Origin of the sequence: Sphingomonas endophytica (assembly GCF_014199415.1) — a bacterium.
Lineage (GTDB): Bacteria > Pseudomonadota > Alphaproteobacteria > Sphingomonadales > Sphingomonadaceae > Sphingomonas > Sphingomonas endophytica.
The window spans coordinates 56,456-112,466 of sequence record NZ_JACIJN010000002.1 but is presented as its reverse complement, the minus strand read 5'-3'; the positions used below and the strand labels follow the sequence as shown (position 1 = coordinate 112,466).

General features: G+C 69.2%; 55 protein-coding genes and 2 tRNA genes (2 of these 57 cut by a window edge). 34 read left to right on the top strand and 23 right to left on the bottom strand.

The annotated features are described in order from the left end of the window. Positions 1-886 carry the 5' portion of a KPN_02809 family neutral zinc metallopeptidase gene (gene ypfJ, locus FHS97_RS03315; protein ID WP_184033223.1) on the bottom strand. 17 nt of this gene lie to the left of the window's left edge, so only the first 886 of its 903 coding nucleotides appear in the window; the start codon lies at positions 884-886; the stop codon falls past the left edge of the window. 125 nt (positions 887-1,011) lie between these two features. Here ypfJ and FHS97_RS03310 point away from each other — a divergent pair, with 125 nt between their 5' ends. Further along, on the top strand, positions 1,012-1,797 hold the full coding sequence (locus FHS97_RS03310; protein WP_184033222.1) for a 3-hydroxybutyrate dehydrogenase: 786 nt from the start codon (positions 1,012-1,014) through the stop codon (positions 1,795-1,797). Further along, on the top strand, positions 1,794-2,432 hold the full coding sequence (locus FHS97_RS03305) for a DUF4893 domain-containing protein (RefSeq protein WP_184033220.1): 639 nt from the start codon (positions 1,794-1,796) through the stop codon (positions 2,430-2,432). The genes FHS97_RS03310 and FHS97_RS03305 overlap by 4 nt, the downstream gene beginning before the upstream one ends. A 36-nt stretch (positions 2,433-2,468) precedes the next feature. Here FHS97_RS03305 and FHS97_RS03300 read toward each other — a convergent pair whose 3' ends face one another. From FHS97_RS03300 to FHS97_RS03290, 3 genes are read right to left on the bottom strand one after another with little or no spacing between them, the layout of a single operon-like run. Then, on the bottom strand, positions 2,469-3,095 hold the full coding sequence (locus FHS97_RS03300; protein ID WP_184033218.1) for a hypothetical protein: 627 nt from the start codon (positions 3,093-3,095) through the stop codon (positions 2,469-2,471). Further along, a complete protein-coding gene (locus tag FHS97_RS03295; protein ID WP_184033216.1) occupies positions 3,088-4,038 on the bottom strand; it encodes an aldo/keto reductase in 951 nt (316 codons plus the stop codon). Before FHS97_RS03295 ends, FHS97_RS03300 begins: the two co-directional genes overlap by 8 nt. Positions 4,039-4,096: 58 nt before the next feature. After that, positions 4,097-4,393, bottom strand: coding sequence for a hypothetical protein (locus tag FHS97_RS03290; RefSeq protein ID WP_184033214.1), 297 nt, complete (start codon positions 4,391-4,393; stop codon positions 4,097-4,099). A 127-nt stretch (positions 4,394-4,520) separates the two neighbouring features. Here FHS97_RS03290 and FHS97_RS03285 point away from each other — a divergent pair, with 127 nt between their 5' ends. From FHS97_RS03285 to metH, 4 genes are all read left to right on the top strand, one after another. Then, positions 4,521-5,459, top strand: a complete 939-nt coding sequence (locus FHS97_RS03285) for an ArsR/SmtB family transcription factor (RefSeq protein ID WP_184033212.1) — start codon at positions 4,521-4,523, stop codon at positions 5,457-5,459. Next, entirely contained in the window at positions 5,456-6,397 is a 942-nt protein-coding gene (metF, locus tag FHS97_RS03280; RefSeq protein WP_184033210.1) for a methylenetetrahydrofolate reductase [NAD(P)H], read from the top strand. The genes FHS97_RS03285 and metF overlap by 4 nt, the downstream gene beginning before the upstream one ends. Then, complete coding sequence (locus FHS97_RS03275) at positions 6,394-7,440, top strand: homocysteine S-methyltransferase family protein (protein ID WP_184033208.1); 1,047 nt, start codon at positions 6,394-6,396, stop codon at positions 7,438-7,440. Before metF ends, FHS97_RS03275 begins: the two co-directional genes overlap by 4 nt. A 106-nt stretch (positions 7,441-7,546) precedes the next feature. Next, positions 7,547-10,219, top strand: a complete 2,673-nt coding sequence (metH, locus tag FHS97_RS03270; RefSeq protein ID WP_184033207.1) for a methionine synthase — start codon at positions 7,547-7,549, stop codon at positions 10,217-10,219. A gap of 185 nt (positions 10,220-10,404) precedes the next feature. Here the strand turns inward: metH and FHS97_RS03265 are convergent, their stop codons facing one another. From FHS97_RS03265 to FHS97_RS03245, 5 genes are all read right to left on the bottom strand, one after another. Beyond that, on the bottom strand, positions 10,405-11,436 hold the full coding sequence (locus tag FHS97_RS03265; RefSeq protein ID WP_184033206.1) for a sensor histidine kinase: 1,032 nt from the start codon (positions 11,434-11,436) through the stop codon (positions 10,405-10,407). After that, positions 11,433-11,885: a response regulator gene (locus FHS97_RS03260; RefSeq protein WP_184033205.1), complete on the bottom strand. Its 453-nt coding sequence runs from the start codon at positions 11,883-11,885 to the stop codon at positions 11,433-11,435. Before FHS97_RS03260 ends, FHS97_RS03265 begins: the two co-directional genes overlap by 4 nt. After that, positions 11,882-13,390, bottom strand: coding sequence for a sensor histidine kinase (locus tag FHS97_RS03255; protein WP_184033204.1), 1,509 nt, complete (start codon positions 13,388-13,390; stop codon positions 11,882-11,884). Before FHS97_RS03255 ends, FHS97_RS03260 begins: the two co-directional genes overlap by 4 nt. 68 nt (positions 13,391-13,458) lie before the next feature. Then, positions 13,459-14,229 carry a 3'-5' exonuclease gene (locus FHS97_RS03250; protein WP_246346416.1) on the bottom strand — a complete coding sequence of 257 codons (771 nt, stop codon included), beginning with the start codon at positions 14,227-14,229 and terminating at the stop codon, positions 13,459-13,461. Positions 14,230-14,360: 131 nt separating this feature from the next. Further along, complete coding sequence (locus FHS97_RS03245) at positions 14,361-15,698, bottom strand: DUF2171 domain-containing protein (RefSeq protein ID WP_184033203.1); 1,338 nt, start codon at positions 15,696-15,698, stop codon at positions 14,361-14,363. 240 nt (positions 15,699-15,938) lie between these two features. Between FHS97_RS03245 and FHS97_RS03240 the strand changes: the two genes are divergently transcribed. The 4 genes from FHS97_RS03240 to FHS97_RS03225 all read left to right on the top strand — a co-directional run bounded on the left by FHS97_RS03240 (position 15,939) and on the right by FHS97_RS03225 (position 17,801). Continuing rightward, positions 15,939-16,014 (top strand) — tRNA-Ala (locus tag FHS97_RS03240). Between the two features lie 10 nt (positions 16,015-16,024). Continuing rightward, positions 16,025-16,798: an NUDIX hydrolase gene (locus FHS97_RS03235; RefSeq protein WP_184033202.1), complete on the top strand. Its 774-nt coding sequence runs from the start codon at positions 16,025-16,027 to the stop codon at positions 16,796-16,798. Positions 16,799-16,830: 32 nt separating this feature from the next. Further along, positions 16,831-17,526: an extensin-like domain-containing protein gene (locus tag FHS97_RS03230; protein ID WP_343053351.1), complete on the top strand. Its 696-nt coding sequence runs from the start codon at positions 16,831-16,833 to the stop codon at positions 17,524-17,526. Next, positions 17,508-17,801: a barstar family protein gene (locus tag FHS97_RS03225; RefSeq protein WP_184033199.1), complete on the top strand. Its 294-nt coding sequence runs from the start codon at positions 17,508-17,510 to the stop codon at positions 17,799-17,801. The genes FHS97_RS03230 and FHS97_RS03225 overlap by 19 nt, the downstream gene beginning before the upstream one ends. Positions 17,802-17,873: 72 nt before the next feature. Here FHS97_RS03225 and FHS97_RS03220 read toward each other — a convergent pair whose 3' ends face one another. From FHS97_RS03220 to FHS97_RS03205, 4 genes are all read right to left on the bottom strand, one after another. Then, on the bottom strand, positions 17,874-18,413 hold the full coding sequence (locus tag FHS97_RS03220; protein ID WP_425506278.1) for a hypothetical protein: 540 nt from the start codon (positions 18,411-18,413) through the stop codon (positions 17,874-17,876). 329 nt (positions 18,414-18,742) lie between these two features. Beyond that, the gene (locus tag FHS97_RS03215; RefSeq protein ID WP_184033195.1) at positions 18,743-19,036 is read right to left on the bottom strand and encodes a hypothetical protein; all 294 of its coding nucleotides are present in this window, start codon (positions 19,034-19,036) and stop codon (positions 18,743-18,745) included. A gap of 61 nt (positions 19,037-19,097) precedes the next feature. Continuing rightward, positions 19,098-19,871 (bottom strand): transglutaminase-like domain-containing protein, encoded by a 774-nt coding sequence (locus FHS97_RS03210; RefSeq protein WP_184033193.1) that lies wholly within the window; start codon positions 19,869-19,871, stop codon positions 19,098-19,100. 79 nt (positions 19,872-19,950) lie between these two features. After that, entirely contained in the window at positions 19,951-20,691 is a 741-nt protein-coding gene (locus tag FHS97_RS03205; RefSeq protein ID WP_028965041.1) for a Bax inhibitor-1/YccA family protein, read from the bottom strand. Positions 20,692-20,812: 121 nt separating this feature from the next. On the opposite strand from FHS97_RS03205, the gene thpR reads away from it, so the two are divergent. Both thpR and FHS97_RS03195 read left to right on the top strand, forming a co-directional pair. Further along, entirely contained in the window at positions 20,813-21,376 is a 564-nt protein-coding gene (gene thpR, locus FHS97_RS03200) for an RNA 2',3'-cyclic phosphodiesterase (RefSeq protein WP_184033191.1), read from the top strand. Positions 21,377-21,556: 180 nt separating this feature from the next. Continuing rightward, a complete protein-coding gene (locus tag FHS97_RS03195; RefSeq protein ID WP_184033189.1) occupies positions 21,557-23,107 on the top strand; it encodes a spinster family MFS transporter in 1,551 nt (516 codons plus the stop codon). A gap of 97 nt (positions 23,108-23,204) precedes the next feature. Here FHS97_RS03195 and FHS97_RS03190 read toward each other — a convergent pair whose 3' ends face one another. Both FHS97_RS03190 and FHS97_RS03185 read right to left on the bottom strand, forming a co-directional pair. Next, positions 23,205-23,747, bottom strand: a complete 543-nt coding sequence (locus tag FHS97_RS03190; RefSeq protein WP_184033187.1) for a superoxide dismutase family protein — start codon at positions 23,745-23,747, stop codon at positions 23,205-23,207. Between the two features lie 62 nt (positions 23,748-23,809). Beyond that, positions 23,810-24,616: a CDP-alcohol phosphatidyltransferase family protein gene (locus FHS97_RS03185; protein WP_184033185.1), complete on the bottom strand. Its 807-nt coding sequence runs from the start codon at positions 24,614-24,616 to the stop codon at positions 23,810-23,812. 195 nt (positions 24,617-24,811) lie between these two features. Here FHS97_RS03185 and FHS97_RS03180 point away from each other — a divergent pair, with 195 nt between their 5' ends. The 5 genes from FHS97_RS03180 to FHS97_RS03160 all read left to right on the top strand — a co-directional run bounded on the left by FHS97_RS03180 (position 24,812) and on the right by FHS97_RS03160 (position 28,590). Then, positions 24,812-25,918: an inositol-3-phosphate synthase gene (locus tag FHS97_RS03180; protein WP_184033183.1), complete on the top strand. Its 1,107-nt coding sequence runs from the start codon at positions 24,812-24,814 to the stop codon at positions 25,916-25,918. A gap of 12 nt (positions 25,919-25,930) precedes the next feature. Further along, positions 25,931-26,662 carry an NTP transferase domain-containing protein gene (locus FHS97_RS03175; RefSeq protein WP_184033181.1) on the top strand — a complete coding sequence of 244 codons (732 nt, stop codon included), beginning with the start codon at positions 25,931-25,933 and terminating at the stop codon, positions 26,660-26,662. An 87-nt stretch (positions 26,663-26,749) separates the two neighbouring features. After that, positions 26,750-26,944, top strand: a complete 195-nt coding sequence (locus tag FHS97_RS03170; protein WP_184033179.1) for a hypothetical protein — start codon at positions 26,750-26,752, stop codon at positions 26,942-26,944. Positions 26,945-27,130: 186 nt separating this feature from the next. Then, positions 27,131-27,433, top strand: a complete 303-nt coding sequence (locus tag FHS97_RS03165; protein WP_184033177.1) for a hypothetical protein — start codon at positions 27,131-27,133, stop codon at positions 27,431-27,433. 5 nt (positions 27,434-27,438) lie between these two features. Beyond that, a complete protein-coding gene (locus FHS97_RS03160; protein WP_184033175.1) occupies positions 27,439-28,590 on the top strand; it encodes a saccharopine dehydrogenase family protein in 1,152 nt (383 codons plus the stop codon). Between the two features lie 133 nt (positions 28,591-28,723). On the opposite strand, the gene FHS97_RS03155 is transcribed toward FHS97_RS03160, so the two are convergent. Both FHS97_RS03155 and FHS97_RS03150 read right to left on the bottom strand, forming a co-directional pair. Continuing rightward, entirely contained in the window at positions 28,724-31,816 is a 3,093-nt protein-coding gene (locus FHS97_RS03155; RefSeq protein ID WP_184033173.1) for a hybrid sensor histidine kinase/response regulator, read from the bottom strand. A gap of 75 nt (positions 31,817-31,891) precedes the next feature. Then, a complete protein-coding gene (locus FHS97_RS03150) occupies positions 31,892-33,736 on the bottom strand; it encodes a M61 family metallopeptidase (protein ID WP_221233095.1) in 1,845 nt (614 codons plus the stop codon). A gap of 202 nt (positions 33,737-33,938) precedes the next feature. Here FHS97_RS03150 and FHS97_RS03145 point away from each other — a divergent pair, with 202 nt between their 5' ends. The 8 genes from FHS97_RS03145 (at position 33,939) to FHS97_RS03110 (ending at position 38,498) form a co-directional block, all read left to right on the top strand. After that, the gene (locus FHS97_RS03145) at positions 33,939-34,946 is read left to right on the top strand and encodes an SDR family oxidoreductase (protein WP_184033172.1); all 1,008 of its coding nucleotides are present in this window, start codon (positions 33,939-33,941) and stop codon (positions 34,944-34,946) included. Positions 34,947-35,024: 78 nt separating this feature from the next. Continuing rightward, positions 35,025-35,399 (top strand): response regulator, encoded by a 375-nt coding sequence (locus tag FHS97_RS03140; protein WP_184033171.1) that lies wholly within the window; start codon positions 35,025-35,027, stop codon positions 35,397-35,399. Positions 35,400-35,670: 271 nt separating this feature from the next. Further along, positions 35,671-35,916 (top strand): translation initiation factor IF-1, encoded by a 246-nt coding sequence (infA, locus tag FHS97_RS03135; protein ID WP_022685627.1) that lies wholly within the window; start codon positions 35,671-35,673, stop codon positions 35,914-35,916. A 34-nt stretch (positions 35,917-35,950) separates the two neighbouring features. After that, the gene (locus tag FHS97_RS03130) at positions 35,951-36,523 is read left to right on the top strand and encodes a Maf family protein (protein ID WP_184033170.1); all 573 of its coding nucleotides are present in this window, start codon (positions 35,951-35,953) and stop codon (positions 36,521-36,523) included. Beyond that, positions 36,516-37,442, top strand: a complete 927-nt coding sequence (locus FHS97_RS03125) for an Rne/Rng family ribonuclease (protein WP_184033169.1) — start codon at positions 36,516-36,518, stop codon at positions 37,440-37,442. The genes FHS97_RS03130 and FHS97_RS03125 overlap by 8 nt, the downstream gene beginning before the upstream one ends. Further along, complete coding sequence (locus tag FHS97_RS03120; RefSeq protein ID WP_081668428.1) at positions 37,439-37,612, top strand: DNA gyrase inhibitor YacG; 174 nt, start codon at positions 37,439-37,441, stop codon at positions 37,610-37,612. The genes FHS97_RS03125 and FHS97_RS03120 overlap by 4 nt, the downstream gene beginning before the upstream one ends. 30 nt (positions 37,613-37,642) lie before the next feature. Further along, positions 37,643-37,718: transfer RNA gene (locus FHS97_RS03115), tRNA-Phe, on the top strand. Between the two features lie 441 nt (positions 37,719-38,159). Then, positions 38,160-38,498: a hypothetical protein gene (locus FHS97_RS03110; RefSeq protein ID WP_184033168.1), complete on the top strand. Its 339-nt coding sequence runs from the start codon at positions 38,160-38,162 to the stop codon at positions 38,496-38,498. A gap of 9 nt (positions 38,499-38,507) precedes the next feature. On the opposite strand, the gene FHS97_RS03105 is transcribed toward FHS97_RS03110, so the two are convergent. The 6 genes from FHS97_RS03105 to FHS97_RS03080 all read right to left on the bottom strand — a co-directional run bounded on the left by FHS97_RS03105 (position 38,508) and on the right by FHS97_RS03080 (position 45,328). Continuing rightward, the gene (locus tag FHS97_RS03105) at positions 38,508-39,197 is read right to left on the bottom strand and encodes a hypothetical protein (protein ID WP_184033167.1); all 690 of its coding nucleotides are present in this window, start codon (positions 39,195-39,197) and stop codon (positions 38,508-38,510) included. Continuing rightward, positions 39,197-39,979, bottom strand: coding sequence for a metallophosphoesterase family protein (locus FHS97_RS03100; RefSeq protein WP_184033166.1), 783 nt, complete (start codon positions 39,977-39,979; stop codon positions 39,197-39,199). Before FHS97_RS03100 ends, FHS97_RS03105 begins: the two co-directional genes overlap by 1 nt. A gap of 34 nt (positions 39,980-40,013) precedes the next feature. Beyond that, on the bottom strand, positions 40,014-40,949 hold the full coding sequence (locus FHS97_RS03095) for a hypothetical protein (protein WP_184033164.1): 936 nt from the start codon (positions 40,947-40,949) through the stop codon (positions 40,014-40,016). Between the two features lie 179 nt (positions 40,950-41,128). Next, on the bottom strand, positions 41,129-41,989 hold the full coding sequence (locus FHS97_RS17365; protein WP_184034019.1) for a DUF4394 domain-containing protein: 861 nt from the start codon (positions 41,987-41,989) through the stop codon (positions 41,129-41,131). Between the two features lie 275 nt (positions 41,990-42,264). Further along, complete coding sequence (locus FHS97_RS03085) at positions 42,265-44,697, bottom strand: EAL domain-containing protein (protein ID WP_184033162.1); 2,433 nt, start codon at positions 44,695-44,697, stop codon at positions 42,265-42,267. Between the two features lie 352 nt (positions 44,698-45,049). Then, entirely contained in the window at positions 45,050-45,328 is a 279-nt protein-coding gene (locus tag FHS97_RS03080; protein ID WP_184033160.1) for a metal/formaldehyde-sensitive transcriptional repressor, read from the bottom strand. 284 nt (positions 45,329-45,612) lie between these two features. Here FHS97_RS03080 and FHS97_RS03075 point away from each other — a divergent pair, with 284 nt between their 5' ends. The 9 genes from FHS97_RS03075 to FHS97_RS03035 all read left to right on the top strand — a co-directional run. Next, positions 45,613-45,762, top strand: coding sequence for a hypothetical protein (locus tag FHS97_RS03075; RefSeq protein WP_184033158.1), 150 nt, complete (start codon positions 45,613-45,615; stop codon positions 45,760-45,762). A gap of 112 nt (positions 45,763-45,874) precedes the next feature. Further along, the gene (locus FHS97_RS03070; protein ID WP_184033156.1) at positions 45,875-47,254 is read left to right on the top strand and encodes a carbohydrate porin; all 1,380 of its coding nucleotides are present in this window, start codon (positions 45,875-45,877) and stop codon (positions 47,252-47,254) included. Beyond that, a complete protein-coding gene (locus FHS97_RS03065) occupies positions 47,241-47,414 on the top strand; it encodes a hypothetical protein (protein WP_184033154.1) in 174 nt (57 codons plus the stop codon). The genes FHS97_RS03070 and FHS97_RS03065 overlap by 14 nt, the downstream gene beginning before the upstream one ends. A gap of 67 nt (positions 47,415-47,481) precedes the next feature. Then, on the top strand, positions 47,482-48,195 hold the full coding sequence (locus FHS97_RS03060) for an MgtC/SapB family protein (protein ID WP_184033152.1): 714 nt from the start codon (positions 47,482-47,484) through the stop codon (positions 48,193-48,195). A 124-nt stretch (positions 48,196-48,319) separates the two neighbouring features. After that, a complete protein-coding gene (locus FHS97_RS03055; protein WP_343053350.1) occupies positions 48,320-49,609 on the top strand; it encodes a PQQ-dependent sugar dehydrogenase in 1,290 nt (429 codons plus the stop codon). Positions 49,610-49,739: 130 nt separating this feature from the next. After that, positions 49,740-50,606 carry a hypothetical protein gene (locus FHS97_RS03050; protein ID WP_184033151.1) on the top strand — a complete coding sequence of 289 codons (867 nt, stop codon included), beginning with the start codon at positions 49,740-49,742 and terminating at the stop codon, positions 50,604-50,606. 11 nt (positions 50,607-50,617) lie between these two features. After that, positions 50,618-51,061 carry a hypothetical protein gene (locus FHS97_RS03045; RefSeq protein ID WP_246346414.1) on the top strand — a complete coding sequence of 148 codons (444 nt, stop codon included), beginning with the start codon at positions 50,618-50,620 and terminating at the stop codon, positions 51,059-51,061. Positions 51,062-51,098: 37 nt separating this feature from the next. Further along, a complete protein-coding gene (locus FHS97_RS03040; protein WP_246346413.1) occupies positions 51,099-52,235 on the top strand; it encodes a hypothetical protein in 1,137 nt (378 codons plus the stop codon). 72 nt (positions 52,236-52,307) lie between these two features. Then, positions 52,308-56,011, top strand: partial view of a DUF11 domain-containing protein gene (locus tag FHS97_RS03035; RefSeq protein WP_184033150.1) — the 5' portion only. It continues 1,243 nt past the right edge of the window; 3,704 of the gene's 4,947 nt are visible here — the first part of the coding sequence; it begins with the start codon at positions 52,308-52,310; the stop codon falls past the right edge of the window.

Below are 56,011 nucleotides of genomic sequence, written 5' to 3'. Positions count from 1 at the left end.
AAGTGTCGCACACCCCCGGGTTGCCGTTGCTCTCGATCCCGCGCCGCAGCCACGCCTGCCGCTGCGCCGACGTGCCATGGGTAAAGCTGTCGGGCACCACACGCCCCTGCGCCTCGCGCTGCAACGTGTCGTCGCCGATCGCCTGCGCCGCGCGCATCCCCTCCTCGACATCGCCCGGATCGAGCCGGTCGCGGTTCATCGACGCCCACACGCCGGCGTAGCAATCCGCCTGCAGCTCCAGCCGCACCGACAGCGCGTTGCCCTCCGCCTCGCTCGCGCGCCGCTGCGCCTGCTGCACCTCCGACGACGTACCGAGCAGGTTCTGGATGTGATGGCCGAATTCATGCGCGATCACGTAATATTGCGCGAAGTCGCCGCCCGCCTTGTACTTGTTGGCCAGCTCGTCGAAGAAGCTGGTGTCGAGATAGATGCCGCGGTCGGTCGGGCAGTAGAATGGCCCCATTGCCGACATCGCCGCACCGCAACCCGACTGACCGCTGCCGCTGAAGAATTGCAGCTTCGGCGGGCTGAATTGCTGGTTCTGGCTCGCGAAGATCTTTTCCCACGTATTCTGCGCATTGCTGAACGCGCGACAGGTATCGCGGCGCGCGGTCGAGGCGTCGCAGACCTGTTGCACCGTCTCGCGCGACGGCGCACTGACCTGTGGCGCGGTGCCGCCGCCCCCGCCGAGCATCCCGCCGAGATTGCCGAGCCCGCCGAATACCGCGAGCAACAGCAGCACCACCACGATCCCGCCGCAGCCGAAGCGGCTGCCGATCATCGGCAGCAGTCCCAAAAGAAAACCGCCGCCCCCGCCGCCGCCGAGCCCGCCCCCACCGCGGGCCTCGCCGACGTTGATATCATTGTCATAATCGTCGAGCCGCATGGAATGCCTCCCCTGAAAGGCGGGTCGTTACCGTCGCGGCATGAATGCGCGCACCCCGCCGCGGGTTGCAACCGCCGCGCGGCTCGCCGATTGGTGATCGAAACACGGCAGCGAAAGGCCCGGCAATGTTCCTGAACGGCAAGAGCGCGATCGTCACCGGATCGACCTCGGGCATCGGACTGGCGGTGGCGCGCGCGCTGGCCGGGGCAGGCGCGGACGTCATGCTCAACGGCTTCGGCGACGCCGACGCGATCGAGGAGGCACGCGCCGGCGTCGCCGCGCTCGGTTCGGGCGAGGTGTTGTACGATGCGGCCGATGTCGGTGATCCCGCCGCGATCGCCGCACTGGTGGCGCGCGCGCACGACGCGTGGGGCGGCCCGGACATCATCGTCAACAATGCCGGCATCCAGCACGTCTGCGGCATCGCCGACTTCCCGCCCGAGAAGTGGGACGCGATCATCGCGCTCAATCTGACCGGACCGTTCCACATGATGCGCGCCGCCATTCCGCACATGCGCGCGCGCGGCTGGGGCCGGATCGTCTCCACCGCCTCGGCGCACAGCCTCGTCGCCAGCCCCAACAAGTCCGCCTATGTCGCCGCCAAGCACGGACTGGTCGGGCTGACCAAGACCGTCGCGCTGGAAACCGCCCAGCAGGGGATCACCGCCAATTGCATTTCGCCCGGCTATGTCTGGACGCCGCTGGTCGAACGGCAGATCCCGGACACGATGAAGGCGCGCGGGCTGACGCGCGAACGGGTGATCGACGACGTGCTGCTCGCCGCACAACCGACCAAGGAGTTCGTCACCCCCGAACAGGTGGCGGCGCTGGCGCTGTTCCTGTGCCGCGACGAGGCGAAGGCGATCACCGGCGCAAACCTGTCGGTCGACGGCGGCTGGACCGCGGCGTGAGGCGCATCGCCGGCGCGCTGCTCCTCTGCCTCGCCGGCTGCGGCGCGCGGCCCCCCGCCGCGATCACCGCCCCGCCCCCGCCGGAAGCGTTGGCCGCCGCGCCCGACTGGCGTCGGCTCGCTACCCCTGCCGATCGCGACCGCCTGCGCCGCTGGTACGAAGCATGGACGCAGGCGCTGGCGCAGGCCCGCCCGGTCGCCGCGGCCGATCTCGCCGCACAGGGGGCGCTGTTCACGATCGACGCCGCGCTCGACGATCCGGTGCCGCCCGCGGGCGCCTATCGCTGCCGCACGTTCAAGCTGGGGCGCAAGGGCAAGGCCGGCACCGGCTTCACCGCTTATGGATGGTTTGATTGCCGGATCACGGTTGCGGCCGGCGGCGCGGCGCAATTGGTCAAGCTGACCGGCTCGCAACGGCAGGTCGGGCTGCTTTACCGCGCCGACCCGACCCGCGCGGCGTTTCTCGGGACCTTGATGTTCGGCGACGAGTCACGCGCTTATGGTTATGGCGCCGACGCGACCCGCGACGTCGCCGGCTGGATGGAACGGATCGGCCCGCGCCGCTGGCGGCTGGTAATGCCCTATCCTGCGTTCGAGTCGACGCTCGACGTGCTGGAACTGGTGCCGGCTGAGTGACCATCGCCCCATGTCCGATCCGGGGCGACGAACGCGCTAATCGCGGTTTCCCGGCGTACTCACCGGCGCGTCGACCGGCACCACGCCGTCGATCGGCGGCAGCGTCGCCAGATATTCCTTCCCGGTCTGCTCGATCACCGTCACCGCCTGCGGCTGCGCGGCGATCACCGCGCGCAGATAGCCGCTCGGCTTCTTCATCAGCTTGGGAAAGTCGACCAGCGTCAGCCCCGAGCGGCGCGCCGCCTCGCGCACGAAGGTCACGCAGTTGCGCTTGTTGAGATTGTAGGTCGCATCCCCGGTCCGCTCGTCCCATGCGCGGATCAGCGCGACGATCGCGCCATATTGCGCGTCGGTCAGGGTGCGCGAGAAGCGGACGTGACTGCCCGCCATATAGCCGGGCTTGGGCCGCTCGACCCGTCCCGCGACATTGCCGAACAGGATCGCCGGGGTCAGCGACCGCGCGGTGAAGCCATAAGCGGCATCGACCGGCGTCCCTCCCGCATCGGGTGTCCCGCGCAGCATGAAAAAGGCGTGCGGAAAGCTGTTGCCGAAGTCGCGGCTCCAGAAGGTGATCGTCACCGACGCCTGCGCCGGCCATGCCGCGAACGCGACCAGCAGCAGCGTCAGCCGCACCAGCCAGCGTCGCGGCCGCCGGTCAGGCACCCGCGGTGGTCAACCGTTCGAGCTGATCGTCGCTCAGCCGGATCGCGGTCGCGCCGAGCAACTCCTCCACCTGCACCGCCGAGGTGGCGCTCGCGATCGGTGCGGTGACACCCGGCTGTGCGATCAGCCACGCCAGCGCGATCTGCGCGAGCGTCGCGCCGGTTTCCGCCGCGACCGCGTCCATTGCATCGAGCACGTCGGCGCCCTTGCCCTCAAGCAGGTCGCCCATCCGCGCGCCCCGGACGCTCTTCGAGAAATCGTCCTTGGTCCGGTACTTGCCGGTAAGGAATCCCGAGGCCAGCCCGTAATAGGGCACGACGCCGACGTTCTCGGTGACGCAATAATCCTGCAGTTCGCCCTCGAATTTGTGGCGGCTGACCAGATTATATTCGGGCTGGAGCACCTGATAATGCGGCAGCGCGGCGGCGCGCGCCGTCTCGATGGCCGACTTGAGCCGCGCGGCGTGGAAATTGGACGCGCCGAGCACGCGAACCTTGCCGGCCTGCACCAGTCGCGCGAACGCCTCGGCGACCGCTTCCTGCGGCTGGTTCTCATCGTCCTGATGCGCGAAATAGAGGTCGATCCGGTCGGTGCCGAGCCGCTTCAGCGATGCCTCGCACGCCCCCACGATCCGCGCCGGCGCGAGTTTCTCGCCACCCTCGCCCGGCAGCATCCCGACCTTCGTGGCGATCAGCACCTGATCGCGCGCGCTGCGCGCGCGCAGCCATTCGCCGATCATCGTCTCCGACTCGCCACCCTGGTGGCCGTCGACCCAGGCGGAATAAACGTCGGCGGTGTCGATCATCGTTCCGCCGCCCGCGACGAACGCGTCGAGCACCGCGAACGACGCGTCACGATCCGCCGTCCAGCCGAAAACGTTGCCACCGAGCACGAGCGGCGTGATCCGCAATTCGGATGCGCCAAGGCGTCGCTTTTCGGTCATCATCGTCTTTCCGCCGGAGAAAGCGCCGCGGCTACGGTCAGCCGCGGCGGCCGTCTCATCAGTTCTTGTCGCGCAGACCTTCGCCCGCACGCACCATCGCGTTGCCGGTCGCGTCGGCGGCACGATCACCGGTGTTCTCCAGCGCGGCGCCGGTGCGGTCGAGGCTGTTCTCGGCCTTGTCGAGCGCACGGTCGGTCGCGGCATCGACATCGTTGACGGCGTTCGACGTGGTCGCGGAGGTGTCGGCGGCGATCGCATTGCCCGCCTCGGCGGTCTCGTTCTGCGCGCGCTCGCTGCACGCGGCGAGGCCCAGCGCGGTGGCGGCGATCAGGCCGGTGGTGAAAAGACGCTTCATCGGGTTTCTCCCTGTTTTGTTACCCGGGCAAAATAGCCGCAGCGGCAAGGCGAACGAAACATGCGGGCAAAAGGTTCATCACGCCTCCTGCGTTGACCCATATAAAGATATCTTTATATGTGGTCGCATGAAGCTTGCTCTCGACATCTTCCGTGCGCTTGCCGACGAGTCCCGGTTGCGGATCGTCGCGCTGCTCGGGACGATGGAATTGTCGGTCGGCGAGCTGGCGCAGGTGCTGGGGCAAAGCCAGCCGCGCGTGTCGCGCCATGTCAAGATCCTGTGCGACGCGCGGCTCGCCGAGCGCCGGAAGGAAGGCAGCTGGGTGTTCGTCGCGCTGGGTGAACGCGCACGCGTCATGCCGGTGCTGGCGGCGCTCGACGCTTATGGCGTCGCGGCCGAGGCGGAGGCGGATATCGCACGACTGTCGGCGGTGCGCGCCGATCGCGCCGCCGCGGCGGCGGCATGGTTCGAGGCGCATGCCGGCGAATGGGACGCGATCCGCTCGCTGCATGTCGCGGAGGACCAGGTCGAAGCCGCGATGCGCGCGCTGCTCGGCCCCGCGCCGCTCGGGCGGTTGATCGATATCGGCACCGGCACTGGCCGGATGATCGAATTGTTCGCTCCCGCCGCGACCCATGTGCTCGGCATCGACAAGAGCAGCGAGATGCTGCGACTGGCGCGTGCACGGGTCGGTGAACAGGCCGAGTTGCGGCAAGCGGATCTTTACGCCTTGCCGGTAGCCGATGGCGGGGTCGACGTGGCGATCCTCCACAACGTCCTGCATTTCGCGCAGCAGCCGGGCGCCGCGATCGCCGAGGCCGCGCGCGTGCTGGATGCGTATGGCCGGTTGCTGATCGCCGATTTCGCGAGCCACGATCGCGAGGAGTTGCGCGCGCGCGACGCGCACACCCGGCTCGGCTTCGCGGATGCGCAGATTGCGGGCTGGTTCGAGAAGGTGGGCTTGGTGCTGGAGCGGGTCGAGACGCTTGAGGGCGGCGAACTGACGGTGAAATTGTGGCTCGGGCGCAAACAGGGCGTCCCGGTGCGGGAGGTGAAGGCGGCATGACGTTCTCGGTCAATCAGCTCGAAGAGGCGCGGCGCGCGCTCGAAGCGCCGCTCTACGCCGACGTTGGCGGCGACGTGGAGGTCAGTTTCGAATTCTCGCCGCCCAAGACCGACAAGGCCGAGGAGAACCTCTGGCAGTCGATCGAGACGCTCTGCCCGCTGAACCCGCGCTTCCTGTCGGTGACCTATGGCGCGGGCGGGTCGACGCGCGACCGCACCCACGCCACCGTCGCGCGGATCGCGCGCGAGACCAAGGTGCCCGCCGCCGCGCATCTCACCTGCGTCGAGGCGACGCGCGCGGAGATCGACGCGGTCGCGCAGGAATATTGGGCGGCGGGCGTCCGCCACATCGTCGCGCTGCGCGGCGATCCGCCGGCCGGGGCCGCCGACTACGCCCCGCATCCCGGCGGCTATGAGAATGCCGCCGCTTTGGTCGAAGGACTGCGCCGGCTGCATCCGTTCGAGATTTCGGTCGCCGCCTATCCGGAGATGCACCCGAATTCGGCCGACCTCGCCGCCGATCTCGACAATCTCAAGCGCAAGCTCGACGCGGGCGCCAACCGCGCGATCACCCAATTCTTCTTCGAGCCCGAAACCTTCTTCCGCTATCGCGACGCGGCGGCGGCGGCCGGGATCAATGCGGAGATCGTGCCGGGCATCATGCCGATCGGCAGCTTCGCCGGGGTCACGCGCATGGCGACGATGTGCAACACCGACGTGCCGGGCTGGCTGGTGCGGCTGTTCGAGGGGCTCGACGATCATCCCGCCGCGCGCCAGCTGGTCGCCGCGACCGTCGCCGCCGAACTGTGCCGCAAGCTCTATGCCGGCGGGGTCAAGCAGCTCCACTTCTACACGATGAACAAGGCGGAGCTGAGCTTCGCCATCTGTCACCTGCTGGGCGTTCGCACCCGTCCGGCGCAGGAAAGGGCGGCGGCATGACCATTCGCGACATCTTCAACGCCGAGGCGGCCAAGCGCATCCTCATCACCGACGGCGCGTTCGGCACCGAGATCCAGAACTGGAAACTGTCGGAGGCCGATTATGCCGGCACGCTGACGCTCGGTCACGACCAGAAGGGCAACAACGACATCCTCGCGCTGACCAAGCCCGAGGTGCCCGAGGCGATCCACCGCGCCTATTTCGAGGCCGGAGCAGACATTGCCGAGACCAACACCTTCTCCGCCAACCGCATCAGCCAGGCCGATTACGGCGCCGAAGGGCTGGTGCGCGAAATCAACGTCGAGAGCGCGAAGCTCGCGCGCCGCATTGCCGACGAATATCAGGCCAAGGACGGCCGCCCGCGCTTCGTCGCCGGCGCGATCGGCCCGACGAACAAGACCTTGTCGCTATCGCCGGACGTCAACGATCCCGGCTATCGCGAAATCGACTTCGACTACCTCAAGGACGTGTACCGCGAGCAGATCGACGCTTTGGTCGAGGGCGGCGCGGACTTCGTGCTGATCGAGACCGTCTTCGACACGCTCAACGCCAAGGCCGGGATCATGGCCGCGATCGAGGCCGGCGAGGCTCTCGGCCGCGACCTGCCGATCATGTTGTCGATGACGCTCACCGACCTGTCCGGCCGCAACCTGTCCGGGCATACCGTCGAGGCGTTCTGGCACGCGGTGCGCCATGCCCGGCCGCTGACGATCGGGCTGAACTGCTCGTTCGGGGCGGAGCAATTGCGCCCGCACGTCAAGGTGCTGAGCGAACTCTGCGATACGCTCATCATGGTCTACCCCAACGCCGGGCTGCCCAACGAACTCGGCGCCTATGACGAGGCGCCGGAGACGACTGCCGGGCTGGTCGGCGAATGGGCGTCCGCGGGGCAGGTCAACGTGCTCGGCGGCTGCTGCGGCTCGACCCCCGCGCATATCAAGGCGATTGCCGACCACGTCCGCGGCATGGCCCCGCGGCAGGTCGCGGTACCGGCGGTGCGCACCCGCCTCGCCGGGCTGGAGCCGTTCACGATGGCGGCTTAAGCGCCGTCGCCCCTGCGCAGGCAGGGGCCCATGTCTCTCTCCACGAGCGACACTGTTTGCCGAACCAGAGATAGGCCCCTGCCTCCGCAGGGGCGACGGGATCTAGATGACCACCTCCTCCACCCAATTCGTCAACATCGGCGAGCGCACCAACGTCACCGGCTCGGCGGCGTTCAAGAAGATGATCCTCGCCGGCGACTATACCCGCGCGGTCGAGGTCGCGCGCCAGCAGGTGGAGAATGGCGCGCAGGTGGTCGACGTCAACATGGACGAGGGGCTGCTCGACGCGCACCACGCCATGACGACCTTCCTCAAGCTGATCGCCGCCGAGCCCGATATCGCGCGCGTGCCGGTGATGATCGACTCCTCGAAATGGGACGTGATCGAGGCCGGGCTGAAATGCGTATCCGGCAAGCCGATCGTCAATTCGATCAGCATGAAGGAAGGCGAGGAAGCGTTCCTCGCGCATGCGCGCAAGTGCATGAACTATGGCGCCGCGGTCGTGGTGATGGCGTTCGACGAGGTCGGACAGGCCGACACCAAGGAGCGCAAGGTCGAGATCTGCGAGCGCGCCTACAAGCTGCTCAGCGGGATCGGCTTCCCGCCCGAGGACATCATCTTCGACCCCAATGTCTTCGCGGTCGCGACCGGGATCGAGGAGCACAACAATTACGGCGTCGACTTCATCGAGGCGTGCCGCGAGGTCAAGGCGCGCTGCCCGCACGTCCATATCTCCGGCGGTCTGTCGAACCTGTCATTCAGCTTCCGCGGCAACGAGCCGGTGCGCCGCGCGATGCACTCGGTGTTCCTCTATTACGCCATCCCCGCCGGCATGGACATGGGGATCGTCAACGCCGGGCAGCTCGACGTCTATGACGCCATCGACCCCGAGCTGCGGCAGGCGTGCGAGGACGTCATCCTCAACCGCGACCCCGAGGCCGGCGACCGATTGGTCGCGCTCGCCGAGAAATTCCGCGGCACCGATGCGGCGGCCGAGAAGCAGGCCGCCGAATGGCGCTCGCTGGAGGTGCGCAAGCGGCTCGAATATGCTTTGGTCAAAGGGATTGACGCGCATGTCGTCGACGACACAGAGGAATGCCGCCAGCAGTTCGCGCGCCCGATCGAGGTGATCGAGGGCCCGCTGATGGACGGGATGAACGTCGTCGGCGACCTGTTCGGCTCGGGCAAGATGTTCCTGCCGCAGGTCGTGAAGTCCGCGCGCGTCATGAAGAAGGCGGTCGCGCATCTGATGCCGTTCATCGAGGCCGCCAAGGAGCCCGGCGCGAAGGGCAAGGGCAAGGTCGTGATGGCGACCGTCAAGGGCGACGTCCACGACATCGGCAAGAACATCGTCGGCGTCGTGCTCCAGTGCAACGGCTTCGAGGTGATCGACCTCGGCGTGATGGTGCCGTGGTCGAAGATCCTCGATGCCGCGAACGAGAATGACGCCGACATGATCGGGCTGTCCGGCCTCATCACCCCGTCGCTCGACGAGATGGTGACCGTCGCCGAGGAAATGCAGCGCGCGCAGATGCAGATGCCGCTGCTGATCGGCGGCGCGACCACGTCGAAGGTCCATACCGCGCTGCGCATCGCGCCGGCCTATACCGGCCCGGTCGTTCATGTGCTCGACGCCAGCCGCGCGGTCGGCGTCGCGACGACGCTCGTCTCCGACACGATCCGCGACGATTATGTCGCCGGGGTCGCCAAGGACTATCAGGCGGTGCGCGACGCGCGCGAGGGCAAGGGGCAGAACAAGCTGCTCCCGCTCGACGAAGCGCGCAAGCGCGGCTTCGTCGCCGACATGGCGCTCAAGGCCCCCGCCCCCGCGCAGCCGGGCGTTCACGTGTTCGACGATTGGGATTTGGCGCATCTGCGCGAGTTCATCGACTGGACGCCGTTCTTCCGCGCCTGGGAACTGGCGGGCAATTATCCCGCGATCCTGACCGACGAGGTGGTCGGCGAGAGCGCGTCGTCGCTGTTCGCCGATGCGCAGGCGATGCTCGACCGGATCGTCGCGGAGAAGTGGCTGACCGCGCGCGGCGTCGCCGGGCTGTGGCCGTGCCATCGTCACGACGACGATGTGTGGGTCCACGACCGTCATAGCGTCGACCGGCGCTCCCCCGACGGCGGCAGCGTACCGGAAGGCTTCAACCTCCCCGACCTCGACCGCCGCAACGAACATTCGACGCGGCTGCCGTTCCTGCGCCAGCAGATCGCCAAGCGCGAGGGCCGCGCCAATATGTGCCTCGCCGACTTCATCGACCCGGCGGGCGACTGGATGGGCGGCTTCGCGGTCGGTATCCACGGCATCGACGCGCACCTCGCGCGCTACAAGGCCGACAACGACGATTACAACGACATCCTGCTGAAGGCGCTGGCGGATCGTCTCGCCGAGGCGTTCGCGGAGGCGCTGCACCAGCATGTCCGCCACACCTTGTGGGGCTATGCGCCCGACGAGCAGCTGACCAACGACGCGCTGATCCGCGAGCAATATCGCGGCATCCGCCCCGCGCCGGGCTATCCCGCCTGTCCCGAACATTCGCTCAAGGTGCGACTGTTCGAGATGCTGGAGGCGGAGAAGAACGTCGGGCTCGAGCTGACCGAGAGCTTTGCGATGCTACCGACCGCGGCGGTCAGCGGCTTCTATTTCGGCCACGCGCAGGCGGAATATTTCGGCGTCGCGCGGATCGGCGAGGACCAGCTCGCGGACTATGCGCAGCGGCTCGGCGTCGACAAGGAGCGCGCGACGCGGCTGCTGCGGCCCAATCTCGACTGACCACGCTCGAAGTAGAACGACCCCGCCAAACCCACCGTCGCCCCTGCGCAGGCAGGGGCCCATGGCTGTCGAATGGATCGAGCCAGCTGACACATGAGCCACTTCGCCTGTGTCAGACGTATCAACGGACGACACAGACATAGGCCCCTGCCTGCGCAGGGGCGACGGTAGGAGGTCGTCCTCCCCTACGCCACCGCCGCCGCGACGATCGCGCGCGTGCCGCTATGCGTGCGATCATATTCGACGATCGAATCGAGGCTTTGCGCCATCGCCCGGATCAGCCGCGTCCCCACGCCGGTGCCCTTGGGCGGCGCGTCGCCCAGCCCGATCCCGTCATCCTCCACGGTCAGCCGGAACCGCTCGTCGCCGTCACGCGACAGCCGCACGCGCACCTCGCCCGGTCCGGCCGGATAGGCGTATTTGCAGGCGTTGCTCACCAGCTCCGTAACGATCACCCCCAGCGACACCGCACGATCGGTCGGCAACCGCAATGGCTCGGCGTGCAGCACCAAAGCGCGCGGGCAATCGTCGGTCGACCAGGTCTGCGTCAGTTCGTCGATCAATTGGGTGAGATAATCGAACATGTCGACGTTCTCGACATCGTCGCCGGTGTACAGCCGCCGGTGAACCTGCGCGATCGCACTGATCCGCCGCTGCGTGTCTTCCAGCGCGGCACGCGCCGCCTCGTCGGTCAGCGCGCTCGACTGCATCCGCACCATCGCCGAAACCAGTTGCAGCGAATTGGCGACGCGGTGGTTCACCTCGGCGAGCAACGCCTCCAGCCGCGCGTTGCTCGCGCGCAGGTCGTCCTCGGCGCGCGCCTTCGCCCGCGCCAGTTGCGCGCGCTCGATCACTTGGCGGAAGGTCGCGTCGAGCAGGTCGAAGAAGTCGTCACCCGGTGTCTTGACGATATAGTCCGCCGCCCCGCCGCGCAGCGCCGCCAGCGCGACCTGCGTCTCCTCCGACCCGCTGACATAGACCATCGCCGGCGCCTCGGGCAGCGCCGAAAGTCGCGCCATCGTCTCCAGCCCGTCGATCCCCGGCATGTAATGGTCGACCGCGACGACATCGAACGGTCCGGCCGCGGCCAGCGCTACCCCGGCCTCGCCGCCGTCGGCGACCGTCACCCTGTAGCCGCGCCGCTCGAGCGCACGCGACACCAGCCGCCGGATACCCGCGTCATCGTCGATATAGAGGATGCGGGGCGTCTCGATCATCCGTGCGCGTCACCCAGATCGGGAACCTGGATCACCGACAGGAACAGCCCCAATTGGCGAATCGCCTGCGCGAAGCTCTCATAATTCACCGGCTTGGTGATATAGACGTTGGCGCCCAGATCGTAGCAGCGCTGAATCTCGCGGCTGTCGTCGGTGGTGGTCAGCACCACGACCGGCGTGCGCTTCACCGGCCCGTCGCTGGTCTTGATTTTGGCGAGGATATCGGTCCCGCTCATGTCGGGCAGGTTGAGGTCGAGCAGCACCAGCGCCGGCCCATTGAGCTGCGGACCGGTGGTGTCGTTGAAGATATAGTCGAGCGCGGTCGTACCATCGGTGAAGTGACGGATCGGGTTCATGATCCCGGCGCGGCGGATGTTCTTCTCGATCAGCCGCGCATGACCTTCGTCATCCTCGATCATCACGATGTTGACGGATTGCGGCGCGTTCATGGGTTGAGTTCCTGTTTGGCGAGGACGAGCGGCAGCGACACGGTGAACGCCGCCCCTTGCCCGAGTTCGGAAGCGACGTCGATCGAGCCGCCCAGCCGGAAGACCAGCGCGCGGACGGTGGCCAGCCCGATCCCCTCGCCGGGCCGGTCCTGCGCGCCCGAGCGGCGGAACAGGTCGAAGACGCGCTGGTGGTCGCGCGGATCGATCCCGCGCCCATTGTCGCGAATGGTGTAGAAGACCCGGTCGCGCCCGCGCCGTCCGGTGACGGTGATCCGGCCGGGCACGCCCGGACGCAGATATTTGACCGCATTCTCCATCAGGTTCGAGAAGATCTGGTCGAGCGCCAGCCGGTCGCTGACCACCCCCGGCAGCACGCCGTCGACGGTCAGTTCGGTCTCGGTTTCGGCGAGGCGGTGCGACAGCGTCCCGCCGATCTGCCCGATCAGCGCGGCGACGTCGATCTTCTCGGGCGTCAGCGCGCGGCGTCCCTGCCGCGACAATTGCAGGATCGCGTTGATGAGCCGGTCCATCTTCTGCGTCGACGTGCGGATGAAGCCGATCGCCTCCGGCAGGTCCTCGATCGCCGCCAGCCGCGCCTCCTCGCTCGCCACCGCCGGTGCCTCGGCATCGACGCGCGCGACCAGCGCGCGCAGCGACGCCGCGGCGGTTTCCAGTTCGGCGGTGAAGCCCATTACGTTGACGAGCGGCGAACGCAGATCATGGCTGACGATATAGGCGAAGCGCTGGATTTCCTCGTTGGCGCGCGTCAGGTCCTCGGTGCGCGCCGACACCATGTCCTCCAGCCCCGCGTTGAGCTGCCGCAACGCCTCGTCCGACCGGGCCAGATCGCGGGTATAGGACAAAATCGTCAGCGTCGAGATGACCGCCACCACCGCCAGCACCACGCCGCCCAGCACGATCAGGGTGTAAAAGGCACGCTGGCTGGCGCGCAGTTCGGCGTCGCGATGCGTCATTAGTCGTCGCTCGACCAGGGCCATGCGATCGAGCACGTTGCGAATCGTCACCACGTCACGCACCTCGGCATCGTCGCCATAAGCGACGATCGCGCCACGCTGGTCGCCCTGCCCCAGCAACGCCAGCGTCCGGTCCTGCCGCGCCAGCAGGCTGCCGAGTTGCAGCCGCAGCCCTTGAAGATACCGGCGTTGCGCGGGATTGTCGCGGGTCAGCGCGTCGATCCGCGCCAGTGCGACCGGCACCTGCGCGCGGGCGCGGAAAAAGTTGGCGCGGGTGACGTCGCGGCCGGGGATCAGCATCGTCCCGCGCCGCGCCGCCTCGCTTTCCTCGACCAGCCGGCGAACGTTCAGCACCGCGCGTTCGACCTGATAGGTGTGCTCGACCAGTCCGGTGTGCAGCTCGTTCCGCTGCATGACGCGGACCGCCGCATAGCCGACGAGCAGCAGCGCGATGAAGCCGAGCGCCATCAACGCGGTCATGCGCCGCGCGAGCGAACGGTTGGTCGGTGCGGCGTCAGGCAGTTGGGCCATTACGCTTGCGTTATCGCTTGCCGGCGCGCGACGCCAGCCGAAGATGCAGCGTTACTGACCTAGGTTCATCAAAGCAGCAATTCCTGCGCGGTCATGCGCCCGACATGCCCGCCGCCGCGCCGCCGCGTCATCTCGGTCTCGGCGGTGAAGCGGACATCGGGGTCGCGGTCGGTCAGGAACTTGACGAGACTCTCCTCCTCGATCTCGCGCCATTCCTTGCCCCGGTCGGGGCCGTAGCGGACGCGCGGCAGCAGCCCCGGCTCGCGCGACCATTGGATGAGCTGCGTCACCGACGCCTCGTTCAACTGGTCGCGCAGATGGTGCGCGGTGACATAGGCGTCCGGAAAGGCGCGGTGCGCGGGCAGCCCGCGCTCGTGGTCGAGCCCGGCGGGCTTGCGCCAGTAGCGCAGCACCTGATTCGAATAGCTCGGCGAATCCGGCCACAGCCGCAGCGCGCATTTCCACGTGCAGATCCAGTCCGCTCCGTGCGTCAGCGCCGGCGTGCAGAATTGCTCCTCGAACGCCGCACGATGCGCCGCCAGCGCCACGCGGCGTGGATAGGGATCGAGCACCTGCCGCGCGACATCGTGCCACCAAGGCGCCTCGGCGACATCCTCGTCGCGGATATGGTGGATCGCCTGCGTGACCGCGGGCATCGGACGACCGGGATTGACGAGGATGTTGCCGCCCTCGCCGTACAATTCCCAGCGTCCGTCATTGCCCAGCGCGACATCCTGCCAGCCGACCTCGCACACCGCATGCGCGGGCGGCGCGGCGCCGGTGGTCTCGAGATCGATGACGCGGATGATCTGCGATTGGGTGCGACGGGGATACATCATGCCGAGGCGATGTGGGGCCTTGCACGGCGAATTGCCACCTTTGCCGCCGCGCACGAAAAAGCCCCGGACCATCCGGTCCGGGGCCATCCATCACAGCCACGCCACCGTCCGGCAGCGCGTGCCGCACCAGCTCAATAGGTGCCGGAGAAGCTGCTGCCGAGGTTGGTGTCCTTCTGACCGGTCGTACCGGTCGACCCACCCGTGTTGGTCGAACCGGTCGCGGTCGAACCGGTCGTGGTCGAACCGGTCGCCGTCGCCCCGCCCTGCGTCGTGGACGACGTGCCGGTCGTGCCCTGCGACCGGTCGCGATCGCTGGTGCGGTCGCCGTAACCGAACATCGCCTGGTTCGATTCCTCGTTGCGCCAGTGCTGCTTGGCCTCCTCGGCGGTCTTGGACAGGGTCACCTTCTTGTCCTCGACCGACTTGATCCAGCGCGACGGGATCGAATGGTGCTGCCCACCGGCATCGACATCGTTCTTGGTCAGCAGGATGCGATCACCGCGCACCTTGTCGACGGTACCGACGTGGCTGCCGTCCGAACCGACGACCTCGAAATGCTCCTGCACCTTGTCGAGCGACGCGCGCTGCGTCTGCCGCTCCGAGCGGAAGGTCGAGAATTCATTCTCGAAGCGCGAGCGGTTTTCCTGACGATATTCGTCGTAGTCGCGGTCGAGCGCGGCGATCTGGCCCGAACGCCAGTTGTGATAATCGCCGTCGCGGTCCGAACGGCCCTGCTGCTGGTAGTAGCGCTCGTCATAGCGGCTGTCAGCCTCGCGGCGACGCTCGGCGTCCTCGTCGCCGAACCAGCTACGCACCTCGTCGCCCGCGCGGGCGAAGAAGCCGCGATCGTCATAGTCATAGCCCTGCGGCTGGCGGCCGTAATTGGCGCCGCGATCGCGATGGCGGCCCTGCGCCCCGCCGCGATAATTGTCGTCGTCGTCATGGCGATGCGAGCCGACATCGGTGAAGCGCCGCCCGTCCGAGCCGTAGCTGCCGTGGTTCTCGCCGCCCTGGCCGTAGCCCGATGATTGGCCGTAGCGCTGCTGGCCATAGCCGCCGCCCGAACGCTCGCTGTAGCGATCGCGATTATCGCTGCGCTGGCTGCCGAACATGCCCCGATCCTCGCGGTCGCGATCGTAGCTGCCGAAGCCGCCCTGCTGGCGACCATAGCCCTCGCGCTGGCCGTAATTGCCCTGCCCGTAGCTGTCTCGCCCGTAGCCGCCGCGCTGGCTGTCGTCGCCGCGGCCATAGCTGCGCTGCGAATGATCGTCCTGCTGACCATAGCCGCCACGGGAGTCGCGGTCGTCGTCCCGGTCGCGATCGGAATATCCCGCCGCCTGATAGTCGCGGGCGCTCGAATAGCTGCCGGAGCGGCCAGAGCCATAGTCACGACCATAGTCCTGCGTCTCGCTGCGACCATAATAGTCGCGCTTCGGGTCGGTCCCGCGCGGATAGCGTTCGTAGCCCATCATGATTCTCCTGCGTCAGACACGGGTCGCGCACCGCGTTGCGGCGTCACGCCAGTATCGGGAAAAAGCTGATCTGGGGCATATCGTTCCTGTCGTTACGCTCGCAGAACCTTGTTTTCGTCGCGCGCGCCGACCGGCTGGCCGTCGATGCTTTTTGGTTTTCGGTGACGAGGGCTGTTGCGTCGCCCGCGGATCGCGTTTAAGGGCGTCGCTCCCGGCCATGGCCGGGCATCGGCGGGCGGGGCTGTAGCTCAGATGGGAGAGCGCTGCAATCGCACTGCAGAGGTCAGGGGTTCGATTCCCCTCAGCTCCACCACCCGCCGCCGATGACCGAACCTTCCACCATATTGCCCGCCGCAAGGCCCGCCGCCACGCTGGTGGTGATGCGCGATCGCGCCGACGGGCCGCCCGACATTCTGATGGTCGAACGCGCCGGCGTGATGGCCTTCGCACCCGGTGCGATGGTCTTCCCCGGCGGGCGCGTCGATCCCGGCGACCACGATCTCGCGCGCCTGCTCGCGCTGCCCGATCAGGACGAAGGCGCGGCGCGGATCGCCGCGATCCGCGAGACGATCGAGGAGTCTGCGCTTCCGATCGGCTTCACCGCCACCCCCGATCCCGCGGCGATCGCGACGATCCGGGCCGCGCTCGGCGCGGGCGCGGCGTTTGGCGAGGCGCTGGCGGCGGCCGGCGCGACGCTCGCGCTCGATGCGCTGATCCCGTTCGCGCGCTGGCGTCCCGATTACAGCCCGGTGCGCCGCTACGACACGCGCTTCTATCTCGCCGCCTTGCCCGCCGACGCGCCGGCGCCACGGGTCGACGGCACCGAGAACGTCCGGCTGTGCTGGACCGGTGCGCAGGCGATGCTCGACGATGCCAATGCCGGGCGTGTCGCGCTGATCTTTCCGACGCGCCGCAACCTCGAACGCCTTGCCCTGTTCCCCTCTTATGCCGCAGCGGCGGCGCAGGCCCGCGCCTTTCCGGTGCGAGTCGTCGTGCCATGGTCCGAAACCCGCGACGGGGAGGAATATCTCTGCATTCCCGACGATCTCGGCTACCCGGTCGTCGCCGAGCGAAGCGATCGCGTCCGGCGCGGCTAGCCCGCGCGATCCGCCGCATCGCCGGAGCGAGCGTGGCGGTGGCGCTGCTCGCCGCGCTCGCGCTCGTCGCTTGGGGCGTGCTGCGCCGGCGCCCGCAGGATCTGCCGTGGACCGCGCTCGACCTCGGCCAGCCGGTCGGGCTGTTCACCGGGCGCAAGCTGACCGGCCTGACCAGCGATGCGGCGCAGTGTCGCGGGCTGCTGACGCAGGCCGGGGTGCGGTTCACCGCCTTGCCCGCACGCCACGACGGCCATTGCGGCTATGACGATGCGGTGCGGCTGACCGACGGCGGGGCACGCGACGTCGCGCTGTCGCCCGCCAACCTCGGGATCGCCTGCCCGGTCGCCGCCGCGCTGGCGATGTGGGAGTGGAACGTGCTGCTCCCTGCCGCACGCCGCCATTTCGACGCGCGGGTCACCCGTATCGACCATTACGGCAGCTATTCGTGCCGCCGCCTCTACGGCCGCCAGGCCGGCGCGTGGAGCGAGCATTCGACCGCCGACGCGATCGACATCGCCGGCTTCCGCCTGTCGGACGGCACGCGGATCAGCGTCGCGCGCGACTGGAAGGGGACGGGGCCGAAAGCGGCGTTCCTGCGAGAGGTGCGTGACGGCGCGTGCGGGCTGTTCGCGACCGTCCTGTCCCCCGATTACAATGCCGCGCATCGCGATCATTTCCACCTCGATCAGGCGGCGCGCGGTGCGCGTGGGTGGCGCGCCTGTCGCTGATCCGGCTCGACGCGCGCGGCTGGCAGCGGCGCGAGGATTTCTGGGCGGCGCTGCTCCCGGCGCTGGGCGCGCCGGACTGGCACGGGCCGAACCTCGATGCGCTCTACGACGGTCTGGTCGCCGGTGAGAACCGCGTCTGCCCGCCCCTCACCGTCGAGATCGTCGTCAGCACGCCCTTCCCCGTACCGCTGACCACCTATCTCGACCGCGTTCGCAACGTGTTCGCCGATGCCGCGCGCGACACCGGGCTGCCGATCGAATTGCGCTTCGTCTAGGGTCTGGTCCAGCAACGCTTGATCGGCGACAGCACCGGCCCGCTCCCACGTAAGTGGATCAAACGCTGGCCGTCAGTGCGGCAGTGCGGCGGTATCGACCTTCTCGACCCAATGCGGGAAGAACGACGGCTGACGCGACGACCAGCCCGAAGCGGTCGCCGCCGCCTCGCTGATCGACTGGAGCAACCGCCGCCGCAGTTCGGGGTGGAGATGCGGCATTGCCGCTGCCGCGCAGAACGCCGAGGGAAGCCATGGCCGCACCTTTGCGCCGACCAGCCGCTCGAACAGGAAGCGGAACGACGAGAAGGTCGTGATCCGCCCCTGCCCCAGATCGAACGCCGCCAGCGTGACGAGCGGCGCGAGCACCTGTTCGGCGGCGTCGAGCCCGCTGTCGTCGGGAACGAGCGCGCGGATCGCGGGAAGCCGGCGATAATGCTGCGCCTGTGCGCGGATACTCGCCGCTTCGACCACGTCGCGCGACCAGCGCGCCAGCGCATCGTCACGATCGAGCCCGACATCGAGGCTGCGCCGGATGTATCGCTGCGTCGCGGCCGGGAAGGTCGCGAATTCTTTCATCTCGGCCAGCGTCATCGCCCCTTCGGCCGCTTTCATTCTACCCATCGTCACACCCCGCCGCGCATGAACCAATGCCCGGAAGAATGCGCCAAAGTGGTTAACGTTTGGCTTAACGGCGCCGTCTTCCGACCGTCATAAGTCAGCATGGAGCGTGCCGCACCGCAACATAGATGCGATGAACGGAGTTTAATCGTCAGATCCGAACATTGGGCGTAGCGTAAACGCAACGACCCAGCGCTCCATTGCCACGGATCCAACCTTCGACAGGTCGACGCTCTGGATATCGCGAATGGTCGCTATGAGATGCCAGCCTCCACCCGTCGCCCCGGATCAAGTCCGGGGCGACGTGACCGACAGACGGCCGCTCAGGCGTCGCGCTGCCGCTCCGCTTCCTCGGCCGCATCGAACCCGGACGACGGCGCCGGCTCGCTACGACCGGGCTGGGTGATCGACACCGGATCGGACGCGTCCATCGTCTCGTCCAGACCGGCGTCGAGCCGGGCGTCGTCGCTGCCGGGGTGCTTGGCCAGCCGCTTCTCGATCGAACGATCCTGTCCGGCATCCTGCCGCGCGTCCTTGGATCCACCGGCGTTGCCGGCGTCGGGCGCCACCGACAGGCTGTCGAGCGCGCGGTCGTCGATCGGGCTCGCTTCGGTCATCATACCCTCCTCATTCGGTCATATTGGTTCACATCCCAACGCCGGTCACGCGCCCGCGTTCCTAGGCGAGCCGGGTGACCCGCACCCGCTGCCCCCACAGGCTGGCGCTGCCGAAGATCGTCATGAACGCGATGTCGGTCGCGTCGCGCCCCACCCCGACCCGCGCGATCTCGTCGGCGCGGGCCATGCCGGTGGCGTCGAGCAGGTGCCACGCCCCGTCCAGCCACAGCTCGGCAACCGCATGGAAATCGGGCGGATCGACGCCGGGCGCATAGGCCGAGACGCACCGCGCCGGGATCTCCGCCGCGCGCGCCAGCGCGACGAGCAGATGCGCATAGTCGCGGCACACGCCCCGCCGCTCCGCGAAGGTATGCAGCGCGCCGCCGCCCGGCGCGACCGGCGCGTAATCGAGATTGTCGCGCACCCACTCGGCCAGCGCGATTGCCAGCGCCCCGCCGCTCAGCCCGGCAAAGGTGCGACGGACGAAATGGTCGAAGCGGTCGGCCTCGCAATAGCGACTCGGCAGCAGATACGGGATCGTCGCCGCGGGCAGTCGCGCCGCCGGGGTGGCGGGCAACAGATCGAGCCGCACCGCCGGCCGGTCGATCGTCACCGTCGCCTGATAGCGCGCCACCAGCCGGTGCTCGGCACGCGCCCAGCAGCGTTGCCCGATTCCGTCCTCGCCGGCGACCGCGCGGATCGGATGATCCGATTCGATCACCAGCGATTGCGCCTCCAGCAACTGATCGGGAAGCGCCGCGACCTCGATCTGCAGCAGCACGTCGGCAGGCGCGGGAAAGCCATAATCCAGCACGGCCTCGATCGACAGGCGCATTTCGCCCCTTTCACGCAAAGAGAAGGGGCCCGGCGGTTACCCGCCGAGCCCCGGACGTTCCGTTACTCAATCCCGCGGATCAGTCGCGGTTCCCGCCGAACAGGCGCAGGATGAACAGGAACATGTTGATGAAGTCGAGGTACAGGCTCAGCGCCGACATCACGACCGCCTTGCCCACCATCTCCGGGCCGTAACCCGCGACCTGGAAGTACAGGCTCTTGGTGCGCTGCGTGTCATAGGCGGTCAGCCCCGCGAACAGCAGCACGCCGACCAGCGAGATCAGCAGGCCGAGCGGCCCCGAATTGACGAACAGGTTGATCAGGCTCGCGACGATCAGGCCGACGAGGCCGATGATCAGGAACGTGCCGAACGCCGACAGGTCACGCTTCGTCGTATAGCCGTACAGGCTCAGCGCCGCGAAGCCCGCCGCGGTGGCGGCAAACGCCTGCGCGATCGCGATCGGCGAATAGACGAAGAAGATCGACGACAGCGACAGACCCATCGCGACCGCGAAGCCCCAGAACATCGCCTTTAGCGTCGAGGTCGAGAACTTGCCCTGCCCGAAGCTCATCGCGAACACGAACGCCAGCGGCGCCAGCGCCACGACCCAGCGCAGCGGCGTGCCGAACACCGCCTGCGCATAGCCCGACAATGCAAAGCCTAGCGCGACGATGCCGGTCAACAGCACGCCGGAGGCCATGTAATTGTAGACGGACAGCATGTACGACCGCAGGCCGGCGTCGCGCGCCTCCGTGCGGGTGCCCGAAGCGGCCCCGCCAAACGGGGCAGCGGAGGGCCGGGGATCGGACCAATTGGCCATTGTCTCTTTGCTCCTTCATCCGAACGAATGGGTCGGATAGGAGGAATATCGCGTGTCGGGTCGCGCTTTTCAAGCGACGCGCCGAACCGCATCCGATCGAGCAAAGGTTCGTTACAGCCCCATGCACCGCCTGTTCGTCGCGCTGCGGCCGCCCCCGCCGATCCGGACCCTGTTGCTCGATGCGATGGAGGGTCTGCCCGGCGCGCGCTGGCAGGAGGACGAGCAATTGCACGTCACGCTGCGCTTCATCGGCGAGGTCGACCGCCGACAGGCCGAGGATATCGCCACCGCACTGTCGCGGATCGCAGCGCCGGCGCCGACGGCCCGGCTCGACGGCGCGGGCACCTTCGACAAGCGCGGCCGGATCGACACGCTCTGGGCGCGCGTCGTCCCGGTCGAGCCGCTCGCCGCGCTCCACCGCAAGGTCGACCAGGCGCTCGCCCGTGCCGGGGTCGATCCCGACCCGCGTCGCTACCTGCCTCATGTTACGATCGCGCGCTTCTCGCGCACCGCGGGCGACCCGGCGCTGATCGACCGCTGGATCGCCGACCACGCCGCGCTCGCCTCGCCCGACTTCACGATGCCGCACCTGACGTTGTTCGAGAGCATCCTCGGCCACGAAGGCGCACGCTACGAGGCGGTTGCGCGGTGGCCGCTTGGCGACGCGCCGTCACCCCGGACGTGATCTCAAGCCCCGCTTCTTCTCCAACGGGCAGCTAGATCAGGGTGACATGGGAACCGCCTCCCGTTCGTCATTGCGAGTTCGGTTCGACATAACGTCCCCAGGCCGGCAAAGAAAAGCGGGAAGCCTCCCCTTCCCTCCCACCACCACTCTGTTACGCTCGCCCAAAAATCGGGAGGATGCATGGCCGGAGAGCAGGACGCCCGCGCGAGCGGCTATGCATGGTATGCGCTGGGGCTGCTGTTCCTGGTCTATGTCCTCAACTTCGTCGACCGGCAGGTGATCTCGATCCTCGCCGAGGACATCAAGCGCGACCTCAACCTGCGCGACGAGGATCTCGGCTTCCTCTACGGCACCGCCTTCGGTGTCTTTTACGCGCTGTTCGGCATCCCGCTCGGGCGGCTGGCGGACAATTGGCACCGCGTCCGGCTGATGAGCGCCGGGCTGACGCTCTGGTCGGCGATGACCGCTCTGTCGGGACTGTCCGCGAACGGCGCACAGCTCGCCGCCGCGCGCGTCGGGGTCGGCGTCGGCGAGGCGACCGCCTCCCCCTCCGCCTATTCGCTGATCTCCGACTATTTTCCCAAGCGGCTGCGCGCCACTGCGCTGTCGATCTATTCTGCCGGCCTCTATGTCGGCGGCGGCTGCTCGTTGTTTATCGGCGGGCTGATCGTCCAGAACTGGAACCGCGCCTATCCCGGCGGCGGGCCGCTTGGGCTCGCCGGCTGGCAGGCGGCGTTCCTCGCGGTCGGCGTACCGGGGCTGGTGCTCGCGCTGGTCGTCGCGACGCTGCGCGAGCCGGTGCGCGGCGCGGTCGAGGGGCTGCCCACCCCGCCGCCGCATCCCGCGCCGTTCCGCGCCTTCCGCGACGAGCTGGTGACGATCCTGCCACCGCTCACGCTGATCGGCGCGGCGCGGCTCGGACGGCGCGCGCTGCTCGTCAACCTCGCCGGGCTGGCGGTCACTGTCGCGCTGGTCGCGCTGCTCCACGCGCTCGGCGAGCCGCTGCCGCAATGGATCGCGGTCGGCGTCGGCTTCTATGCGGTCTTCTCCTGGGGTTGCGCACTGCGGCATCGCGACCCGCCGACCTTCGCGCTGATCCTCGGCACCCCCGCCTTTCTGTGCACCGTCGTCGCCTACGGGCTCAACGCGTTCATGGCCTATGCGTCGAGCTTCTGGGCGGCGCCCTATGCGATCCGCGTGCTCGACGTCACGCCCGCGCAGGCCGGGCTGTTCATCGGCGGCGCGGGCGCGGCGGCGGGGTTCATCGGCGTCACCACCGGCGGGCTGATCGCCGACCGGCTGCGGCGCAACAACCCGGCCGGGCGGCTGGTGCCGGTGCTGGCAAGCGCGGTGCTGCCGGTGCCGTTCATGATCGCCGGCTATACGACCGCGACGCCGGCCGTGCTCTACGTCTGCGTGTTCTGCGCGCAGGTGTTCGCGGCGTGGGGGCTCGGCGCTGCGGCGGCCGCGACGCAGGATTTGGTGCTGCCCCGGATGCGCGGCACCGCGACCGCGACCTTCTTCATCGGCACGACACTGATCGGGCTCGCGCTCGGACCGTATCTCGCCGGGCGGATTTCGACGCTCAGCGGCAGCCTATCGACCGGGATGCTGTCGTTGCTGCTCAGCGTTCCGATCACGCTGGCGGCAGGGCTGGTCGCCTACCGCCGCTTCCCCGCCGCCGAACGCACCCGCGAAGAGCGCGCGCGGGCAGCGGGGGAGCCGGCCTGAACCTTCGTCGCCCCGGACTTAATCCGAGGCCACGCTCCTTTCTGGTCCGCGACAGAAGAAGCGGGATCCCGGATCAAGTCCGGGATGACGGGTCCATTTACGACGCCTGGAACACGCCGCAGGCGATGCGCCCGCCCGAATTGCCGCTCGGGTCGGTCATCAGGTCGTCGGGTCCGGCATGGATCACCATCGCCGCCCCATCGGCATCGAGCAACCCGGCGAGCGTCGCGCCCGGAATCACCGCACCGATCGTGCCGCGCCCGTCACTGCCGATCACGAGGTTCGGCAGATCGCCCTGATGCGGCCCCTGCGGGTTCATCGTGCCGTGCTTCTTCTGCGTCGGGTTCCAGTGCCCGCCAGCGCTCGTGAAGTCCGGCGCGTCGCAGCGCCCGACCATATGGACATGCGCGCCATGTGTCCCCGCCGGCATCCCGGTCGCGTCGATGGTGAAGCGCACGCCACCTGCCACGTCGGTCGCGCTCGCGCGGCCTACCGGCGCGCCGGTCGCGGTCGCCAGCATCGCGACGGCGCGCGCGCCGCCCGCGACCGGCGTGCCGGTGTCCATCTTGCCCTCGTCGTTGCACGCCGCCAGCGACAGCGCCGCCAGCCCGAGCCCCGTCATCGTCAGAACCTGTCGCATCGTCGCTCCTCCCTATGATCTCTCGCGCCAACCCGCCGTCGTGCGGGCCGGTTCCGGCACCCTCACTGGTGCCCGTCCGCGATCAAAGCCGCGATCCGTCGCCCCAGATACGCGGCCTGCATGATCGCCAGCACCAGCGCGATGTTGAGTAGCACGATCTCGATCAGGAAGAACCACAGCGGCTTCCCTGCGATCATGCTCAGCCCCAACAGGATCGTGCGCGGATTGGCGCCCAGCGCCGCCAGCAGCGGCAGCGCGCGCGACCCGACCGTCAGCGCGATCCCGGCGATCCGCCGCCGCTCGGGCGGGTCGGCCTCGGCGCTCGCCACCAGCGCGTTGACGCGCTGCGTCGGGCGCGACAGCGCGTGCCACACGCTCAGATACAGGTTCGACAGCGCCACGCCGATGCCGCGCCCGTCCGATTTCGCGTTCTGCAGCCACGGCGTATTATACGCCCACCATTGATAGGTGCGGCGCTGGCTCTCGGCGAACACCGACTGCACCGCGCGGCTCAGCCCGGCGAGGATCGCGATCGGCCAGGCGATCCAGCCCACGCTGTCGTCCAGCGCCCCCGCCAGCAACAGATACAGCACCCCATGCCCGGCATAATCGCACAGGCCGTCGACGATCTCGCCCGACGGCGAGGCGCGCCCCGACATCCGCGCCAGCGCGCCGTCCGCGCCGTCGACGACATGCCAGCCGCAGTGCAGCGCAAAGCCGATCGCGATCGCCACCGGGGTCGCGACCCAGGCGTAGAGTACCGCCGTCACCATCACCATCACCGCCCCGGCGATCGACACCATGTTCGGCGTCACCGGAGTCGGCACCAGCGCCCGCGCCAGCCGGTGCGCCAGCGGGTGATACAGCACCCTGTTCAGAAAACCTTGCAGCTCCCGCGGCTTTCCCGCCACAGCCGTTTCAGATTCGTTCACGCGGTCCCTCGCGAGATTGCCCCGCTGCGCCTATACAGGGCATCGGCTCGCTTGACAGATGCCACGTATCTGTCACGAAGCGGCAACGTAAAATGGCTTTTCGTCCGACTAAGCGTCGGCAAGTGGGGTAGAATGGCGACGATCAAGGTTGCGGTTATCGGTGTCGGCAACTGCGCAAGCAGCCTAATTCAGGGTAAATATCACTATGCCGGCAGCAATACCGCCGCGGGCCTGATCCACGAGGACATCGGTGGATACAAGGTCGGCGATCTGGAATTTGTCGCCGCATTCGACGTCGACTCGCGAAAGGTCGGGCTTGATCTGGGTGAAGCGATTTTCGCGAAGCCGAATTGCACCAAGGTCTTCCATGCCGACGTGCCCAAGACCGGCACGATCGTGAAGATGGGCGCGAAGCTGGACGGCGTCGCGCCGCACATGCTGACCGCGGCCAACGATCGCGGGTTCGAGATCAACGACACCCGTGACGCCGAAAAGGCCGAGATCATCGCCGAGCTGAAGAGCTCGGGCGCGGAGATCCTGGTCAACTTCCTGCCGGTCGGCAGCCAGGACGCGACCGAATTCTACATGGAGTGCGCGCTCGAGGCCGGCCTCGGCGTCGTCAACTGCATGCCCGTGTTCATCGCGTCGCGTCCGGAGTGGGAGAAGAAGTTCGCCGACGCCGGCCTGCCGATCATCGGCGACGACGTGAAGGCGCAGGTCGGCGCGACGATCGTCCACCGCGTGCTGTCGAACTTGTTCGGGCAGCGTGGCGTGACGATCGATCACACCTATCAGCTCAACACCGGCGGCAACACCGACTTCATGAACATGCTCGACCGCAACCGGCTGGCGAGCAAGAAGGAGTCGAAGACCGAGGCCGTGCAGGCGGTGATCGCCGAGCGGCTGGCGGACGAGAACATCCACGTCGGTCCGTCGGACTACATTCCGTGGCTGGGCGACAACAAGCTGTGCTTCCTGCGGCTTGAGGGCGACCTGTTCGGCGGCGTGCCGATGAACCTCGAACTGCGTCTGTCGGTCGAGGATTCGCCGAACTCGGCCGCGGTCGTGGTCGACGCGATCCGCTGCGTGAAGCTCGGGCTGGAGCGTGGCGTCGGTGGCGCGCTGGAAGGGCCGTCGGCGTTCTTCTGCAAGCACCCGCCGCAGCAGGTGACCGACGACGTGGCGGCAGCGATGACCAACGAGTTCATCCACGCCGACGCGCGCCTCGCCGCCGAATAAGGCCTTTCGACCTTGCACGCGCTGATCGTCGCGGCCGGCTATGGCAGCCGGCTGCGCGAGGTGTCACCCTCGAAACCGCTGACGCTGGTCCACGGCGTCGCGCTGATCGAGCGCGTGCTGCGCGCCGCCCGCGTGGGCGGCGTGACCGACGTCACCGTCGTCACCGGCCATGAAGCGGAGCGGCTCGAGCGCCATCTGGCGCTCGCCGCCGCGACGCTCGACCTGCCGGTGCGCTGCGTGCGCACCCCGGACTGGTCGCTGTCGAACGGCCATTCGGTGCTGACCGGGGCCGAAGCGATCGGCGCGCGGCGGCATCTGCTGATGATGGCCGATCATCTCGTCGATCCCGCGCTCATCGCGCGCGTCGCCGCCGCCCCGGAGGCGGCGCTGACGCTCGGGGTCGACCGCCGGCTCGACAATCCGCTCGTCGACATGGACGATGTCACCCGCGTCCGCGCCGAGGGTGACCGGATCGTTGCGATCGGCAAGCACCTCCCCGACTATAATTGCTTCGACACCGGCGTCTTCGCGGTCGACGCGCGCTTCCACGACGCGTTGCGCGCCTCGATCGCCGCCGGTGGGCCGGGCTCGATCTCGGCCGGGGTCGAGGCGCTGGCGCAGACCGGCGCGGCCAGGGTGATCGACATCGCCGACGCCTGGTGGCTCGACGTCGACGACGCGCGCGCGCTGGCGCAGGCGGAGGCCGCGCTGGCCGGACGCGGCGCGCACCAGCACGCAGCCTGACAGCAACAAAATCTCACCGGCCAGCCCGGAACACGCCCGCAACACAGGTTATTACTCCCGTCGACTATCGCTCGCCGGAGAATTGCCATGTCGCACGACCATCGCCCGATCGGCCACCGCAGCAGCGCCGGCTGGCCGGCCCTGCTCGCAATCTGTGTTTTGATCGCCGGCGTCCTCTACCTCACGCTCGGCCGCAACGAACCCGCGGCGCGCGTCAAGCCGGCGACCGGCTCCGCGCAGGCCATGGCGCTCGCCGCCGAGCAGCCGGGCACGCACCGGTGATGTTCTCGTCACCCCGTACTTGATGCGGGGTCCCGCTTTCCTTCTGCCGCGGGGGAGAAGCGGGTTCCCGGATCGCGTCCGGGATGACGGAAGCGGGTGGACGAAGATTGCCGCGTCGCCGACCGCGCTCTCTTCCCCACGGATCAACGCCCCCACCCGCGCGTTCCTTCCCGTATGACCGACCCCGTGGACCCCCAGCATCGCCGCCGGACCGCCTTCGACAAGGACACCGGCAAATTCGGCCAGGGCTATACGCTCGACGACGAGCGCGCGCTTGCCGCGGACATGCCGGCCGGCTCCGTCGCGCCGAAGCCGTCGACGCTCGCCGCGTCCGAGGGCGACGCCGGCCGCCGCGCCTCGTTCGACCCCGCGACCGGCGCGGTACGCGGCAGCGGCGCGAGCGCGGGCGGCGGGCATGACGGCGAGGACCCGAGCGACGATCGCGCGGGCGGTTCCGGCGCGCCGCTGACCGGGGTCGGCACGGACTGACGGTCATGGCGGCCGAGTTCGACATCGTCCTGTTCGGCGCGACCGGCTTCACCGGCAAGCTCGTTGCCGATTATCTCTCCCGGCGCGACCCCGATGGGTTGCGCTGGGCGATCGCCGGTCGCGACGCCGCCAAGCTCGCCTCGGTCCGCGACGAACTGGCGATCGACGTGCCCACCCTCATCGCCGACAGCGACGACCCCGCCGCGCTGGAAGCGATGTGCCGCCGCGCCACCGTCGTCATCAGTACGGTCGGTCCCTATCAGCTCTACGGCAGCAAGCTGGTCGCCGCCTGTGCCGCCGCCGGCACCGCCTATGTTGACCTGTGCGGCGAGCCGGCGTGGATGCGCCAGATGATCGACGCGCATCACGACGAAGCGCAACGCAGCGGCGCACGGATCGTCTTCTCATGCGGCTTCGACTCGATCCCCTTCGATCTCGGCGTGCTGACGCTGCAGGAGGCGGCGCTCGCGCGCTTCGGCACGCCGGTGACGCGCATCAAGGCGCGCGTCCGTCGCATGAAGGGCGGCTTTTCCGGCGGCACCGCGGCCAGCCTCAAGGCGACGCTCGCCGCCGCCGCACGCCAGCCGTCGCTGTTCGGGCTGCTCAGCGATCCGTTCGCGCTCGCCCCCGGCCATGCCGGCCCGCACCAGCCGACCGGGCTGCTCCCCGAGTTCGACCCGACGCTGCAATCCTGGGTCGCGCCGTTCATCATGGCGCCCATCAACACCAAGAACGTCCATCGCAGCAACTTCCTGCTCGGGCAGCGCTGGGGCGATCTCCTCTATGACGAGATGGTGGTGACCGGACTCGGCGATCTCGGCAAGGCCGCCGCCGACGCGCTGGCGAAGCTCAATCCGTTCGCGGGCGACAAGGGACCGAAATCGGGCGAGGGGCCGTCGAAGGAAGAACGCGACGCCGGCCACTTCGACATCCTCTTCGCCGGGCTGATGCCAGACGGCACGCGCATCGATGCGACCGTCACCGGCGACAGCGACCCCGGCTACGGTTGCACGTCGAAGATGCTCGCGGAAAGCGCTTTGTGCCTGCTCCGCGACGTCGAGGCGGAAGGCGGCATCTGGACGCCCGGCGCGATCATGGGCGCACCGCTGCGCGAACGCCTGCTCGCGCGCGCGGGAATGACGTTTACGGCGGGCTGATCTCGCTCTTCGCCCTGAGTCTTAAGCGCACTAACCTTCCGCCACTCCGTCATTGCGAGCATAGCGACGCAATCGCGCTCGCAACGACGGTCGGGACGGTTGTGGCAGACCGCTGGGGCATCCGACGGAGAGCCTACCCCTCCCGCTCGGCCGCGGTCTCGCGCTCGACCTGCCCGCCCAGCATCGCCAGCAACTCCCGCGCGCTATACGGCTTGGCGAGCAGGCGCATGTTCGGCTCCTCGACCTCGACCGCGCCGATGTCGCCGCTCGCCACCACGATGCGGATGCCCGGATGCAGCTCCGCCGCACGCGCCGCCAGCTCCAGCCCCGACGTTCCCGGCAAATGCACGTCGGTCACCAGCACGTCGATCGGCGCGGTCTGCAACGCCGCCATCGCCTCCTCGGCGCTCGCGGCATCGACCACGACATGCCCCGCCTCCTGCAGCACCTCGGCGGTTGCGCCGCGGATCAGCGCGTCATCCTCGACCAGCAGGATCGTCCGCCGCGCCTCTGCCGGCATGACGGCGCGCGGCAACGGCTGCGCCCGCGGCGCGACGCTCTCGCGGCGTTGCCCCTGATTGCCCAGAACGTGCCGCACCTTCCGCGCCAGTGCCTCGCGCGTGTACGGCTTGGACAACAGTTCGAGCCCGGCATCCAGCCGCCCGCCATGCACGATCGAATTCTCGGTATAGCCGCTGGTGAACAGCACCGCGATATCGGGCAGCCGCTCGCGCGCCTTCCGCGCCAGTTCGGGGCTCTTGAGCGTCCCCGGCATCACCACGTCGGTGAACAGCAGATCGATCGCGATGCCGCTCTCCACGACGCTCAGCGCGCTTTGCGCATCGACCGCCTTGAGCACGCGATAGCCGAGGTCGCCCAGCATCTCGACCACGGTGGCGCGAACCTCGTCATCGTCCTCGACCACCAAGACCGTCTCGGTGCCGCCGGTGATCGGACCGTTGTCGAGCACCACCTCGACATCCTCGCTCTCCATCGCGCGCGGCAGATAGAGGCGGATCGTCGAGCCGTGCCCCGGCTCCGAATAAATGTTCACATGCCCGCCGGACTGTTTGACGAAGCCATAGACCATCGACAGTCCCAGCCCCGAGCCCTTGCCCTCCGCCTTGGTGGAGAAGAACGGCTCGAACACCTTGGCGACCACCTCGTCGGACATGCCGCAGCCGGTGTCGCTCACCGCCAGCATCACATATTGCCCCGGCTCCACCTCGTCGTGGCGGCGCGCGTAATCGTCGTCGAGATGCGCGTTGGCGAGTTCGATCGTCAGCTTGCCCTGCCCGTCCATCGCGTCGCGCGCGTTGATCGCGAGGTTTAGCAACGCATTCTCGATCTGGCCCGGATCGATGAACGTGTTCCACAGCCCGCCGCCGAAGATCGTCTCGACCTCGATCCCCTCGCCGATCGCGCGGCGCAGCATGTCGTCCATCCCGCGCACGAAGCGCGTGACGTTGACGACCTTGGGCTCCAGCGCCTGCCGCCGCCCGAACGCCAGCAATTGCGCCGCCAGCCGCGAGCCACGCGACACGCCCGCCAGTGCATTGGCGACGCGCGTCTCGGCGCGCTCGTTCCCGGCGATGTCCTTCTGCAACAGCTGGAGGTTGCCCGAGACGACCTGCAGCAGATTGTTGAAATCGTGCGCGACGCCGCCGGTCAGCTTGCCGACCGTTTCCATCTTCTGCGCCTGGGTCAGCTTGCGCTCGGCGGCGTGGCGCGACGCGATCTCCTCGATCACGCGCGTCTCCAGCGTCTCGTTCAGCTGGCGGAGCTGATCCTCAGCGCGCTCGCGATGACGCACCTGCCGTTCGAGCTGTTCGGCATGGTCGCGCAGCGCGGCCTCGGCGGCGCGCTGATGCGTGATATCTGTATGGACGCCGACCCATTCCGCAATCTCGCCGTGCGCGTCGATCCGCGGCACCGCGCGCACCGCAAAGGTCCGCCACGTCCCGCAATGGCGGCGGACGCGATGCTCGAAGACGAAGGTCGACTTCGACTCGACCGCCTTGCGCCACGCGGTCACGGTCGGCTGCGCGTCGTCGGGGTGGACCGCATCGGCCCAGCCATAGCCCTGATATTGCTCGGGCGTCTGCCCGGTCAGCATCGCCCAGCCGAGTTGCTCGCCGACCATCCGCCCCTCGGCGTCATTGGTCCACAGCACGCCGTGCATCGCCTCCATCGCGGCGCGGAAGCGCGCGTTGCTCGCGTTGAGCGCTTCCTCGCGCCGCACCCGTTCCTCGACGTCGAGCACGATCACCTGGAAGCCGAGCACCGCGCCCTGTTCGTCGAAGCGCGGCAGGTAGCGGATGTCGGCGCGCCGCCACGATCCGTCGCCATGCTGGATCAGCGAATCCTCGACGATCGTCTCGCCGGCCAGCGCGCGCTCCATGAACGGGCGACGGCGCTCGAAATTTTCCGCGCCGATCACGTCGCGCGTGTGGCGTCCGATCACATCGTCCGCGCCGATCCCGAACCATTCGTAATAATGCTGGTTGGCATAGCGATAGACGAGGTCGCGATCGATGAACGATACCAGCAGCGGCAGCGCGTCGGTCACCATCCGCAGCTCGGTCTCGCTGGCGGCGAGCCGCCGCTCCAGCAGCAGCCGCGCGGTATTGTCGATCACGGTGCACAGCACCCCGCCGGCCATGCCGTCGCTCTCGATCACCGGGGTGTAGAACAGGTCGAAGAACAATTCGGTCGGCCCGCCGTCGCGGAGCAGCGTCAGCGGCTGGTCGCGATAGCTGACGACCTCGCCCGCCAGCCCGCGATCGAGGATCGCGCGGTTCCACTCGGCGATCTCGGGGAACACCGCCGCGGCGGTCTTGCCCATTCCGCCGGGATGGCGCGCGCCGAGGATCTCGCGATAGGCGTCATTGTAGAGCAGCACGCCGTCACGGCCCCACATCAGCACCTTGGGCACCGGCGAGTTGACGACGTTCGCCACCGTCACGCGCAGCGTCGGCGACCAGCGCTCCACCGGGCCGAGCGCGTGGCGCGACCAGTCGGCGTCGCGGATCATCGCACCGCACTCGCCGCCGCCGACCGGCCAGCCGCGCAACGCCTCGCGCGGCGCCGATCCGTCGCGAAGCAGCTTCAGCGCAGTGCGCACGACCTCGCTGGCGTTGCCGTAATCGCCGGTCGCGAGACTGTCGGTGACGAACGCCTCCAGCTCCGGGGTGAGCGAGACGTTGCGCGATTGACGTTGAGCCATGGTGCGAATGTCTGCCTCGCCTCACCCTGTGTCAATGAGTGACACATGGTATCTGACTTAGGTTGAGCAGGTTAATTATCCGTCTATCCATTTGGCGCGAAAGGCGCGCTGTTTGCCGCTCAGCGTGCCGCCGGTCGCCTCGACCCGCACGATCTCCAGCCGCGGATCGGCCAGCGCGCGCACGCTGCGCTGCTGCTCGCCGCCCTGCCGCACGAAGCGGATCGTCACGGTCGCGCCCGGCGTCAGCCGCTCCAGCGCGCCCGACCAGCCGGCGGGGTCAGTGACGGCGACCCCGTTGACCGCCACGATCCGGTCGCCGGCATCCAGCCCGGCCGCATCGAGCGGCGAGCCCGGCAGCGGCGCGGCGGCGAGCATCACGCCCGCCGGCGCCGCGACCACACCGCCCGCGCCGATCCAGCCATGTTGCGGTGCCGCCGCGCGCAGCACCAGCCCGGCCTGCGCGAGCAGCGGTGCGAAATCGGGGAGAGCGCTGCCGCTCACCGAGGCCGCGAAGAACGCGTCGGCGAAGGCGGCGTCACCGGTCACCGTCGCGACCCCGCGGCGCAGATCGTCGGGCGTATAGGGCCGCTCGGTGCGGCCGTAGGTCTGCCAGAGATAGCGCATGACATCGTCGAGCGATCGCGCGGGAAAACGCTGCCGGATCGACAGGTCGAGCGCCAGCGCCACCACCTGCCCGTAGGGATAATAAGACAGGAACACGTCGGGTGCGACCGGGTCGATCGAGGTCGCGGCATCGGCGAACGGCGCGCGCAGGCTCATCTCCTGCGGCCCGCCGTTGCGGCGTGCGGGCGAGAACAGCACGGTGTTGAGCGCGCCCGCGGTCGCCTTCGCCCAGCCGTCGACATCGGTCAGCCCGGCGCGGCGCAGCATCAGCGGCCCGTAGTAATTGGTGACCCCCTCCGCGAACCATAGCGACGGCGTCGCATTGGCGCGCGTGAAGTCGAACGGTTCCAGTTCGCGCGGGCGCAGTCGCTCGACGTTCCACGCATGGAAAAACTCATGCGAGATCGTGCCGAGCTGCCCGGCGTTGGTGCCGTCGAGCGGGGTCGGCGTGCTCACCACCGTCGAATTGCGGTGCTCCATCCCGTCGCCCGAGATCTGCGGCGTGTAATCGGCGAGAAAGGTATAGCTGCCATGGTCGAAGCGCGGCCATTCGCCGAACAGCTTGCGATGCTGCGGGATCAACTGCTTGACCTGCGCCGCCAGCCGGTCGACCTCGGCGGCGCTGCCGTCGTGATGCACCGCCAGCCGGATCGTGTAGCGCTGCTTGCCCTCGCCGACCGGCCATTCGCGCACGTCCTGCCGCGCGATCTCGATCGGGCTGTCCATCAGATATTGCAGGTCGGGAGCGGCAAAGGTGTTTGGCTGTCCGGCGACCGCGGGCAATTGCGTCGCGATCGTCCAGCCGGAGTCGGGCGACACGATCCGCACCCGCACCGGCGCGGCGTCGAACCCGGTCGCCCACATCAGCGTCGCCGGCGGGTTGAGGTGCGCGTGGCGGGTGTCGATCTGCGCATAGGTGCCGTCGCCGCGATTGCCGAACACCGTGTAGCTGACCACCACCGTCCCGTCGTGCCCCGCGACGCTCCAGCCATAGGGATCGTTGCGCAACAGCGGCAACGGGCGCCCCGCCCCGTCGCGCGCGGTCACCGCGAAGACGTTCTTGCCAAATTCATGGAGCGCGTAGCGGCCGGGCGACGAGCGCGCCATCTGCACGCGCAGCGGCCCGGCGGGCACGCCGCGGAAGGTGGCGACGATCTGCGCGCGGTGATGCGCGGCATCGGGAAACGACAGGTCATAGTGCACCTGTCGCGCCTGCTGCGCCGCGGCCGGCACCGCCGACGCCAGCCCCAGCCCGACCCCGAGCCCGCCCGCCATCATCGCCCCGATCGTCCGCATTCCGGTCTCCTTCGCCGCCCCTTCCAGCACGCGCGGCGCGCACGGGCAATCACCGCCAGTCTCCTTCGAAATGTTAGCGGGGGTGAACCGATGGCGACACGGTGGGTTAAAGAGACAAGGTTCGCGATATAATGGAAAGACTTAACATGGCCGGTCTGCGCTACGCACCTCTGCGCCCGACGCCCGCGACGGAGCGCGCGCGATGACTCCGACGCTCAAACCGCTCGCCGAGCAGGTCATTCTCATCACCGGCGCCAGTTCCGGGATCGGGCTCGTCACCGCGCGGCTCGCCGCGAAGCGCGGCGCGCGCGTGGTGCTGGTGTCGCGCGATGGCGACGCGCTCGTCCAGATCGTCCGCGAGATAACCGAGGCCGGTGGTCACGCCGAGTTCGCGATCGCCGACGTCGGCGATCTGCGCGACGTCCAGCGCGCCGCGAGCAAGGCGGTCGAGCGCTTCGGCCGCATCGACACCTGGGTCAACGACGCGGGCGTCGCGATTTACGGCAAATTGCTCGACACGCCGATGGCGGAGCATGAGCAATTGCTCCGCACCAACTATTTCGGCGCGGTCCACGGCTGTCTGACCGCGGTCGAGCATCTGCAACGCGCCGGTGGGGCGCTCATCACGATCGGCTCGATCGTCTCCGACATCCCCAGCCCCGGCATGGGCGCCTATGCGGCGAGCAAACATGCCGTGAAAGGCTATGTCGACTCGCTGCGGATCGAGATCAACGCCGATCGCCTGCCGATCTCGGTGACGCTCATCAAGCCGGCGGGGATCGACACGCCGATCGCCGACCATGCCGCCAACCATCTCGACGGCGCGGCGCTGCTCCCGCCGCCGGTCTATGCTCCCGAGCTGGTCGCCGAGGCGATCCTCGACGCCGCGCAGCATCGTCGCCGCGACGTGACGGTCGGCGGCACTGGCCGCTTGCAGGTGCTGGCCGCGCAGCATTTTCCGGGGCTGCTCGACCGGCTCGGCCCGACGTTGCTGCCGTGGCTGCGCGATCCGAAGCGCGCGCCCAGCCGCCACGACAATCTCGCCGCACCGGTCGACAACGGCGCCGAACGTTCGCGCGACCAGCATGGCCGCCGCATCAGCGTCTACGAGACCGCCGGTCGCCACCCGCTCGCCACCGCCACCGCCGCCGGGGCGGCGCTGGGGCTCGCCGCGCTGGCCTTTTTGGGTCAACGCCGGATTGACCAATAGGCGGAGAGCAGGGATGACTCGGTCGATAACCAGCAGGGGCCGTGCCGTTTTGTCCGAAGAGCGCTGTGTGATAATTCCATGACCAGAGCATCTCCCACCACGGTCTTGATCGTCGAGGACGAGTTGTTCGTTCGGATGATCGGCGCGGACGCGCTGGAAGAGGCGGGCTATTCGGTCATAGAGGCGGCGAGCGCCGATGAGGCGCTGGCGGTGCTCGAAGAGGCCGACAATGTCGAGGTGCTGTTCACCGACATCCGGATGCCGGGTTCAATGGACGGCTTGAAACTGGCAGAGGTCGTCCACGAACGCTGGCCGGGAATCCGCATTTTGCTCACCTCGGGCGACACGCGTCCGTCGCGTGCCGACATTCCGGACGACGGCCGCTTCCTCGCCAAACCCTATCGCTTCGAAAGCCTCTCGCGCGAACTGACGACGCTTCTCGACAGCCGCTGACCCGTCTCGCTCCGGGTGTGATCCGGCAGCCGCTTCTTCGCCGGCCATCAAGAGGAAGCGGGACGCCGGATCGCGTCGGGGGCGACGCGAAAAGTGGCAGCGGACACTCGCCTCCGCACGCCCGCCGTCCCACCTCACCCTTGCGCCTCCGCCCCGCGCCACCTATGTCTCCGGCAACGCGGGCGCCGTTGCGGCGCCCTCCTTCGCGCGCCTTTCCTTTTTTCGTCTTCTCGGCTAAGGCCGCGCGCACTCAACGCGAAAGAGACCCCGTTTGGCGAAAGAAGAACTCCTCGAGATGCGCGGGCAGGTGGTGGAGCTGCTCCCCAATGCGATGTTCCGCGTCCGGCTCGAGAACGATCACGAAATCCTCGGTCACACCGCCGGCAAGATGCGCAAGAACCGCATCCGCGTGCTGGTGGGCGACGAAGTCCTGGTGGAACTGACCCCCTATGATCTGACCAAGGGGCGGATCACCTACCGCTTCATGCCGGGTCGCGGTGGTCCCGGCCCGTCCTGATCCTATCCTCGCGCCTGCAGACGGGCGTGCGATCATGACCCGTCTCGTCCTCGCCTCCTCCTCGCCGCGCCGCCGCGACCTGCTCGCGCGGATCGGCGTCGTGCCCGACCGGATCGTCGCGCCCGCGATCGACGAGACGCCGCACCCGCGCGAACTGCCGCGCGCCTATGCGCTGCGGCTTGCCGTCGAGAAGGCGCGTGCGGTCCCGCGCGCGCCGGACGAGGCGGTGCTGGCCGGCGACACGACGATCGCGCTCGGCCGCCGGATCCTGCCCCCCGCCACCGACGAGGCGATCCAGCGCGAACTGCTCGGCCTGCTCTCCGGCCGCCGTCACCACGCACTGTCGGCGGTCTGCGCGATCGCGCCCGACGGCACCGAGCGTGTCCGGCTCGCCGACACGATCGTCGCCTTCAAGCCGCTCTCCCCTGCCGAGATCGACGCTTATGTCGCGTGCGGCGAGGGGTTGGGCAAGGCCGGCGGCTATGCGATCCAGGGCCGCGCCGAGGCGTTCGTGCGCTTCCTCCATGGCAGCCATTCGGGCGTGATCGGGCTTCCGTTGTTCGAGACCCGCGCCTTGCTCGCGGCCAGCGGCGTCGCCTTTGGCTGAATGGCTGTATGAAGACGGGATCGGCGAGGCGCGCGCCGCGCTGGTCGCCGGCGACCGCATCCTCGCCGCGCGTATCGAACTGCCCGAGACCCTGCGCGTCGGCACCGTCGCGCGGGCGCGGCTGACCGAGAAGCTGGTCGCGACGCTCGATGACGGGCAGGAGGTGATGCTCGACCGCGCGACACCGGGTGTTACCCTCGGCGCGCTGACCACGATCGAGGTGACCCGCGAGGCCATCCCCGAACCCGGCCGCGCCAAGCGCCCCCGCGCACGCGTCACCGATGCCGCCCCCGGACCCGGTCCCGACCTGCTCGCGCGCATCACCGCCACGACCTACCCGGTCCGTACGCTGCACCCACATCAGCTTGACGCGCTCGAAGCCGCCGGCTGGTCGGAGGTGATCGAGGAAGCACGGACCGGCGAGATCGCCTTTGCGGGCGGCGTGCTGCGCATGACCCCGACCCCGGCGATGACGCTGTTCGACGTCGACGGCGACGGTCCGCTTGACCAGCTCGCGGTACGCGCCGCCACCGCTGTCGCGCTGGCGATCCGCCGCCACGCGATCGGCGGGTCGATCGGCATCGACTTTCCGAGCATCGCGGGCAAGGCGCTCCGTCAGGAGGTCGCCGCCGCGCTCGACGCGGCGTTGCCGCCGCCGTTCGAGCGCACCGCGGTCAACGGCTTCGGCTTCCTCCAGATCGTTCGCCCGCGCCCCCGCGCTGCGCTGCCCGAGCGCGTCCGCGACGATCCCGTGGGCACCGCCGCGCGCGCCGCGCTGCGCCAGCTCGAGCGCGTACCCGCAAACGCCCCCCTTGCGCTCCGCCTGAATGCCGGGGTGCGCGCGCGCCTCGAGTCCCGCCCCGACTGGATCGAAGCGCTGGTGCGCCGCACCGGCCGCACCCCCATATTGGAGGGATGAGCATGTCCCGCTGCCCGATCTGCACCGCGCCTGCGGTGCCCGCCCACGCCCCGTTCTGCAGCCGCGGGTGCAAGGACCGTGACCTGTTGCAATGGCTCGGCGAAGGCTATCGCCTGCCCGGCGAAACAATCGACACGGAATCGCTGGACAGCCGCTCCGACACCGATTAGGGGACGCGCCTCGCCGCTGAAAAGCGGTGCGCCCAAGTAGCTCAGTTGGTAGAGCATGCGACTGAAAATCGCAGTGTCGGTGGTTCGATCCCGCCCTTGGGCACCATTTCCCCGCCCTTCCGGTTGATCGCGTCGCGCAGCGGCTTGCCTGCCGCGCGGGCAAGCGCATGGCGGCCTTCCTTCTCGACTGGGATCATGGCGTCACGCCGACATCTCGCCGCGGCGACGATCCCGCCCCAAGCCGCGTGACCCGCATCCCCGCGCTGCCGCCGCCATGAACAAACCGAACCTGCGCAACGTTTCCGAATCAAAGCGTTCCAGGCGCCGGACGACACGCGAGGGCAAGCGATGCTGACCGGCGGGCCGGTCGCCGTTGCGGGACGGTGCGACGCGCCGGGGTGCGGACGTGGAAGGGCGATGGCGATCGCCACCCCGGGCTACAAGAGGCGCGCACGCCGGGCTGGAAGGATGCGGAACAATCGTTAATGAGCAATCGGCCGGATGCGCAGGGAAATAATCGATGGGATTGCTACGAATATTCTGCCTGATGGCGGTCGCCATCGCGATCGTCGTCAGTGTGCCTGCCTATCTCGGCGGTTTGCCGGCCGCCGCTCTTGTTCCGATGTGCTTTGGCGTGCTGGCGCTGCTCGTGGTCCTGCCCTTCCCCGCCTATGAGCGCGTCAGAAGAAGCCGCGTGATGGTCGCGTGCTTCTTCTATACTGCTGCGACCGCGCTTTCGTGCGGCATCGCCGTCGCCATGGCGCCGACCACCCCCAACCTCTTGTTGTCGATCGCCCCCTCGATCGGGGTCATCCTGTCGCTCTGGGCGCGCAAGACCTGGACCCGGCGCCGCAAGGTCGGCTTCTCCAACTATTACGACGCCTAGCCGACGCAGCTACCATTGGCGGCGGAGCGCGCGGATCGCCGCGACACTGTTGCGCCGCACCCGCGCCGACCGACCTTCCGCCGCGGCGTCATCGTTGATGGCCGGCGTCTCGTCGACGACCACCGCAGCGGTTTCGACGGGCGCACGCGGCGACGCCGGCGCGTTCTGCGCCAGATCGGTCGCACGCCGCAGGTCGGGCCGCGGCACGTCGTTCAGGACCACCGGCGCGCCGACCGTGCGCTCCGCTTCGGCAAGGGTGATCGGCGGCGCGCTAGGGCGTGTCCGCGAAGGCGCGCGCAGCGCCGGACGGCCGTGCCGGCCATCGTGCCGCTCGGCCACCGCGCGGCGCGGGATCGTCGCCGGGACGACCGCCGCGGCGACGTCGCCGAGCGCTGGCGCGGCTGCCGGAAGAGCGGGGGCGGGCGTGTTTGCCAGCGCCGCCGGATCGGGCGTCGCTTCGACCACCGGACCGCCGCGCGGATGGTACATCAGGAAGCCGGTCGTCCCGAGCATCGCGAGGAAGACGGATACGCCGATCGTCGCCGAACCGGCGGGCGACCGGAGCGCCCTCGCGATGGCATCCCGCCGCCGCGTGCGGCGGCGCGCGATCGACGGCGTCTCCCCGCCGTCGCGCCAGTGCAGGATCGCCGCCAGATCGGCGTCGAGCCGCTCATCGTCGAAGGCGCGTAGCCGCTCCATCACCGTTCACCCGATGTCGGCGGCGGTGCGGCGTCGCCCGCGTCCGTGTCCGTGTCCGTGTCCGTGTCCACGAACCAGAAGTCGCCGCGTTCGATGCCGACCGCGGTGAGCCGGCCGGTGCGAAAGGCGCCGGTGTCGATGCCGATCCGGTTGGGCCGCACGACCGGCCCGTCGGTGATCGAATGCCCGTGCACCACCGTCATGCCATGATCCAGTTCAGACTCGAGGAAATCGTCGGTGATCCAAAGCATATCGGCGGCATCTTGTTGCCGGAGCGGGATTGCGGGCCGGATCCCGGCATGGACGAACAGGAAACCGTCCTGCTCGTGATAGAGCGGCAGCGCGTCCAGCCACGCCAGCACCTCCGCCCCGACCGTCCGCGCCGCCTGCCGCAGGTCGGCCTTCGTGGCATCCGCGGCGAGCGCCGCCGGATCGACGCCCCAGCCGAGCAGCGTCTCTCGCCCGCCGAACGCCAGCCACGCATGATAGGTCTTCAGGTCGCCGCCCAGCGCCTGCACCATCATTTCCTCGTGATTGCCCTTCAGGACCATGAAGCGATCGCTCGCCGCGGTCAGCCTCATGCAGCCCCGCACCATCTCCGCGCCATCGGCGCCGCGATCGATAATGTCGCCCAGCAGGATGATCTTCGTCGCGCCCGCCGGTCGGTCTTTCTGATCGCGCCCGATCCGCGCGATCAACGCCGCGAACAGGTCGAGTCGACCGTGGACGTCGCCGATCGCATAGATCCGCTCGATCCCGTCGGAGGAAAGGGCCTCGGGCATGGCGGTCAGCCGCGCTGCGCGTCGCCGGCGCGCATCACAGGCCGGCGGGTGAACCGAGCCCGATCGACAGCGCGGCGCCGCCCGAGATCGCGGCGGCCCCGCGCGACAGGCCGGTGGTGACGAAGCCGGTCAGGCGAAAGGGCGTTCCCGCGATCCGCTGCGACGCGCCCGCGAACAGTTCGTGCGCCGCAGACACCTGTCGGGTCGCCGCGCTCGAATAATGGTAGGAGGCGACGAGGAACGCCTCGCGCCCCAGCGCCACCGACGCCCCCGTCGAGGCGGCCGGTCCGTCCCGAAGCACGAAGGCCTCGGTGTCGCCGAGGAAACGATAGGTGAACGACGCAAAGGGGGTCACCTTGCCCAACGGCAGCGAGACGTCCGCGCCGACCGCATAATCGTTCTCGCCGCTGGAAAGGCCGCTGCTGCGGCTCGCGGTGTTGATCTTGGCGCGCCCCGACAGCTCGACCTCGACCGGCGCGCCGGCCGGCGCGATCGTATAGGCAGCCCCGAGCGTCAGGTCGCCGAACCCTTCCGCCGTCCGCTTCACGGCCGATGTATTGGGCGCGACCAGCACCGGCGTCGCATCGATCCCGGTGAAGATCGTCGAGCGGCTGCGGATCTGCATCCACGGCAGGGAGGCCGACAGCGTCAGCCTGTCGACGTGCACCCGCGCGCTGACCGCCGAGCTCCAGATGGTGGTGGTGGAGCCGGTGCCGAACTTGCCGGCACCGTACAGTGAGCCCAGCGACAGATCGACGCTCGTGTCGCCGCCGTCGAGCCGCTCCATCGCCTGCGGAACGCTGCTCGCCGACACGGTCGCGGTCGCGCTAGACGGCGAGATCGCGCTGCCCCCGTCGAAGCTGGCGCGCTGCAGCGACGGTCGATCGCTGGACCCGCGATCCTGCGCCATCGCCGGGGCCGCGATGAACGCGCCCAATGCGACAAGCCCCGATAAGTTGTTGTTCTTCATGCCACCTCCTCGCTGTCACGGTAGCACGACCAGCGCGATCGTCTGCCTGCCAAACGGCAGCGGACCGGCTCTGAACGTCCGATCCGGCGCGCGTATCCGTCATGTCGCCGGAACCGCGCGCGGGTCGTGCCGGCGGGGGGCAGCTGCGCGATCGCCCCCCCCCCCGCCGGCCGGACGGGTCAGATCGCCTGATGGAAGCGGACGCCGGTCTTGCGGCGGCGCATCGAATAACCGACCACCCCGAAGCCGAGGATCATCATCGCCCAGGTCGCCGGCTCGGGCACCGGCGCGACCGCGATCCCGAACAGCTGGCGCGGGGTCTCGCCCAGCGACGACAGCGCACCCGTCGCGAGATTGACGTTGTACAACGAGGTACCGTTGAACACGAACGCCTCGTCACCCGCGATGTCGAAGCTGGTGCGCGAGCCAAGATCGAGCCCCAGCGCGCCGACCGTGGTCAACACGCCGCCGTTGTTGTTCTGCTTGGCGAGCACGTCGAGGTCGGTGTCGATGACATAGAGCTGCGTCGAGGTTCCCGGCGCACCGAAGCTCGAATCGGTATAGGCCGCCGCGCTGACGCCCGGATCGCGGCCGGCGTTCGCGTCGCCCGCGGCATAGCCGAGCGTGCTGGTGGTCGGCGCGCCGGTCAGCGCGCCGTCGTTCGGATTGTAGACGTAATTGTTCTTGGCGTTACTGACGATCCGCACGCGATCGATGGTCGGGTTGAAGTCGAAACCGAAGACGGTCCCGTCGATCCCGAGCACCGAACTGGCGGCCGTCGCCGCGCCGGTCAGCGTGTTGATGGTATAGACGATCCGGTCGGTGCCAAGACCGTAGAGCGTGCCGTTGAGCGGACGAAAGTCGAGCGCCGCAATGCTGCTGTTGGTGCCGGTGATCTTGATTGACGAGGTGAACGCGCCGGGCTTCGTGCTGTCGAAGGTGACGAGCTGATTGGTTTCGTCGACTCCGAAGATCGTTGCCGCGGATGCCGTCGTTGGAATCAATAGCGCCGCCGTCGCAAGCGAAAGAATCTTCTTCATGACCGCAACTCCCTATGTTGTTGCCGGGCCGGGCAGCAAGTGCGGAACATACAAAGTCGCACTTGCCCGCGACCGGACGGGCTTTGCTTAACAGCGAGTTAGCGAGTGCGAAGTGCGAAACGTCGGCAGCGATAATTACGTTTTGTGTCCGCGATGACGATGCATCTATTTGCCGGATCTGTCGTATCGTCTTTCTTGGTTGGTCGCATGATCCCCCTGTTCCGGCGACAGGCTTGCTCCGCAGGGACCGCCGCGAGGCCCGGCCGTCCGGCCGCCTACAGCACCACCCGATCGAACAACCCGCTCGCTTCCAGCGCGGCGATACTCGCCGAGCTGACCGCGCGACTGAAAAGATAGCCCTGCAGATGGGTGCAGCCGGCCAGTACCAGCGCATCGCGCTGCGCGCAGGTTTCGACCCCTTCGGCGACGATCGCCATCCCCAGCGCCTCGCCGAGGCCGACGATCGCGCGGATGATCGCGGTCGCGGCCGGCGACGTCTCGAGCTCGTGGACGAACGACTGGTCGATCTTCACCTCGTCGAACGGAAAGCGCCGGAAATAGCCGAGCGACGAATAGCCGGTCCCGAAATCGTCCATCAGGATCTTGATCCCGGCGGCACGCAGCCGCTCCAGCGCGACGAAGGTCCGCTCGACGTCGTGGATCACGACATTCTCCGTCACCTCCAGCTTGAGGCGGTGCGGCGACAGCCCGCTGTCGGCGAGCGCCGCGACGACCGTGTCCTGCACGTCGCCGGCATGGAATTGCACGGGCGAGAGATTGACCGCGACCGACAGATGCTCGGGCCAGGTCGCCGCGTCGAAACACGCCTGTCGCAACAGCATTCGCCCGAGCGGGACGATCAGCCCGCTCTCCTCGGCGATCGCGATGAACAGATCGGGCTTGATCGGTCCGCGCGTCGGGTGGGTCCAGCGTGCCAGCGCCTCGGCGCTGCCGATCGAGCCGCTGTCGACCGTCAGCACCGGCTGGTACAACAGCCCGATCTCGCCGCGCTCGATCGCCGCGCGCAGATCGACCTCAAGTGCGCGGCGGTCGCGCGCGGCGGCGTCCATCGCCGGGTCGTAGACGCTGATCGCACCGCGCCCGCGCGCCTTGGCGTCATACAGCGCGAGGTCGCCGCAATGGCGCAGCGCCGCCGTTTCGGCGGCATGGTCCGGCGCGAGGACGATGCCGATGCTCGCGCCGAGATGCGCGGTGCCGATCGGCGCCGCGATCGGTCGCGACAGCGCCGTGACCGCCGCCGCGGCGATCGCCTGCGCGCGCCGGACCGGATCGTCACCCACCACCAGCAGCACGAATTCGTCGCCGCCGACCCGCGCCACCACGTCGAGCGGCCCGGCGAGCGCCCGCAACCGCTCCCCCACCGCGGCCAGCACGAAATCGCCGGTGACATGGCCGAACAGGTCGTTGACCGACCGGAAGCGGTCGAGGTCGACCGCCAGCAGCGCCAGCGCGGTGCCCGACGCCAGCAGTTCGTCGAGGCGGTCGAGATAGCTGCGGCGGTTGACCAGCCCGGTGAGCGCATCGAAATGCGCCAGCCGCAGGATCTCCGCCTTGGCGCGACGCTCCTCGCTGACATCCTCGGACAGACCCACGACATATTGCGCGTCGCGCGCGGGTCCGTCGAGCACGATGCGCGTCGTGCGCAGCGTGATCCGCTCGCCGTCGGGCCGGATGAACTCGTTTTCGAACGTCCGCGCTTCACCGGGATGCGCCAGCGCGTCCTGGTCCTGTTCTTCATAGGCCGCGCCCAGCTCGGAATAGAGCTGCGTCGCGGTGCGACCGATCAGCCGCTCGCGCGGTACCCCCGACATCACCTCGCCCGCGCGGTTGACCAGCAGATACTGTCCGGTCACGCTGTCCTTCACGAACAGCATTGCGGGCAATTGCTCGATCACGGTTTCGAGCAGATCCTGCGCGGCGCGGCTTTCGCGCTCCAGCGCGCGCTGCGCGGACGCGTCCTGGACGATCGTTGCATAGCCGAGGCGATCGGCCACGCCGACCCGCCCGAGCGTCGCCCGCACCGGGATCATCCGCCCGGACGCATGGCGTGCCTCGGGGTTCGCCGCCGAGACGTCGCGCGCGCCGCCGGCCAGCAGCCGCACCATCTCCGCCCATGCCGGGAAAAGCTCGGTGATCGCCCGGCCGGGCAGCTCGGCATGGGGCAGGCCGACCAGTGTCGCGGCCGGCCCGTTGGCGAACACGATCGTACCGTCCTCGGCGGTGAAGATCACCGCGTCGAGCGCATGGTCGAACACCTGCGTCGCGATCACGCCGATCGTGCGCAGCCGGCGGGTCTCGATCAGTTGCACCGTCGTCGCCGCGAGCCCGCGCAGGATCTGGCGTTCGCCGACCGACAGCCCGGCGCGCCGCCGCGTGTCGAGCACGCAGAGCGCGCCGAGGTGGTGGCCATCCGCGCTGACCAGCGGCGCGCCCGCGTAGAAGCGCAGGCCGAGGTCGCCCCGCACCATCGGGTGGTTCTCGAAACGCGGGTCGGCGGTGAGATCGGGGACGACGAGCAGGTCGCGCGACGACAGCGTATGGGTGCAGAACGACTCGTCGCGCCCGATCTCCCCGATCGACAAGGCATGTCGCGATTTGAACCACGCACGCCGGTCGTCGATCAGCGTCACCGCGCTGTGATGCGCGCCAAGTGCCAGCGCCGCGACCCGCGTGATTTGGTCGAACACTTCTTCGGCAGGCGTACCGAGTATCTGTAATCGCGCCAGCGCGGTCAGGCGTTCATGCTCTTGGCGAGTGTTGTCGCTGGGCGGGACCGACATGCCCGCGGAATACCACGAGTCGATGGTTATAGCAGGTTGCTTGGGCCCGGAATCGTATAAACACGGATCAAGATACAACGATTGCATTCGGCGGCCTCGCATCGCCGGCAAGTATCGACTCCACTTGCCGCACGCTGCGTGCTGCGCGCCCTCATCTCCGCCGGACCTCCGTGCTCGACCGTCCGTACTTGGCAGGCCGCCGCCTTCCCTGCCCGTCAGCTGAGGCCGGGGCGGAGCTGCGCCACCGGGAAGAGGACGATTACGTCAGATAGGCGTGAACGATCGCGACCAGATCGTCCGCCGCCTTGCGCTGCGGGTTGTCGGGTGCGGCGGCGGGGTCGATCAGATGCGCGCGGATATGATCCTCGATCACCTCCGCGATGAAGCCGTCGAGCGCGCCGCGGCAGGCCGTGGCCTGCTGAAGCACCCGCGCGCAGTCGCGATCCTCCTCCACCGCGCGCGCGATCGCCTCGATCTGCCCGCGCATCCGCTTCAGCCGGTTGAGCAGCTTTTTCTTCTCTTTGCCGATGTGGTCCATGCCCGCTCCCGATTGGAGGTTGATCCGATACCCCGGGTGGGTATGTGGCGTCCATCGGCCGCGCCGCCGCGCGACTCGCAACCGTGCGGCGCGCCCGGCGTGCCGGAAAGAAGGAGCACGATGAAACCCCGATCTACCACCACGTCCGGCGAGGGCGACCATCGGGGCCTGGCTCCACTGGTCGACCGTGCCGGAAACGTGCCGGTCGCGGAGCGCGTGCCCGCCGCCTGAGGCAGCGACGCGACCTCGCGGACCGGCTGCCACCGGAACCGAGGAGGTCGCTAATGACCCTGTATATCGTGCGTGTCGAACGGCGCGCCGCGCATACCCGTATCGAACCGCTGAGCCGGCGCATCCGGCTCGCCGCGTCCGGCCGCGTCCCGGACAACGAACGCGTGCGATCGCAAAGCGCTGCGGCGTCGCGCGCCGCCTGACCCGCTCCGCCCGACCGACGACGCGCGCGCGGCGTTCGTGCCGTGTTCGCGCGCCGCGTCCGCCGCGCGCTCGCCCACCGACTGTAACACGTCTCATCTAAGGGGACCGACCATGACCCGGCTTCTTTCGCTGGCGGGCGCCTGTGCGCTCGCCAGCCTGACCCTTTCTGCCCCCGCCGCCGCGCAGACCGCCGCGCCGCCGCCGTCCGGCGCCGCCGAGCGCGCGATCGCGGACCGGCCCGACGCCGCGCCTGCCGCGGCGCGCTTCGCGATCCACGCGCAGGCCACCGTCGTCGTGCAGGGCACGCCCGGCTTCGCCTCGCCCTACACCGGCACCAACAGCCTGATCCCGCGGCAGGTGAAGGAGACCGCCGACGTGACGCTTTATGCCGGCGTCCGGCCGTGGCACGGGGCGGAGCTGTGGGTGAACCCCGAGATCGATCAGGGCTTCGGCCTGTCGAACACGCTCGGCGTCGCCGGCTTCCCGAGCGCCGAGGCGTATAAGGTCGGGCGCAGCACGCCCTATGCGCGGCTCCAGCGGGCCTTCTTCCGCCAGACGATCGGCCTTGGCGGCGGGCGCGAGCCGGTCGCGGGTGCCGCCAACCAGCTCGCGGGATCGCGCGCGGTCGACCGGCTGGTGGTCACGGCGGGCAAGTTCGGGGTCGGCGACGTCTTCGACACCAACAGCTACGCCCATGATCCGCGCGGCGACTTCCTCAACTGGGCGGCGGTCGACACGGGCAGCTTCGATTATGCCGCCGACGCCTGGGGCTATACCACCGGCGTCGCAGCCGAAGCCTGGCGCGGTGCGTGGACGGTGCGGCTCGGCACGTTCAATCTGTCGCGGGTGCCCAATGGCGAGACGCTGGAGACCGGCTTCGGGCAATATCAGCTCGATGCCGAGGTCGAGCACCGCCATCACCTCGCCGGCCACCCCGGCGCGCTGCGCGTCACGCTGTTCCGCAATCGCGGGCGGTTCGGGCGGTTCGACGCGGCGGTCGCGCTTTCGGCGCGCACCGGCGCCGCCGCCGACACCACGCCGTTGCGCAGCCGTCGGACGCGCGCGGGCGTCAGCGTCAATGCCGAACAGGCGATCACCGATGATCTGGGGGTGTTCGCGCGCGCCGGGATCGCCGACGGGCAGGTCGAGCCGTACGACTTCACCGACATCGACCGCACCGCGCAGGCCGGACTGGCGCTGCGCGGCGCGGGCTGGCGGCGCGGCGACGACACGTTCGGCGCGGTGTTTATCGTCAACGGCATCAGCCGCGCGCATCAACGCTATCTGAATGCCGGCGGGCTCGGCGTGCTGGTCGGCGACGGCCGGCTGCCGCACCCCGGCGACGAATATATCGGTGAGGCATATTACAAGCTCGTCGCGGTGAAGGGTGTCGAGCTTTCGCTGGATTATCAGTTCGTCGCGCACCCCGGCTACAATCGCGACCGTGGCCCCGCCAACGTGGTCGGGTTCCGCGCCCATGAAGCGTTTTGACGGTGCCGGGCCGATGTTCCGTCATCCGCCATCGCCGTTCCGCTGGACGTTCCTGCTGCCCGCGCGGGTCTGGCTGACGCTCGCCGATGCGGCGCTTTATGGCGCGCGCCTGATCCTTCGCTCGCGGCTGCGCTGCCGCGGCTGCTGTCGTTCAGCATGACGCTGGTCGCGCGCTGCTCGCGCGCCGGTGTCATGGCCCGGCACCATCGTGCGCAAGCGGGCTAGCGATGACCGCGCCCTATCTCCTGTTCGGCCCGATGCTCGCGATCCTCGGCCGGCTCGGCGCCGCGTTCGTGCTGGGCGCGATCATCGGGGTGGAGCGACAGCTCCGCCAGCGCAACGCCGGGTTGCGCACGATGGTGCTGGTCGCGGTCGGCGCGGCGGCGTTCGTTCATCTCGGTGCGCGGGTCGGCGGCGGCGAGGGGGCGACGCGGATCATCGCCTATGTCGTCTCCGGGATCGGCTTCCTCGGCGCGGGCGTCATCATGAAGGAGGGCGCGCAGGTGCGCGGGCTCAACACCGCGGCGACCCTGTGGTCGTCGGCGGCGGTCGGCGCGTTCTGCGGCTGCGGGCTGGTCGGCGAGGCGGCAGGGGTCGCGCTCATCATCGTCGCGGGCAACACCCTGCTCCGCCCGCTGGTCAACTATATCAACCGTCAACCGCTCAGCGCCACCAATACCGAGGCGGTCTACAAGGTCCATGTCATCTGCGAGGCCGAGGATGTCGCGGCGGCGCGCGATCTGCTCGGGGATCTGCTGGAGGCGGCCAATTATCCCGTCCAGTCGATGGACGTGCTGACCGAGAGCGACGACCGGATCGAACTCGCCGCCACGCTCATCCCCACCACCGCCGAAGCCGCCGAGCTGGACCGCATCTGCGACACGCTCGCCGCCGACCCGCGCCTCAGCGCCGCGACCTGGACGATCAGCGCGACACTGTAGCGCGGCCGGCGGCCGGACCACCGCGCCTCCCCTTCGCGACGATTTTGCGCCAGATCACAGAAGCAGGGCTGGCCCCCCGCGCGCTTGTCCGTCAAAACGTGCTTCTCTTTCAGGAAGGTACCCTGTGGTTCGACATATTACGGTCGCCGTGGCGATGATCCCGATGCTCGCCGGCTGCGGGTCGCCGCAGGACGCGAACCAGCCTGCCGCCAGCGCCAGTGCCAGTGCCAGTGCCAGTGCCAGCGCGGCGCCGGTCAATTACGGCAACGCCACCCCCGCCAAGACCAAGCCGTTCAAGGCGACCCCCGTCGCGAGCTTCGACACGCCCTGGGCGCTGGCGTTCCTGCCCGACCGGCGGATGCTCGTCACCGAAAAGCCCGGCCGGCTCTGGCTCGTCACCGCCACCGGGCAGAAGCAGCAAGTCTCCGGCGTCCCGACCGTCCATTTCGAGGGTCAGGGCGGGTTGCTGTTCATCGCGGTATCACCGACCTATGCGCAGAACGCGCAGGTCTATCTCACTTATTCCGAGCCCGGCGAGGGCGGCGACGGCCTCGCACTGGCGCGCGCCACGCTCGACACCAGCGGCGCGCAGCCCGCGCTCAAGGACCTTCAGGTTGTCTGGCGGCAATTGCCGCGCGGCAAGGGCGGGCAGTTCGGGGGGTACATCGCCTTCTCGCCCGACGGGCGCTACCTGTTCCTGACCTCGGGCGAGCGCCAGCGCTTCACTCCCGCGCAGGATCCGGATCAGGCGCTGGGCAAGATCCTGCGCCTCACGCTCGACGGCAAGCCGGCGCCGGGCAATCCCGGTGCGGGCAAGACCGGGTCGACGACGGTCGGCATCATCGACCCGCCCGAAAATACCGGCGCGGCGGCCAAGGCGCCGGTGCGCAAGGCGACGATGCCCGCGCCGAACCTCACCCCCGCCGAGACGTGGAGCACCGGGCACCGCAATCCCTATGGTCTCGCCTTCGATGCCGAGGGGCGGCTCTGGGAAACCGAGATGGGGCCACAGGGCGGCGACGAGCTGAACCTGATCGAGCCGGGCCGCAACTACGGCTGGCCGCTGGTATCCTACGGCAAGAATTACGACGACACCCCGATCGCGTCGCCCGCCAGCGATCCCCGTTTCCAGAAGCCCGCGCTCTACTGGAACCCGATCATCGCCCCGGCCGGGCTCGCTTTCTATTACGGCAGCATGTTCCCGCAATGGCGTGGCTCGGCATTCGTCGGCGGGCTCGCCTCGACCGCGCTGATCCGCATCGCCTTCGACGGCACCACCCCGCGCGAGGCCGAACGCTGGGACATGGGCGCACGCATCCGCGCGGTGATGGCCGGACCGGACGGGGCGCTGTGGCTGCTCGAAGACGGCAGCGACGGGCGGCTGCTGCGGCTGACCGCCGATCGCGCCGGCTGACCCGCTCACTTTGGCCAAGCCTAAGACTTAGGTCGAACTCAATTATGGTGCAGATGCTTAGCTAGCAGGTGCTTAACCACTTCGGCCGCTGAACGACCCTCGTGCCCGCAATGGGCAGGCGAGGATTTCGATGACGCGACGCGGAACAGGGTGGTGGGGGATGATCGGGGCGGCGCTGGTCGCCGCCACGCCGGCGCCCGCCGCGACCCCCGCCGGCACGACGATCGCAAATACCGCGCAGCTGACGCTGGTCGCCGCCGGGGCCGCGCCGGTCACGCTCGACAGCAACACCGTCACGATCGCAGTCGACGCGCTGGTCGAGGCCGCGATCGCCGCCGACGTGCCGACCGCGCCGGTCGCGACCGCGCCGCAGCCGCTCGCCTTCACCGTCGCCAACCCCGGCAACGCCGCCACCGTCTACCGCCTGGGCGCCGCCGCCGACCGTGACGGCGTGACGGTCGCCACGATCGCCGCCGATACCGATGGCGACGGCCGTTACGATCCCGCGACCGACCGTCCGGTCTCGACCGTCACGCTCGCGCCCGGCGCGCAGCAGCGCATCTTCGTGCTCGCGAGCGGTGCGCTGGCGCCCGGCGCGGCGATCACCGCCACCGCCGTCGCCGATACCCCGGCCGCCGCTACCGTCGGCGCGACCGGCGGCCGCGCGAGCGCGACGGTCCGGCTCGTCGATGCCGCCACCCCCGCCGCGCGGCTCGACAAGGCGCAGTCGGTCGCCGCGCCCGGCGGCGGCGCGCGTGCGGTCGCCGGAGCGATCGTCACCTACACGCTCACCGCCCGCTTCGCGCGCGACTGCGCCGCCGCCGAGGTGAGCGACGCCGTGCCCGACGGCATGCGCTTCATGCCCGGCAGCATCATGCTCGACGACCAGCCGCTCGCCGACGCCGGCCGGCTGGACGGCACCACCGTCCGCATCGCGCTCGGCGACATGCCCGCCGGCGCGGTCCGCCAGATCCGCTTCAACGCCATCATCCTGTGAGGAACATGCTTATGCCGATCCGCCCGCTCCTTCTGCTGGCCGCCGCCGCCCTCGCCGCACCGGCGCTCGCCGCCGGCCCGCTGCAGGTCACGTCGCAGGTCATGGTCGAGGCCAAGCAGCGCGCCGCCGACGGGACGACGAGGATCGCGCTGGTCCCGGCGCAGCGCGTCGTGCCGGGCGACCGCGTCGTGTTCACGCTCGCCTATCGCAACACCGGCACGCAGCCGCTCGCCGACCTCGTCTTCGACAATCCGGTTCCGCGCGGCGTCGCCTATCGCGCGCCCGCGCCGAACAGCCCCGCCCCCGAGCTGTCGGTCGACGGCCGCCGCTACGGCACGCTCGCGCAGCTCGGCGCGGCCGGCCCCGACGCGGTCACGCACGTCCGCTGGCGGCTCGCCCGCCCGCTCGCGCCCGGCGCGTCTGGCACCTTCGCCTTCCACGCCGTGCTCAAGTGATCCTCCACCCCATTATCGCTGAAGGAAAGACGCTCCCATGTTCGTGAAGAGGACCATCGCCCTGCTGCTCGCCGGGGTCGCGGCCGCCGCGCTCGGCAGCGGCGCGGCCCAGGCGCAGACCCCCGCCGCGCAGCTCACCACCGCCGGCACGCGGATCGACAACACCGCATCGGTGACCTATTCGGTCAACGGCACCAGCCAGTCGATCCAGTCGACCACCGCGTCGTTCGTCGTCGACAAGAAGGTGAATTTCACCGTCGTCACCGCGCAGACCGGACCGACCGTGGTGAACCTCGGCGACCAGAATGTCGTCACCACCTTCCAGGTCACCAACCTGACCAACGACGTGCAGGATTTCCTGCTCGATCCCGATCAGCAGAACCTGTCACTGGGGCTTTTCCCCGGCAGCGACAATTTCGACGTCACCTCGCTGCGCGCCTATGTCGATTCGAACGGCAACGGCCGCTACGACGCGGGCGTCGATACACAGACCTATATCGACGAACTGCTGCCCGACGCCTCGGCGACCGTGTTCGTCGTCGGCAACGTCCCCACTCAGGCGGGCGCGAAATACGCCTATAACTCGCTCCACGTCATCGCCGCGGCCGGTGGTCAGGCGAATTCGCAGGGCGCGATCCTGATCGGCACCGACCTCAACCTCGCGGGTGCCGACAATATCGTCGACATCGTGTTCGCCGACGACGACAGCGACGGCGCGCTGCTCGGCGATATCGCGCGCAACGGCCAGGGCCGCGCCTATTCGGGCTGGCATGTCGCGGTGAACAATGTCGCGCTCAGCGTCACCAAATCGGCGCGCGTCCTCGAAGACGGGCTCGGCTCCGCCAATCCCAAGGCGATCCCGGGCGCGACGGTCGAATATTGCCTGCTGGTCCGCAACGCGACGCTGACCACCGGCGCGAACGGCGTCACGCTCGCCGACGTCATTCCCGGCCACACCACCTATGTGCCCGGCTCGATCTCGATCGGCACGCCGGGCGCGCTGGGCGTGTGCAACGTCAACGGCTCGACCGAGGACGATGACGACAACGACGGCACCGAGACCGACGGCTACACTGCCGCGTTCGACGGTCTTGCCAAGAAGGTGACCGTCAATCTCGCCAGCGTCGGCGGCGGCGGCTCGGTCGCGGCGTCGTTCAAGGTCAAGATCGACTAGCCGCCGCCCCGCCGTCTCCCGCCCATGAACGCCACTCCGGCGCGCACCCCGTGCGCCGGACAGGGACAAGTCATGCCCGTCGCACGCGCCCGATCACTGCTGGCAATCGCCCATGCGCTGGTGATCGCGGCGCTGTGCCTGTTCGCGGCGCTCCCCGCGACGGCGCAGACCGTGCGGATCGCCAATACCGCGCAGTTGTCGTTCGGCGCACCCGACGCGCGCGCCACGGTCGCGTCGAACACCGTGACGCTCGACGTCGACCGCACCCGCCGCCCGACCGCGCTCAGCTTCCGCCTCCCGCCGATCGGCTTCCAGTTCAGCGGGATGCGCTGCGACACCGTGCCGGAGCTGCGTTTCTCGCCCGCGCCGATCGACGCCGCCGACCTCGCGCGCGCCGCGCCACTGCGGACCATCGACACGCGCCAGCCGATGATCATCGTGCTCGACGCGCCGGGCGACAACCACGATCCGGCCAAGCGCGAGACCGATTATATCGACGTCGATACCGATCGCGGCGTCTTCAAGCTGCCGCTGTTCGAGACCGGCGAGAACACCGGCGTGTTCGCCGGCGGCGTCCCACGCGGCGGCGAGCATGCCGAACTGTCGGCGTGCGATCCGACCCGCTCGCGCACCCCGAAGCTGCGCATGTCGTTCGCGGGCAACGAGTTCAGCGATGCCAGCGAGGCGATGCTGCTTGTCGACCCGGCCGGCTACGTCTTCGATTCGATGACCGGCGCCTTGATCGACGGCGCGGAAGTGTCGCTGCTCGACGCCAACGGCAATCTCGCCACCGTCTACGGTGACGACGGCATGAGCGCCTATCCCGCGACCGTCATCAGCGGCGGTTCGGCGCGCGACGCGAGCGGGCGGCTTTATCCGTTCACCGCCGGCAATTATCGTTTCCCGCTCGTCGCGCCCGGCACCTATCACCTGCGGATCGTCCCGCCCGGCCAATATGCCGCGCCCTCCATGCGCGACCGCAGCGCGCTGGCGAGCCTGCGCGACCCGGGCGGCAAGCCGTTCCTCATCAACGATGCGTCGTTCGGCGCAGCGTTCACGATCGACTCGCCCGAGCCCTTCTATTCCGACATCCCGCTCGACCGCAGCGGCGAGACCATCCTCCTGCTCACCAAGACCGCCTCGACGCGCGAGGCGTCGCCGGGCGATGTGGTCCAGTATCGCGTCACCGTCACCAATCGCGGCGATGCGCCCGCGCGCAACGTCGCGGTCACCGATCTGCTGCCCGCCGGGCTGCGCTACCAACCGGGCTCGACGCGCGGCGTCGCCGAACCGGTGCGCGGCAGCGACGCGCACAAGCTCGACTTCGTCATTCCGATGATCGCGCCGCGCGGCACCGCCGAGCTGCGCTACACGGTGACGATCGCGATGGGCGCGAAGGCGGGCGAGACGGTCAACCGCGTGCTGGCGAGCGGCAGCGCCGGCGTCACCGGCAACGAGGCCGCGGCGGCGATCCGCGTCCGCCCTTTGCTGTTCAGCGACGGCTTCACCGTGATCGGCCGCGTCACCGAGGGCGCGTGCGGCGATCCGGCGCAGGGCCGGCGTGGCGTGCGCGGCATCCGCCTGCTGCTCGAGGATGGCACGTTCGTCGTCACCGACAAGGACGGGCTCTACCATTTCGAGGGCGTGCGCGCCGGCCGGCACGTCGTCGCGCTCGACCGCGCCTCGGTGCCCGCCAGCCACGAACCGGTCGCCTGCGATGCCGATACGCGGCAGGCCGGCAGCGCCACCTCGCGCTTCGTCGAAAGCGACGGCGGGCTGCTCAAGCGCGTCGACTTCCAGCTCCGCCCGACCGGCCGCACCGCCGCCGCCGATGCCGCGCTGCCGGTCCCGGTCCGCAGCGACGGCGCGGCGGCGGGCGCGGGGCGCGACTGGTTCGTCGGCGAGACGCCGGGCACCGCCTTCCTCTTCCCGACCGCCGACCACAATCCGCGCGCGCCCGCGATCCGCGTCGTCGTCAAGCATCACCCCGGCCAGCGCGTCGCGCTGACGGTCAACGGCGTCGCCACCGACCCGCTCGCCTTCGACGGCACCGACACCGATGCGGCCGGCACGATCGCGGTGGCGCGCTGGTCGGGCGTGCCGGTCGTGCCCGGCGACAACCGGCTGGTCGCGCGCGTGCTCGACGCCGATGGCCGCGTCGCCACGACGCTGACGCAGGTCGTCCATTATGCCGGCGCGCCGGTGCAGGTCGTCGCGGTCGCCGACAAGAGCCGGCTCGTCGCCGACGGTCTCACCCGCCCGCTGCTCGCGCTGCGCGCGACCGATGCGCAGGGCCGGCCGGTGCGCGCCGGCACCCTGCTCACCGTCCGCGTCGCCGCGCCTTATGCGGTCGCCGAGGAGATCGCGATCGCGCAGGAGCGCCGGCAGATCGCGAACGGCGAGGCGCACAGCGCGCGGGTCGTCGGCGACGACGGCTATGCGTTCGTCGCGCTCGAACCGACGATGCAGAGCGGGCAGGTCCGCGCGCAGATCGATCTCGCCGACCGCGACACGCGCCGCACGATCGACGTCACCGGCTGGCTCGCCGCGCCGGCGCGCGGGCTGACCGTCGTCGGCTTCGGCGCCGGCACGCTCGGGTTCGACACGCTGCGCCGTCACGGCGAGCCGCTGGCGCGCGGCCGCTGGGTGCGCGACGGGCAGCTCGCCTTCTACGCCAAGGGCCGGATCAAGGGCGCGTGGCTGGCGACGCTCGCCTATGACAGCGACCGGCAGCGCGACCGCACGCGCGGACTGCTCGGGACGATCGACCCCGATCGTTATTACACCGTCTATGGCGACGGCACCCGCCAGGGCTATGACGCGCCGACCGACCGCAAATTGTATCTGCGGCTGGAGCGTCGCGACGTCTACGCGCTGTTCGGCGATTACGAGACCGGGCTGACCGCGACGCGGCTCGGCCGGTACAGCCGCACGCTGAACGGCGTGAAGGCCGAATATGACGGTCGCCGCCTGCTGTTCAGCGCCTTCGCCGCGCACACCGACGAACGCTATGCGCGCGACGAGATCCCCGGCAACGGCCTGTCGGGTCCGTACCGCCTCGCCGCGCGCGACATCGTCCCCAACAGCGACAAGTTGCGCATCGAGGTCCGCGACCGCTTCCGTCCCGAGCGGGTCGTCACCACCACGCCGATGACGCGCCACATCGATTACGACATCGACACCGGCGCAGGAACGATCCGCTTCCGCGAGCCGGTGCTGACGCGCGACCCGAGCCTCAACCCGGTCGTGATCGTCGTCGACTACGAAACCTACGGGCGCGGCCGCAAGAAGGTCGCGGGCGGGCGCGGCGCGGTGCGGCTGGCCGGCGGCAAGGTCGAGGTCGGCGCGACCGCGCTCCACGACGAGACCACCGCGACCGCCGACCTGCTCGCGGTCGACCTGCGCGCACGGCTGACCGCCACCACCGAGCTGCGCGCCGAAGCGGCGAGCGGCGGACGCGGCGGGCTCGACACCGGCCGCGCCTGGCTCGCCGAGGCCGAGCATCACGGCCCGCGCGCCGACGTGCTGGTCTATGCCCGGCAGCAGGATCGCGACTTCGGCGTCTCGCAGCAGAATGTCGTCGAGGCCGGCGCGCGCCGCGTCGGGGTCGACAGCCGCGTGCAGCTCGCACCGCGCCTGTCACTGATCGCGACCGGCTGGCACCAGCAACAGCTCGACGGCCCCGAAACACGCACCGCGCTCGATACACGGCTCGAATTTCGGCGCGATCGCGGCACGCTGTTCGCGGGAACCCAGCTCGCCCGCGACCGCGGCGT

What these genes read in the sequence shown, in the direction of transcription:
- FHS97_RS03310 (WP_184033222.1), top strand. Translation starts at nt 1,012, where the DNA reads ATGTTCCTGAACGGCAAGAGCGCGATCGTCACCGGATCGACCTCGGGC.
- FHS97_RS03295 (WP_184033216.1), bottom strand. Translation starts at nt 4,038, where the DNA reads ATGACCGAAAAGCGACGCCTTGGCGCATCCGAATTGCGGATCACGCCG.
- FHS97_RS03290 (WP_184033214.1), bottom strand. Translation starts at nt 4,393, where the DNA reads ATGAAGCGTCTTTTCACCACCGGCCTGATCGCCGCCACCGCGCTGGGC.
- FHS97_RS03285 (WP_184033212.1), top strand. Translation starts at nt 4,521, where the DNA reads ATGAAGCTTGCTCTCGACATCTTCCGTGCGCTTGCCGACGAGTCCCGG.
- metF (WP_184033210.1), top strand. Translation starts at nt 5,456, where the DNA reads ATGACGTTCTCGGTCAATCAGCTCGAAGAGGCGCGGCGCGCGCTCGAA.
- FHS97_RS03275 (WP_184033208.1), top strand. Translation starts at nt 6,394, where the DNA reads ATGACCATTCGCGACATCTTCAACGCCGAGGCGGCCAAGCGCATCCTC.
- metH (WP_184033207.1), top strand. Translation starts at nt 7,547, where the DNA reads ATGACCACCTCCTCCACCCAATTCGTCAACATCGGCGAGCGCACCAAC.
- FHS97_RS03265 (WP_184033206.1), bottom strand. Translation starts at nt 11,436, where the DNA reads ATGATCGAGACGCCCCGCATCCTCTATATCGACGATGACGCGGGTATC.
- FHS97_RS03260 (WP_184033205.1), bottom strand. Translation starts at nt 11,885, where the DNA reads ATGAACGCGCCGCAATCCGTCAACATCGTGATGATCGAGGATGACGAA.
- FHS97_RS03255 (WP_184033204.1), bottom strand. Translation starts at nt 13,390, where the DNA reads ATGGCCCAACTGCCTGACGCCGCACCGACCAACCGTTCGCTCGCGCGG.
- FHS97_RS03250 (WP_246346416.1), bottom strand. Translation starts at nt 14,229, where the DNA reads ATGATGTATCCCCGTCGCACCCAATCGCAGATCATCCGCGTCATCGAT.
- FHS97_RS03245 (WP_184033203.1), bottom strand. Translation starts at nt 15,698, where the DNA reads ATGGGCTACGAACGCTATCCGCGCGGGACCGACCCGAAGCGCGACTAT.
- FHS97_RS03235 (WP_184033202.1), top strand. Translation starts at nt 16,025, where the DNA reads ATGACCGAACCTTCCACCATATTGCCCGCCGCAAGGCCCGCCGCCACG.
- FHS97_RS03220 (WP_425506278.1), bottom strand. Translation starts at nt 18,413, where the DNA reads ATGAAAGCGGCCGAAGGGGCGATGACGCTGGCCGAGATGAAAGAATTC.
- FHS97_RS03215 (WP_184033195.1), bottom strand. Translation starts at nt 19,036, where the DNA reads ATGACCGAAGCGAGCCCGATCGACGACCGCGCGCTCGACAGCCTGTCG.
- FHS97_RS03210 (WP_184033193.1), bottom strand. Translation starts at nt 19,871, where the DNA reads ATGCGCCTGTCGATCGAGGCCGTGCTGGATTATGGCTTTCCCGCGCCT.
- FHS97_RS03205 (WP_028965041.1), bottom strand. Translation starts at nt 20,691, where the DNA reads ATGGCCAATTGGTCCGATCCCCGGCCCTCCGCTGCCCCGTTTGGCGGG.
- thpR (WP_184033191.1), top strand. Translation starts at nt 20,813, where the DNA reads ATGCACCGCCTGTTCGTCGCGCTGCGGCCGCCCCCGCCGATCCGGACC.
- FHS97_RS03195 (WP_184033189.1), top strand. Translation starts at nt 21,557, where the DNA reads ATGGCCGGAGAGCAGGACGCCCGCGCGAGCGGCTATGCATGGTATGCG.
- FHS97_RS03190 (WP_184033187.1), bottom strand. Translation starts at nt 23,747, where the DNA reads ATGCGACAGGTTCTGACGATGACGGGGCTCGGGCTGGCGGCGCTGTCG.
- FHS97_RS03180 (WP_184033183.1), top strand. Translation starts at nt 24,812, where the DNA reads ATGGCGACGATCAAGGTTGCGGTTATCGGTGTCGGCAACTGCGCAAGC.
- FHS97_RS03170 (WP_184033179.1), top strand. Translation starts at nt 26,750, where the DNA reads ATGTCGCACGACCATCGCCCGATCGGCCACCGCAGCAGCGCCGGCTGG.
- FHS97_RS03160 (WP_184033175.1), top strand. Translation starts at nt 27,439, where the DNA reads ATGGCGGCCGAGTTCGACATCGTCCTGTTCGGCGCGACCGGCTTCACC.
- FHS97_RS03155 (WP_184033173.1), bottom strand. Translation starts at nt 31,816, where the DNA reads ATGGCTCAACGTCAATCGCGCAACGTCTCGCTCACCCCGGAGCTGGAG.
- FHS97_RS03150 (WP_221233095.1), bottom strand. Translation starts at nt 33,736, where the DNA reads ATGCGGACGATCGGGGCGATGATGGCGGGCGGGCTCGGGGTCGGGCTG.
- FHS97_RS03145 (WP_184033172.1), top strand. Translation starts at nt 33,939, where the DNA reads ATGACTCCGACGCTCAAACCGCTCGCCGAGCAGGTCATTCTCATCACC.
- FHS97_RS03140 (WP_184033171.1), top strand. Translation starts at nt 35,025, where the DNA reads ATGACCAGAGCATCTCCCACCACGGTCTTGATCGTCGAGGACGAGTTG.
- FHS97_RS03130 (WP_184033170.1), top strand. Translation starts at nt 35,951, where the DNA reads ATGACCCGTCTCGTCCTCGCCTCCTCCTCGCCGCGCCGCCGCGACCTG.
- FHS97_RS03120 (WP_081668428.1), top strand. Translation starts at nt 37,439, where the DNA reads ATGAGCATGTCCCGCTGCCCGATCTGCACCGCGCCTGCGGTGCCCGCC.
- FHS97_RS03110 (WP_184033168.1), top strand. Translation starts at nt 38,160, where the DNA reads ATGGCGGTCGCCATCGCGATCGTCGTCAGTGTGCCTGCCTATCTCGGC.
- FHS97_RS03105 (WP_184033167.1), bottom strand. Translation starts at nt 39,197, where the DNA reads ATGGAGCGGCTACGCGCCTTCGACGATGAGCGGCTCGACGCCGATCTG.
- FHS97_RS03100 (WP_184033166.1), bottom strand. Translation starts at nt 39,979, where the DNA reads ATGCCCGAGGCCCTTTCCTCCGACGGGATCGAGCGGATCTATGCGATC.
- FHS97_RS03095 (WP_184033164.1), bottom strand. Translation starts at nt 40,949, where the DNA reads ATGAAGAACAACAACTTATCGGGGCTTGTCGCATTGGGCGCGTTCATC.
- FHS97_RS17365 (WP_184034019.1), bottom strand. Translation starts at nt 41,989, where the DNA reads ATGAAGAAGATTCTTTCGCTTGCGACGGCGGCGCTATTGATTCCAACG.
- FHS97_RS03080 (WP_184033160.1), bottom strand. Translation starts at nt 45,328, where the DNA reads ATGGACCACATCGGCAAAGAGAAGAAAAAGCTGCTCAACCGGCTGAAG.
- FHS97_RS03075 (WP_184033158.1), top strand. Translation starts at nt 45,613, where the DNA reads ATGACCCTGTATATCGTGCGTGTCGAACGGCGCGCCGCGCATACCCGT.
- FHS97_RS03070 (WP_184033156.1), top strand. Translation starts at nt 45,875, where the DNA reads ATGACCCGGCTTCTTTCGCTGGCGGGCGCCTGTGCGCTCGCCAGCCTG.
- FHS97_RS03065 (WP_184033154.1), top strand. Translation starts at nt 47,241, where the DNA reads ATGAAGCGTTTTGACGGTGCCGGGCCGATGTTCCGTCATCCGCCATCG.
- FHS97_RS03060 (WP_184033152.1), top strand. Translation starts at nt 47,482, where the DNA reads ATGACCGCGCCCTATCTCCTGTTCGGCCCGATGCTCGCGATCCTCGGC.
- FHS97_RS03050 (WP_184033151.1), top strand. Translation starts at nt 49,740, where the DNA reads ATGACGCGACGCGGAACAGGGTGGTGGGGGATGATCGGGGCGGCGCTG.
- FHS97_RS03045 (WP_246346414.1), top strand. Translation starts at nt 50,618, where the DNA reads ATGCCGATCCGCCCGCTCCTTCTGCTGGCCGCCGCCGCCCTCGCCGCA.
- FHS97_RS03040 (WP_246346413.1), top strand. Translation starts at nt 51,099, where the DNA reads ATGTTCGTGAAGAGGACCATCGCCCTGCTGCTCGCCGGGGTCGCGGCC.